Annotated in this window: 44 protein-coding genes (2 of these 44 only partly in view); 23 read left to right on the forward strand and 21 right to left on the reverse strand. The window is 73.7% G+C overall.

The annotated features are described in order from the left end of the window. A protein-coding gene (locus WMF46_RS03060; protein ID WP_437984219.1) for a hypothetical protein crosses the window boundary here: on the forward strand, positions 1–279 show its final stretch. Its footprint begins 447 nt before the window's first position; 279 of the gene's 726 nt are visible here — the last part of the coding sequence; the start codon falls outside the window, past its left edge; the stop codon is at positions 277–279. Between the two features lie 141 nt (positions 280–420). Here the strand turns inward: WMF46_RS03060 and WMF46_RS03065 are convergent, their stop codons facing one another. Both WMF46_RS03065 and WMF46_RS03070 read right to left on the reverse strand, forming a co-directional pair. After that, on the reverse strand, positions 421–801 hold the full coding sequence (locus tag WMF46_RS03065) for an Hsp20/alpha crystallin family protein (RefSeq protein ID WP_437715498.1): 381 nt from the start codon (positions 799–801) through the stop codon (positions 421–423). A 92-nt stretch (positions 802–893) separates the two neighbouring features. Further along, positions 894–1,358 (reverse strand): Hsp20/alpha crystallin family protein, encoded by a 465-nt coding sequence (locus tag WMF46_RS03070; RefSeq protein WP_437863332.1) that lies wholly within the window; start codon positions 1,356–1,358, stop codon positions 894–896. Positions 1,359–1,808: 450 nt separating this feature from the next. Between WMF46_RS03070 and WMF46_RS03075 the strand changes: the two genes are divergently transcribed. After that, positions 1,809–2,390: a YtfJ family protein gene (locus WMF46_RS03075; protein ID WP_437984220.1), complete on the forward strand. Its 582-nt coding sequence runs from the start codon at positions 1,809–1,811 to the stop codon at positions 2,388–2,390. Between the two features lie 34 nt (positions 2,391–2,424). Here WMF46_RS03075 and WMF46_RS03080 read toward each other — a convergent pair whose 3' ends face one another. Further along, a complete protein-coding gene (locus WMF46_RS03080; protein ID WP_437984221.1) occupies positions 2,425–3,339 on the reverse strand; it encodes a MerR family transcriptional regulator in 915 nt (304 codons plus the stop codon). A 173-nt stretch (positions 3,340–3,512) separates the two neighbouring features. Here WMF46_RS03080 and WMF46_RS03085 point away from each other — a divergent pair, with 173 nt between their 5' ends. From WMF46_RS03085 to WMF46_RS03095, 3 genes are read left to right on the forward strand one after another with little or no spacing between them, the layout of a single operon-like run. After that, a complete protein-coding gene (locus WMF46_RS03085) occupies positions 3,513–5,120 on the forward strand; it encodes a phytoene desaturase (protein ID WP_437984222.1) in 1,608 nt (535 codons plus the stop codon). After that, positions 5,101–6,057: a phytoene/squalene synthase family protein gene (locus WMF46_RS03090; RefSeq protein WP_437984223.1), complete on the forward strand. Its 957-nt coding sequence runs from the start codon at positions 5,101–5,103 to the stop codon at positions 6,055–6,057. The genes WMF46_RS03085 and WMF46_RS03090 overlap by 20 nt, the downstream gene beginning before the upstream one ends. A 57-nt stretch (positions 6,058–6,114) precedes the next feature. After that, a complete protein-coding gene (locus tag WMF46_RS03095; RefSeq protein ID WP_437984224.1) occupies positions 6,115–7,593 on the forward strand; it encodes a lycopene cyclase in 1,479 nt (492 codons plus the stop codon). Positions 7,594–7,597: 4 nt separating this feature from the next. Here WMF46_RS03095 and WMF46_RS03100 read toward each other — a convergent pair whose 3' ends face one another. From WMF46_RS03100 to crtD, 3 genes are read right to left on the reverse strand one after another with little or no spacing between them, the layout of a single operon-like run. Then, complete coding sequence (locus WMF46_RS03100) at positions 7,598–8,089, reverse strand: beta-carotene hydroxylase (protein WP_437984225.1); 492 nt, start codon at positions 8,087–8,089, stop codon at positions 7,598–7,600. Then, entirely contained in the window at positions 8,086–8,970 is an 885-nt protein-coding gene (locus tag WMF46_RS03105; protein WP_437984226.1) for a carotenoid 1,2-hydratase, read from the reverse strand. Before WMF46_RS03105 ends, WMF46_RS03100 begins: the two co-directional genes overlap by 4 nt. Beyond that, entirely contained in the window at positions 8,967–10,529 is a 1,563-nt protein-coding gene (crtD, locus tag WMF46_RS03110; RefSeq protein ID WP_437984227.1) for a 1-hydroxycarotenoid 3,4-desaturase CrtD, read from the reverse strand. The genes WMF46_RS03105 and crtD overlap by 4 nt, the downstream gene beginning before the upstream one ends. A 98-nt stretch (positions 10,530–10,627) precedes the next feature. Here crtD and WMF46_RS03115 point away from each other — a divergent pair, with 98 nt between their 5' ends. The 5 genes from WMF46_RS03115 (at position 10,628) to WMF46_RS03135 (ending at position 17,991) form a co-directional block, all read left to right on the forward strand. Further along, on the forward strand, positions 10,628–11,539 hold the full coding sequence (locus WMF46_RS03115; protein ID WP_437906928.1) for a polyprenyl synthetase family protein: 912 nt from the start codon (positions 10,628–10,630) through the stop codon (positions 11,537–11,539). A 391-nt stretch (positions 11,540–11,930) separates the two neighbouring features. Continuing rightward, positions 11,931–13,700: an acyl-CoA dehydrogenase family protein gene (locus WMF46_RS03120; protein ID WP_437984228.1), complete on the forward strand. Its 1,770-nt coding sequence runs from the start codon at positions 11,931–11,933 to the stop codon at positions 13,698–13,700. Between the two features lie 194 nt (positions 13,701–13,894). Next, positions 13,895–14,983: a MaoC family dehydratase gene (locus WMF46_RS03125; RefSeq protein ID WP_437984229.1), complete on the forward strand. Its 1,089-nt coding sequence runs from the start codon at positions 13,895–13,897 to the stop codon at positions 14,981–14,983. Positions 14,984–15,140: 157 nt separating this feature from the next. Further along, positions 15,141–17,276: an ATP-binding protein gene (locus WMF46_RS03130; protein WP_437984230.1), complete on the forward strand. Its 2,136-nt coding sequence runs from the start codon at positions 15,141–15,143 to the stop codon at positions 17,274–17,276. A 214-nt stretch (positions 17,277–17,490) separates the two neighbouring features. Then, on the forward strand, positions 17,491–17,991 hold the full coding sequence (locus WMF46_RS03135) for a hypothetical protein (RefSeq protein WP_437984231.1): 501 nt from the start codon (positions 17,491–17,493) through the stop codon (positions 17,989–17,991). On the opposite strand, the gene WMF46_RS03140 is transcribed toward WMF46_RS03135, so the two are convergent. From WMF46_RS03140 to WMF46_RS03160, 5 genes are all read right to left on the reverse strand, one after another. Further along, on the reverse strand, positions 17,992–19,449 hold the full coding sequence (locus WMF46_RS03140) for a cyclic nucleotide-binding domain-containing protein (RefSeq protein ID WP_437549372.1): 1,458 nt from the start codon (positions 19,447–19,449) through the stop codon (positions 17,992–17,994). A gap of 161 nt (positions 19,450–19,610) precedes the next feature. Continuing rightward, complete coding sequence (locus tag WMF46_RS03145) at positions 19,611–20,657, reverse strand: retropepsin-like aspartic protease (RefSeq protein WP_437984232.1); 1,047 nt, start codon at positions 20,655–20,657, stop codon at positions 19,611–19,613. Between the two features lie 3 nt (positions 20,658–20,660). Next, positions 20,661–21,821 (reverse strand): hypothetical protein, encoded by a 1,161-nt coding sequence (locus WMF46_RS03150; RefSeq protein WP_437984233.1) that lies wholly within the window; start codon positions 21,819–21,821, stop codon positions 20,661–20,663. Between the two features lie 75 nt (positions 21,822–21,896). Next, a complete protein-coding gene (locus WMF46_RS03155; RefSeq protein WP_437906935.1) occupies positions 21,897–22,742 on the reverse strand; it encodes a ribokinase in 846 nt (281 codons plus the stop codon). A gap of 35 nt (positions 22,743–22,777) precedes the next feature. Then, positions 22,778–24,649, reverse strand: coding sequence for a vWA domain-containing protein (locus WMF46_RS03160; RefSeq protein WP_437984234.1), 1,872 nt, complete (start codon positions 24,647–24,649; stop codon positions 22,778–22,780). 363 nt (positions 24,650–25,012) lie between these two features. Here WMF46_RS03160 and WMF46_RS03165 point away from each other — a divergent pair, with 363 nt between their 5' ends. Both WMF46_RS03165 and WMF46_RS03170 read left to right on the forward strand, forming a co-directional pair. Next, positions 25,013–25,822 carry an SIR2 family NAD-dependent protein deacylase gene (locus WMF46_RS03165; protein WP_437744098.1) on the forward strand — a complete coding sequence of 270 codons (810 nt, stop codon included), beginning with the start codon at positions 25,013–25,015 and terminating at the stop codon, positions 25,820–25,822. A 175-nt stretch (positions 25,823–25,997) separates the two neighbouring features. After that, entirely contained in the window at positions 25,998–26,204 is a 207-nt protein-coding gene (locus WMF46_RS03170; protein WP_437984235.1) for a DUF378 domain-containing protein, read from the forward strand. 28 nt (positions 26,205–26,232) lie between these two features. Here the strand turns inward: WMF46_RS03170 and WMF46_RS03175 are convergent, their stop codons facing one another. Further along, entirely contained in the window at positions 26,233–27,081 is an 849-nt protein-coding gene (locus WMF46_RS03175; RefSeq protein ID WP_437984236.1) for an alpha/beta fold hydrolase, read from the reverse strand. Positions 27,082–27,291: 210 nt separating this feature from the next. Here WMF46_RS03175 and WMF46_RS03180 point away from each other — a divergent pair, with 210 nt between their 5' ends. Beyond that, a complete protein-coding gene (locus WMF46_RS03180) occupies positions 27,292–28,161 on the forward strand; it encodes an isocitrate lyase/PEP mutase family protein (protein ID WP_437984237.1) in 870 nt (289 codons plus the stop codon). 10 nt (positions 28,162–28,171) lie between these two features. Continuing rightward, entirely contained in the window at positions 28,172–29,347 is a 1,176-nt protein-coding gene (locus WMF46_RS03185) for an acyl-CoA dehydrogenase family protein (protein ID WP_437984238.1), read from the forward strand. Between the two features lie 122 nt (positions 29,348–29,469). On the opposite strand, the gene WMF46_RS03190 is transcribed toward WMF46_RS03185, so the two are convergent. Together WMF46_RS03190 and WMF46_RS03195 are read right to left on the reverse strand one after the other, a co-directional pair. Continuing rightward, positions 29,470–30,090, reverse strand: coding sequence for a glutathione S-transferase family protein (locus tag WMF46_RS03190; protein WP_437984239.1), 621 nt, complete (start codon positions 30,088–30,090; stop codon positions 29,470–29,472). A 25-nt stretch (positions 30,091–30,115) separates the two neighbouring features. Further along, complete coding sequence (locus WMF46_RS03195; protein ID WP_437984240.1) at positions 30,116–30,790, reverse strand: glutathione S-transferase family protein; 675 nt, start codon at positions 30,788–30,790, stop codon at positions 30,116–30,118. Between the two features lie 779 nt (positions 30,791–31,569). Here WMF46_RS03195 and WMF46_RS03200 point away from each other — a divergent pair. Beyond that, positions 31,570–32,160 (forward strand): GNAT family N-acetyltransferase, encoded by a 591-nt coding sequence (locus WMF46_RS03200; RefSeq protein ID WP_437984241.1) that lies wholly within the window; start codon positions 31,570–31,572, stop codon positions 32,158–32,160. A gap of 97 nt (positions 32,161–32,257) precedes the next feature. Here the strand turns inward: WMF46_RS03200 and WMF46_RS03205 are convergent, their stop codons facing one another. Beyond that, positions 32,258–32,749 (reverse strand): N-acetyltransferase family protein, encoded by a 492-nt coding sequence (locus WMF46_RS03205; protein WP_437984242.1) that lies wholly within the window; start codon positions 32,747–32,749, stop codon positions 32,258–32,260. A gap of 37 nt (positions 32,750–32,786) precedes the next feature. Next, the gene (locus WMF46_RS03210) at positions 32,787–37,040 is read right to left on the reverse strand and encodes a tetratricopeptide repeat protein (protein WP_437984243.1); all 4,254 of its coding nucleotides are present in this window, start codon (positions 37,038–37,040) and stop codon (positions 32,787–32,789) included. A gap of 362 nt (positions 37,041–37,402) precedes the next feature. On the opposite strand from WMF46_RS03210, the gene WMF46_RS03215 reads away from it, so the two are divergent. The 5 genes from WMF46_RS03215 to WMF46_RS03235 all read left to right on the forward strand — a co-directional run bounded on the left by WMF46_RS03215 (position 37,403) and on the right by WMF46_RS03235 (position 50,013). Further along, positions 37,403–38,002: a peptidyl-prolyl cis-trans isomerase gene (locus WMF46_RS03215; RefSeq protein ID WP_437984244.1), complete on the forward strand. Its 600-nt coding sequence runs from the start codon at positions 37,403–37,405 to the stop codon at positions 38,000–38,002. 56 nt (positions 38,003–38,058) lie between these two features. Beyond that, positions 38,059–38,355: a polyhydroxyalkanoic acid system family protein gene (locus WMF46_RS03220; RefSeq protein WP_437984245.1), complete on the forward strand. Its 297-nt coding sequence runs from the start codon at positions 38,059–38,061 to the stop codon at positions 38,353–38,355. Between the two features lie 428 nt (positions 38,356–38,783). Continuing rightward, positions 38,784–43,556 carry a tetratricopeptide repeat protein gene (locus WMF46_RS03225; RefSeq protein WP_437984246.1) on the forward strand — a complete coding sequence of 1,591 codons (4,773 nt, stop codon included), beginning with the start codon at positions 38,784–38,786 and terminating at the stop codon, positions 43,554–43,556. Next, positions 43,553–49,576, forward strand: a complete 6,024-nt coding sequence (locus tag WMF46_RS03230; protein ID WP_437984247.1) for a hypothetical protein — start codon at positions 43,553–43,555, stop codon at positions 49,574–49,576. The genes WMF46_RS03225 and WMF46_RS03230 overlap by 4 nt, the downstream gene beginning before the upstream one ends. Before the next feature lie 20 nt (positions 49,577–49,596). Then, a complete protein-coding gene (locus WMF46_RS03235; protein WP_437715531.1) occupies positions 49,597–50,013 on the forward strand; it encodes a YkgJ family cysteine cluster protein in 417 nt (138 codons plus the stop codon). Between the two features lie 35 nt (positions 50,014–50,048). On the opposite strand, the gene WMF46_RS03240 is transcribed toward WMF46_RS03235, so the two are convergent. The 5 genes from WMF46_RS03240 to WMF46_RS03260 form a co-directional block, all read right to left on the reverse strand. After that, positions 50,049–51,686 (reverse strand): phytoene desaturase family protein, encoded by a 1,638-nt coding sequence (locus WMF46_RS03240; RefSeq protein ID WP_437984248.1) that lies wholly within the window; start codon positions 51,684–51,686, stop codon positions 50,049–50,051. A 107-nt stretch (positions 51,687–51,793) separates the two neighbouring features. Next, positions 51,794–52,261, reverse strand: a complete 468-nt coding sequence (locus WMF46_RS03245; protein ID WP_437984249.1) for a hypothetical protein — start codon at positions 52,259–52,261, stop codon at positions 51,794–51,796. 26 nt (positions 52,262–52,287) lie between these two features. Beyond that, complete coding sequence (locus WMF46_RS03250; protein ID WP_437984250.1) at positions 52,288–53,241, reverse strand: MlaE family lipid ABC transporter permease subunit; 954 nt, start codon at positions 53,239–53,241, stop codon at positions 52,288–52,290. Beyond that, a complete protein-coding gene (locus WMF46_RS03255) occupies positions 53,238–53,798 on the reverse strand; it encodes a hypothetical protein (RefSeq protein ID WP_437984251.1) in 561 nt (186 codons plus the stop codon). The genes WMF46_RS03250 and WMF46_RS03255 overlap by 4 nt, the downstream gene beginning before the upstream one ends. 158 nt (positions 53,799–53,956) lie before the next feature. Continuing rightward, positions 53,957–54,733, reverse strand: coding sequence for a rhomboid family intramembrane serine protease (locus WMF46_RS03260; RefSeq protein WP_437984252.1), 777 nt, complete (start codon positions 54,731–54,733; stop codon positions 53,957–53,959). 63 nt (positions 54,734–54,796) lie between these two features. Here WMF46_RS03260 and cysS point away from each other — a divergent pair, with 63 nt between their 5' ends. The 3 genes from cysS to WMF46_RS03275 form a co-directional block, all read left to right on the forward strand. Then, entirely contained in the window at positions 54,797–56,368 is a 1,572-nt protein-coding gene (gene cysS / locus WMF46_RS03265) for a cysteine--tRNA ligase (RefSeq protein WP_437984253.1), read from the forward strand. 158 nt (positions 56,369–56,526) lie between these two features. After that, complete coding sequence (locus WMF46_RS03270) at positions 56,527–57,492, forward strand: DnaJ C-terminal domain-containing protein (RefSeq protein WP_437984254.1); 966 nt, start codon at positions 56,527–56,529, stop codon at positions 57,490–57,492. A 50-nt stretch (positions 57,493–57,542) separates the two neighbouring features. Then, a protein-coding gene (locus WMF46_RS03275) for an AgmX/PglI C-terminal domain-containing protein (protein ID WP_437984255.1) crosses the window boundary here: on the forward strand, positions 57,543–57,671 show its beginning. Its footprint extends 939 nt past the window's final position; 129 of the gene's 1,068 nt are visible here — the first part of the coding sequence; its start codon is at positions 57,543–57,545; the stop codon falls past the right edge of the window.

The following is a 57,671-nucleotide window of genomic DNA, read 5'->3' on the forward strand; positions in this document are numbered from 1 at the left end:
CACTTCCGTGCCACGCTCGAGTCTCCGCCGGGGATGAACTTCGATTTGATCGCTTACCAAGGAGAAATTGAAGTTGATGCACCGAATTGCTTTGCGTCCGGCGTCAGAGGGCAGGGCACGCCCGAATCATTTTACGTGACGTGGAACGACCGCTTCGCCGATCCCGATGAGCGCTGGTTTATCCTCGAGGTGCGGCATGTGGAGGGTACCGCGTGCGGCGAGGACGCGAAGTGGACGCTGACGCTCCTCGGCAACAATGCGGCGTTGATAGAGCCTTGAGCCTGCACGCGCAGCCCGCAGGCCGGTCACCGGTACATAAGAGATCCTTGAGCCTGTGCCCACCACACATCAGCGCCGCCTCACCTCGATCTTGCTTCGTCCGGGACAGCGCTCCTCATCCTCGACACCTGGCACACCGCCTCAGCTCGCGCTGATCGGGATCTGACGCGGCTTCAGCGACGCGCTCTTCGGCAGGTGGATCCGCAGGACGCCTGCCCGGAGATCCGCGGAGATCTTCTCCGAATCGATGCCCTGCGGGACCACGAAGCTGCGGCGGAAGTCCGGCAGGCCCTCCACGCCCCGCTCCCGCTCGGCCGCCTCGGTCCGCCGGCCCTCGAACGTGAGCTCCCCCTTCTCCACACGGACGGCCAGGCGATCCTGCGTCACGCCCGGGAGATCCGCCACGACCAGGAGCTCCTCGGCGCTCTCGTAGATGTCGACCGCCGGCGCAACGGCGGGGCGCTGCTGGATCTTCTCGGGGTTGCTCTCGGCACGGTGGGTCAAGCTGCGATCAGTGCTCATGTTCATCGCTCCTTCCTCGGTACACTCCAGATCCGCTCGTCGCTGGATCGTCGCTCTCCTCTTCTTCGTTCGCTCTTCAGTTCCCGGCTCCCTCAGCGCGCCGTCACCGCGATCTGACGCGGCTGCGCCTCGGCGGCCTTGTTCAGCGTGAGCGTCAGCACGCCGTTCTTCAGGACCGCGGTCGTCTTCTCCGGATCGACCTTGCTCGGCAGCGTGAAGCTCCGGCTGAAGCGCACCGCGCCCCGCTCCCTGCGGTGGACGAGGTAGCCCTCCGGCGCATCCGACTTGCGCTCGCCGCTCACCGTCAGGACGTCCTGATTCAGCGAGATCTGGACATCCTTCTCCGTCAGACCCGGAACATCGGCCTTGACGACAAGGGCGCTCCCCGTGTCGAACAGGTAGACGCGCGGACCCCCCACGTACCGGGACGTCTGGTCGAAGTCGCCGCGGAGCGACGCGCGGGGCGCGTCCGCCTCCTCGAACACCCAATCCAGGCGCCGGCGAAGCTCATCCATCATGGCAAACGCGCGATCGAAATCCGTGGTTCGGTGCAGCATGGTCAATCCTCCATGACCGCCGCGCGCGGCGCGCGCCGGGGCTCCGCCCGCGGCGCCGTCAACCTGCTCGCGACGGCCGATTTGTTGTAGCGTTACGGGACCTTGGCTCCGAGAGCCGGTCTCTTCGCACCGCCCAATCTTTGCACGGCACGTGGGGTGTCAAGAGCACGGCGCGCCGTCGTCCCCCCGAGGCAGATCGGCGGGAGCAGCGGTGGCGACCGGACTCGTCAGACCGAAGGGAGAGGCAGGGAAAGGCGGGCGAGCGCGACCTCTCCGGCTCCCCGGAGCGGCTCCCTGCGCCTCCCCGCCGGCCACCGCCCCCGGAGGCCGAGCCACGCCAGCCGGCCGTCGGCGGAGCCAGCCACGGAGCCAGCCACGCCGGCGCCCGGTAGAGCCTGCCGCCCGAACAGCCCTGGGAGCACGCCCCGGAAAGCGCTAGAAACCCAGGACATGCAGCCCTGCCCGCCCGCCTCCCGCCGCCGCGGCGTCCTTGCCGCCCGCCTCCGCTCGGTCTCCTCTGCGGCGGCGCTGTCCCTGGCGCTGATCTCGGGCGCCGCCCTGGCGCTGCCCTCGGAGGGGGACCGGGCGCCGAACGCGCGCGTCGAGGACGCGGACGGCCGCGAGCTCCGGCTCAAGGCGCTTCAAGGCAAGCCGATCCTCATCGTCTACGAGGACAAGGACTCGAAGGCCCAGAACCAGGCGCTCAAGGACGCGCTGGCGAAGCTCACGAAGGGCGACCGCTACCGGCGAGGCATCGCCGTCGCCGCGATCGCCGACGTCAGCTCCTACGACTTCTGGCCGGCGAAAGGCTTCGTGAAGGACGCCATCCGGGAGGAGTCGAGGAAGGTCGGCGGGACCGTCTATTGCGACTGGGACGGCTCCTTCCGCACGGCCTACAAGCTCCGCCGCGGCGTCAGCAACGTCGTCGTGGTCGGCAAGAACGGCCATGTGCTCTTCGCGGCCGAAGGCGCCCTCAAGCCGGAGTCGCAGAGCAGGGTCCTCGAGCTGCTCCGCAAGGAAGTCGAGGGCTGACCGCAGCGAACGCGCCGGCCGGAGGGGCGCGCGCTCAGCGCCCGTCCCTGCGGCGCCGCCGCGCGTGCAGCGCGGACTCGACCTGCGCGCGGATCTCCGCCGCCTCCGCGGCCGCCACGAGGCCGCCGCGCGCCTCGATGAAGGACCGGAGCGCCCCGGCGCCCGCGCCGCCCACGATCCACGGCACGCCACGGCACGCGTCCGCGTAGGCGTCGATGAGCTCGCGCGCCGACGGCGGGAGCGGCGGGATCGCGACCGTCAGCGCGACGAGGTCCGGCGCGAGCGCCTCGACCGCCCGCGCGATCGCGGCGGGCGGCGTCCTCGCGCCGAGCACGACGGAGCGGAAGCCCCACGAGCAGAAGCGCAGGCCGATGCCGAACAGCCCGAGCACGTGATCCTCGTCGGCGAAGGCCGCGAGCAGCACGCGCCGCCCGCTCTCGCCAGGCTGCGCGAGCCGCAAGAGGTGCAGCAGCGTCGCGCCGAGGACCTGCGAGGCGAGGTGCTCCTGCGCGACCGTGATCTTCCCCGCGTGCCAGAGATCGCCGATGCGCTCGAGCGCCGGGCCGAGCGCGCGCTCGAAGATCGTCACCGCCGGGCCGAGCGAGAGGGCCCGGTTCACCTCGGCCTCGAGGCCGTCGGGATCGAACCGGACCGCGGCGTCGACGATGCGCTCGCTCGCCCCGGCGAACGCGTCGCCGCTGCTCGTGCCCACCGGCGCGCGCGGCCCCGCGGCCTCGAGCACCATGCGCGCCGCCTCGGCCGCGGCGATCCCGCCGTTCACGTGGTCGCGCATCTTCTTGATCACCGCCACATCGTCGTCGCTGTACAGGCGATACGCCGACGCCGTGCGCGCAGGCGACGGCACGCCATAACGGCGCTCCCACGCCCGCAGCGTCGCCGAGGACACGCCACACATCTCCGAGACGACATGGATTCTGTAGCGGCTCAACTGGATAAACCTTGCTAGGACCCGCCGAGCCGCGGCCGTCCGCGCCGGCCCGGCGCACCGGGATGCATCGGAACGGCGGGCAGCGAGGCCCAGAAAGACCCCCTCCTGCCGACGTCTTTCGCCTTCGTCATTCGCCTTTGTCAAAGGCTAGGACAAACATTATACTGAGCGTCATGCAAAACACCAGCGCTTCGGCGCAGGATCCGGCGCATCCGGCCAGGCCTGACGCCTCGCCGGGCGACGAGGTGGCTGCTCCCCCGCGAGCAGCGGGCGCGCGCGGCGTCCTCCGCGGAGCGCGCCCGCCGCGCGCCGTCGTGATCGGCAGCGGCTTCGGGGGCCTCGCGGCGGCCGTGCGGCTCGGGGTGCGGGGCTACGACGTCACGGTGGTCGAGAAGCTCGACCAGCCGGGCGGGCGCGCGTACGTCCACCGCCAGGACGGGTTCACCTTCGACGCGGGGCCGACCGTCATCACGGCGCCGTTCCTCCTGGAAGAGCTCTGGCAGCTCTGCGGCCGGAACATGGCCGACGACATCGACATGCGGCCCGTGGCGCCGTTCTACCGGATCCGGTTCCACGACGGCGCGACGTTCGACTACACCGGCGACGCTGCGGCGATGCGCGCCGAGGTCGCGCGCCTGTCACCCGGGGACGTCGAGGGGTACGAGCGCTTCGTCCGGCGGAGCGAGGAGATCTTCCGCGTCGGGTTCGAGGAGCTCGCGCACGTGCCGTTCGGGTCGTGGAAGGACATGGCGCGCATCGTGCCGGACATGGTTCGGCTCGAGAGCTACCGCACGGTGTACGGCCTCGTCGCGAAGTACGTGAAGGACGACCGCCTGCGCCAGGTGCTGAGCTTCCACCCGCTGCTCGTCGGCGGGAACCCGTTCTCGACGACCTCGATCTACAGCCTGATCGCGTTCCTCGAGCGCAACTGGGGCGTGCACTTCCCGATCGGCGGCACGGGCGCGCTGGTGAAGGGGCTCGTGTCGCTCATCGAGGGCCTCGGCGGCTCCGTGCGGTGCGGCGCCGAGGTGCGGCGCATCTCCGTGGAAGGCGGCCGCGCCCGGGGCGTGGAGCTCGCGTCGGGCGAGCGGCTCGCCGCCGACGTCGTCGTCTCGAACGCGGACTCGGCGTGGACCTACCGGCACCTCGTGCCCCCCGAGGCGCGGAAGCGCTGGACCGACCGGCGCATCGAGCGGCAGCGCTACTCGATGAGCCTCTTCGTGTGGTACTTCGGCACGCGCCGGCAGTACCCGGACGTCGCTCACCACACGATCCTCCTCGGCCCGCGGTACAGGCCGCTGCTCGAGGACATCTTCGAGAAGCACGTGCTCGCCGACGACTTCAGCCTGTACCTGCACCGCCCGACCGCGACCGATCCGGCCCTCGCCCCGCCCGGCTGCGACGCGTTCTACGTGCTGTCCCCGGTGCCGAACCTGCTCAGCGGCACCGACTGGCCAAGGGTCCAGGAGCGGTACCGGCGCTCCATCTCGGCGCTGCTCGAGGCGACGCTCCTGCCGGGGCTCGAGGGCGCGCTCGCGAGCTCGCGGCTCCTCACGCCGCAGGACTTCCAGGACCGGCTGCTGTCGTTCCGGGGCGCGGCGTTCGGGCCGGAGCCGGTGCTCACGCAGAGCGCCTTCTTCCGGCCCCACAACGCGAGCGAGGACGTCGAGCGCCTCTACCTCGTCGGGGCAGGCACGCACCCGGGCGCCGGTCTGCCCGGGGTGCTCTCGTCGGCCCGCGTGCTGGATCAGGTGGTCCCGGATGCATCGAAGCTCGTCTGAGGCGTCGGCGGCGGACTTCGCCGCGTGCAGGGACCTCCTGCGCAAGGGGTCGAAGAGCTTCGCCGCGGCGGCGCTCCTCCTGCCCGCGCGCGTGAGGGAGCCGGCGGCGGCGTTCTACGCGTTCTGCAGGGTCGCCGACGACGCGGTCGACGAGCTCGGGGAGCACGCGCCGCCGTCCGCGGCCGCGGCCGCCGTCGCGGCGCTGCGGGAGCGGCTCGCGCGCGCCGCGGCGGGCAGGCCGGACGACAGCCCGGTCGATCGCGCGCTCGCCCACGTGATGGCGGAGCACGGGCTGCCGCGCGCGTTCATCGAGGCGCTGCTCGAGGGGTTCGCGTGGGACGCGGAGGGGCGCCGCTACGAGACGCTCTCGGACCTGAACGCCTACGCGGCGCGCGTCGCGGGCACCGTGGGCGCGACGATGTCGACGCTCATGGGGGCGCGGGGGCCCGACGCGCTCGCGCGGGCGTGCGACCTGGGCGTCGCCATGCAGCTCACGAACATCGCGCGCGACGTCGGCGAGGACGCGCGGCGCGGTCGGATCTACCTGCCGCTCGCCTGGATGCGGGAGGCCGGGATCGCGCCGGACGGGTGGCTCGCGCGGCCGGTGTTCGACGACCGGCTGGGGCGGATCGTGGCGCGGCTGCTCGCCGAGGCGGAGGTGCTCTACCTCCGCGCGGGCGCCGGCATCCCGATGCTGCCGCGCGACTGCCGCCCCGCGATCCAGGCGGCGCGGCTCATCTACGCCGACATCGGGCGGGTCATCGCGCGCCAAGGCTTCGACTCGGTGTCGACGCGCGCGGTGGTGTCGCCGGGCCGCAAGGCGTGGCTCGTGCTGCGGGCGCTGGTCCGCAGGTCCGTCGCGCCCGCGGAGGCCCGGGAGCACGGCGCGGCGCCGCCGCTCGACGAGGTCCGCTTCCTCCTGGAGGCGGCGCGATGAGCGGCGGCGCGACACGCGCTCAGGAGGCCGCGCGATGAGCGCCCTGGTGGGAGCGCGATGAGCGCCGGCGGCGCGCCGGGCTCAGCCGCGCGGGAGATCGACGCGGCGCGGGGGCGCGTGCGCGAGGCGGGCGGCGAGGCGCTGCTCGCGCGCCTCGAGCACCTCGACGCGGTGCGGGCCGCGCCGGCGCCTCGACCGGGACCCTCGCCGCGGCCGCCGGATCGGGGCGCGAGCGCCGATTACGACGTGGTCGTCGCGGGCGGCGGGCTGTCGCTCCTGCTCGCGCCGCTGCTCGCGTCGGCAGGGCTGCGCGTCGCGGTGCTCGACCGGGCGCGGATCGGCGCCGCGCACCGGGAGTGGAACGCCGGGACGGCCGAGGTGGCCGCGCTGTCGGCGTCGGGGATCTTCGCGAGGGACGAGATCGAGCGGCTCGTCATCGCCCGCTACGTCGAGGGGCTCTGCCGCTGGCACGGCGGCGGGACGTACCCGGTGCGCGGCGTGCTCGACCACGCCATCGACGCGGCGGGGCTGCTCGCCGCGGCGCGGGCCCGGGCCGAGGCGCTGGGGGTGACGCTGCTCGACGGGCACGCGCTCCTCGGGCACGCGGAGGGGCTGGACGCGGTCGCGCTCGCCGTGGCCGAGGCGCAGCCGGGCGCCGCGCCGCGCGCGCTGTCCGCGCGGCTCCTCGTCGACGCGCGCGGCGCGGCGAGCCCCTACGCGACCGCGGACCTCCTCTGCCCGACCGTCGGCGGCGTGCTCACGGGGCTCTGGGAGGGCGACGGGGAGCGGCGGATCCGGCCGGACGTCGGCGAGATCCTCGCCACCACGGAGGACGTCGAGGAGGGCCGGCAGCACCTCTGGGAGGCGTTCCCGGGGCGGCCGGGCGAGACGACGGTCTACCTCTTCTATTACGCGCGCTCCGGGGACGTCGGCCCCGGCGCGCTCCTGTCGCTCTACGCGCGGTTCTTCCGGCTCCTCTCGCGCTACAAGGAGGGCGACGCGCGCCTCGTCCGCCCGACGTTCGGCTTCATCCCCGGATGGTCGCGGCTGTCGGCCGCGCCGCGCGCGCCGGGGCGCCGGGTGCGGCTCGTGGGGGACGCGGCGGCGCGGCACTCGCCGCTGACGTTCTGCGGCTTCGGCGCGAACGTGCGCGAGCTCGCGGCGACGGCCGCCGATCTGGCGCGGGCGGTCCGGGAGCCGGGCGCGCGTCGCACGTCGGCCCCGGCGCGCGACGCGCCTGTGCACTCGGGCACCGGCGCGCTCGCGGCCCTCATGGCGAAGCCCGCCGGCGGGGCGAGGGCAGGGGAGATGAACGCGCTCCTCGACACGGCCTTCGCCGTGCTCCACGCGATGGGCAACGACGCGTACGCGGCGCTGCTGCGCGACGAGATGCAGCCGGCCGATTTCGTGAGGTTCTTGCGGGAGACGGCGGCGCGGCGGCCCGAGGTGTACCGCGAGGTCGTGAGCACGCTGCCGCTCCGGGCCATCGGCCGCTGGGGGGCCGGGCTCGCGAGGGAGCTCTACCGCGCCCGCTAAAGGGCTACCGCGCCCGCTGCGGGGAGCGCTGGGCGCGGCCTCCCGCGACGGCGCGCCGCGCGAGGACGAGGGGCCCGAGGAACAGGCCGTACGGGGGGCCGCCGGTGCCGTGGTGGACGCGGTGCGCGTCGCGCACGCGCGCGAGGTACGGGATGCGCGCGAGGCCCGAGACAGGGAGCCGCCCGTGGACGAGCCCGTCGTGGACCAGGACGTAGGCGAGGCCGAAGGCGGTCATGCCGAGGCCGAAGCCGAACGCGGCCTCGCGCAGCGGCCCCGGCGCGCCCCAGCTGCCGTACATGATGAGCCCGGCGGCGATCGGGGCGTGGAGGAACGCGAGCGCGTCGTTCTGCTCGAAGGCGCCGCGCCGCTTCGCGTGGTGGGTGCGGTGGATGCGCCAGAGCGCGTGGTGCCAGACCTTGCCGTGGAGGAGCGCGGCCCACACCTCCATGGTCGCGAAGGCGGCGAGCGCCGTGCCGATCCAGATCGCGAGCGTCATCGCGCCCTCCTCATGCGGAACGGCAGGAGGAGCTGCACCCAGGGGCTGGCGAAGCGGTCGAGCGAGAGGGCCTCGTGGACGACCGTCGCCGGCTTGCCGCCGAACGTCGCGGCCGCGAGGGAGCGCGCGTAGAACGGCGTGTCCTCGAGGGTGCGGAGGAGCCGCGGCGCGGACCCCGGGTCGGCGGCGATCTCCCGCGCCAGGCCCCAGCGCGTGTCGCCGAGCGGCCGCGGGGCGAGCGGCGGGAGCTCGCGCGCGCCGCCCGCCGCGTCGAACGCGGGCGAGAGGAGCATGCGCGTGCCGTCGCGGCGCCGGACGTCGTAGGTGAGGGCGATCCCGTCCGAGCCGAGCGCGCGCGACCAGGTCCAGCGCTCGAAGGCGTGGTCGAGCGGCTCGTCGCCGGCGTTCGTGTCGAGGTAGGCACTGCCCGAGAAGCGCAGCGAGGGGTGCGCGAGCTCGACCTCGGCCCGCGCGATCGGCGCGATGGGCGTCCAGCGGTGGAGCCCCCGCCCGTCCAGGGCGACGCCATCGTGCGCGCCGTCCGCCGCGGGCCCGGGCACGGACGGGCGGAGGCGCACCGTCCCCGAGAGCCGGGACGGCAGGGGCGCCGTGATCTCGTCGAAGGAGACGCGGAGCTCACCCCCGGACCACTCCATCAGGCTCGGTCCGATGGCGAGCGACCGCGGCGACCTGGAGACCGCGCCCCGCGGCCGCTCGGTCAGCGCCCAGCGATCGGCGCGCGCGCCGTACAGCGCGACGTTCATCGCGCAGTGCATGAGCGGGTCCGCGGCGCCGCGCGATCGCGCCTTGGCGTAGTAGGGCGAGAAGACGCTCCCGAGCATCGCGATGATCGTGATCGCGCTCTGCCCGTCGTCGCTCACCGCGTCCAGGTACCACCAGGCGTAGCCCCCGCTCGGGATCTCGAGGTCGAAGCGAGGTCCTCCATCACGCTCCGCGCCGCGAGCTGGCCGCTCAGCGCCGCCATCGGCACGCCCGCCCCCGGGTGCGCGCTCCCGCCGGCGAAGTACAGGCCCGGGAGCTTCGAGCGCGAGGACGGGCGCGCGAAGGTCGAGTTCCACCCGTGGGACACCGGCCCGTACAGCGCGCCTCCCGTCGCCGGGAACATCCGCTCGAAGTCCGCCGGCGTCGTCGCCACCGGGGAGACGCCCGTGCTCTTCAGCGAGAGGCCGAACCGCTGCAGTTGCTGGAACACGCGCTGCTCCCATTCGTGGATCTCCGTCGATGAGGGGGTGTGTTTATCACCGGTCGCAGGGGCATTGAGGATGAAGAACAGCCGCTCTCCGCCTCCCGGGCTCGCCCCGACCCCGCCGGCCTCGTGCGCCGGCGCGTCGCCGCGGTCCTCGGCGCAGACGTAGACCGTGGCGTCGCGCGGGAGCTCGCCGCGGTCGAACAGCGCTCGGAACTCGGCCTCGTAGTCGCCGGAGAAGAAGACGTTGTGCCGGAGGAGGGGGAAGCCACTCGCCTCGGCCACGAGCGCCCAGGTGACCGCCGAGAGCGAGCGAGGCTCGCTCCCCGGCGCCTTGCGGGCGGCGCGCTGGCCGAACAGGCCGGCCCGCAGCGCCGCGGGGTCGGCGTTCAGCACGATGGCGTCGGCCTCGATGCGCTCGCCGCCCTCGAGCACGACGCCCGTCGCGCGGCCGCGGCCCTCCTCGATGGCGGCGACGTGCGCGCCGCAGCGCAGCGTCGCCCCGGCGCGGGCCGCCGCCGCGGCGAGCGCCTCGGCGACGCGGCCCATGCCGCCCTCGGGGAGCCAGAGGCCCTCGCGCTCCACGTGCGCGATGACGCTCAGCGTCGCAGGCGCGAGGTACGGCGACGAGCCGCAGTAGGTCGCATAGCGCCCGAACAGCTGCAGGAGGCGCGCGTCCGTGAAGAAGTCGCCGAGCGCGCGGTGGAGGGTGCGGTGCCCGTCGATCTTCATCATCCCGCCGACGCCCAGGTTGCCCGCCGTGCTCAGGATCGTCCTGAGCGTGGGCCGCTCCGCGCGCATGAACGGCGCCTCCACCACGTCGAAGATCTCGCGCGCGTACCGGCTGAACCGGCGGTACCCGTCCGCCTCCCGCGCCCCCGCGAGCGCGCCGATCGCGTCCGCGGAGCGCTCGACGTCCGCGAAGAGGTCGAGCGTCGAGCCGTCCGGCCAGGCGTGGCGCGCGAGCGTCTCGGCCCGGCGGAGCGACACGTGGTCCTCGAAGCGGAGCCCGAGCGACGCGAAGATCTCGTCGAAGACCCACCGCATCGTGAGCACCGTCGGGCCGACGTCGACGCGGCGGTCCCCGAGGACCGCCTGGCGTATCTTTCCGCCGACGCGCGGCGCCCGCTCGAGTAGCACCACGTCGAGCCCGCTCGAAGCAAGGAGCGCGGCCGAGGTCAGACCGCCGATACCCCCGCCGATCACCACGACGCGATCTCTCCTGTCCGCCATGGTCGGAGTGTACGCGTCGGAGGTAGTTTGTCTATACTTTGTTTAACTAATGTTCAAACTATTGACAAGCCCCTGAGGCTCGCCAAGACTCGCCCCCCATGGATTTCGATCGCCGGATCGAGCGCGTCCTCCTCGCCGCCATCGAGCCGCTCTCCTCGCCCGCGTCGCCGCCCGGGCTCCTGGCGGCGACGCAGCACGCCGTGTTCCCTGGAGGCGCGCGCATCCGTCCGCGGCTCTGCCTGGCCGTCGCTTCGGCGTACGGCGATCCCGCGCCGGAGGCCGCCGACGCCGCGGCGGCGGCGGTGGAGCTCATCCACTGCGCGTCGCTGGTCCACGACGACCTCCCCTGCTTCGACGACGCGCCGATCCGGCGCGGCCGGCCGTCTGTCCACCGGGCCTTCGGCGAGCCGATCGCGGTGCTCGCCGGCGATCAGCTCATCGTGCTCGCCTTCGAGGCGCTCGCGCGCGGCGCCTTCCACGCGATGGCGAGCGGCGTGACCGACGCGCGCAGGGCGGTCCGGTTCTTCGAGGTGCTCGGGGGCGGCGTCGGGATGCCGCAGGGGATCATCGCCGGGCAGGCGTGGGAGTCGGAGGCGAAGGTCCCGCTCTCGGCCTACCGGCGCGCGAAGACAGGCGCGCTCTTCGAGGCGGCGGCGACCCTCGGCGCGCTCTCCGCAGGCCAGGACGGGGCCGCCTGGGGCGATCTCGGGCAGCGCATCGGCGAGGCGTACCAGGTCGCGGACGACGTGCTCGACCTGGTCGGGAGGCCGGAGGACATGGGCAAGCCGGCGGGGCGCGACGGGGCGCTCGGGCGCCCGAACACGGCGCTGGAGCTCGGGCTCTCCGGCACGACCCGGCTGCTGCAGCGGCTCATCCAGGACGCGGTCGAGGCGGTGCCGCAGTGCCCGCGGGCGGACGCCGTGCGGTCGTGGGCCGTCGAGCTGGGGGACAGGCTCCTCCGGGTCTGCAGGGGGCCTTCGGCGGCGCTTCCGACCGTGAGCTCCATGTGACGGCTCGGGCGGCCTGACGTACGTCCGAGAGGGGCGGCCGTCGGGGGGACTCGGGACGTCTGAGACTGATGATCGGGAGTGGAGCTGGGTTGTTTGCGCGTCGCGGGACGGAACGCGTGAAGCCGACGCGGACCGACGTGAAGCCGACGTGGACCGAATGAAGCCGACGTGAACCGACGTTGAGCAGATTCAGGGAGGGCCTTAATGCGCTGTCGCCTCGCGATAGTGAGGCTGCGCCCAGGCTCGACGAACGCGGTTTGGGGTGGCATCCTCGGCGGGCCTTTCCGCGTCTGCCGCGGGGAGCGTGGCTGTGGCGCGGTGTAAAGGCGCTGTGTTCTGCGTCCCGTGAAGCGAGGCGTGGGTCATAGTCCGCAAGCGGGGGGATCGGGGGATGAGGGCGATTCGGGAGCAACACGCCACGATCGTTTCTCGAAAGCTCGAGGCCGACAGCCCCGGGGGGATGCGCGAGGCGATCACCTCCGCCGAGCAGCTCGCGCGCGTCGCGCGCGGGCGCCTCCGCGACCGGGTGGTGGACGTCGGGAGCGCGGTGGGAACCGCCCTCCGGGGCGCGCCGAGGAGCGCGAGCTTCGTCCGGGCGGGCGCCGCCGCGGTGCCGCTGCATGTGTCGCGGATGCTGCTCGATCGACACCAGGTCGCCGCCCACGCGCTCGCCCACCTCTACGCGGAGATCGAGGCCTGCCGCTCGCTCGCGAGCTGGGCCTGCGAGGCGGGCGGGGAGGCCAGGGCCGTCGCCGAGGCGCACGCGGGGGCGCTGCTCCTGTCGCTGCGCGGCGGCGTCGATCTGGGTGGCGGAGAGATCGCGCCGCTCGGCGAGCTCGAGCTCCGCGACGACGAGGTCGCCAAGGCGATCGGCCACCCGGCGGTCGCGGCGTGGGCGCGTGACGCGGGCTCCGGCGTCGCCGTCGCCTCGATCGCGCGCGCGGCCGCCGAGCAGGGCATCCCCGCCAGCGCCGGCGCGGAGGACGAGCGCGTCGGCTGGATCCGGCACAACATGCGCGACTTCGTCGAGCGCCTCGTCGAGCCGCTCGCCCCCGAGATCCACCGCCGCAACGGGCTCATCCCCGAGTCGATCGTCCGCCGCATGGGGCAGTTCGGCGTGTTCCGGCTCGCCACCGCGCCCGAGCACGGGGGCGACGGGCTCGGCGTGGCCGCCATGGCGACCGCCATCGAGGAGCTCGCGCGCGGCTCGCTCGGCTTCGGCGTGCTCACCATGACGGCCTCCATCGCGTCGGACCTGCTCGCCCGATCCGGCACGGACCTGCAGCGCAGGACCTGGCTAGCGCGCATCGCGAACGGCGAGGCGCGCTGCGCCCTCGCGTTCGCGGAGCCGGCGTACGGGTCGGACCTCGCGCGCGTCGTCACGCGCGCCGAGCGCCAGGCCGACGGCAGCTACCTCCTCATCGGAAAGAAGGCGTGGGTCACCGGCGCGTCCCGCGCCGACCTGGTGCTCACCCTCGCGAGGACCACGACGCCGGGAGGACAGGGGCAGCTGCCGCTCGGCCCGAGCCTCTTCGTCATCGCGAAGCGGCGCGGCGCGCCGGGCGCCGACTTCCCGGACGCCGGGATGGCCGGGACCGAGCTGCGGGCGCTCGGGCAGCGCGGCATGGGGCACTACGAGCTCCGGATCGAGGGGCTCCAGATCGGCCGCGAGGCCCTGCTCGGCGAGCGCGAGGGCGAGGGGATCGCCCAGATCCAGCGGGCGCTCGTGACGGGCCGCACCTACGCGGCCGCGTGCGGCGTGGGCGTGGCGCAGGCCGCGCTGGAGCTCGCGCTCGAGCGGGCGAAGACGCGCGTGCAGTTCGGGTCGCAGCTCATTTCCTTCCCGCGCGTGGCGCACCGGCTCGGAGGGCTCATCGCGCGCGTCGCCGCCGCGCGGCAGCTCACGCGCGCCGCGGCGCACGTGGCGGACACCGGGCAGCCGTGCGAGCTCACGTCGGCGATGGCGAAGCTCTTCTCCAGCCGCGTGGCCTGGGACGCGGCCGACGCCTGCATGCAGCTCCACGGGGCGAGCGGCTACGCGGAGAGCTCGACCGCGGCGAGGCTCCTGCTCGACGCCCGCAGCCTCTTCTTCCAGCTGGGCCCGCACGAGGTGCTCGCGCAGGGCATCGCGCGCGCCCTGCTCGAAGGGCCGCTGCCCTGAGGCGCGCTCCGCCGCGGCGCGGAGGCACGAGCGAGCGGGGGGCGCGAACGGTCGGCCGGGCGCGTGAGCCAGCGAGCGAGCGCGTGCGCAGAGGCGCGGCGTGGTGTGCGCGGCGCGGAGAGGTGACGCGCAGGCGCGGCGCGCGTGCGGGCCGTCGTCAGCCGAGCGCGCCTGTGCCATGATCGCGCGGACCGATGGTCCGCGTCCGCTCTCCTCGCTACGGCCGCAAGCTCGACGATTTCACGGTCGGCGCGGTGTATGCCCACCCCTGGGACGTCACCGTGGACGAGGGGATGCTCGCGCTCTTCGCGGCCTCGTTCCAGGACGCGATCCCGACCTACGCCAGCCGCGTCGCGGCCCGGGCGGTGGGGCTCAGGGACAGGCCGGTGAGCCCGCTCTTGCTCCTCAACCTCGGGATCTCCTTCAGCGTGCACGACGTGAGCGAGCAGGCGATCGCGCACCTCGCGTACACCGACGTCCGGTTCCCGGCGGCCTGCTATCCGGGGGACACGCTGCGCGCGAGCTCGCTGGTCATCGGCAAGAAGCCGGTCTCGACGGGGGACAAGGGCGTCGTGCACGTCAGGACCCAGGTGGTGAACCAGGACGGGCTGCTCGTCTGCTCGTTCGAGCGCAAGGCGCTCGTGCCCCCCGGCCGCGTCGCGGAGCGCCCCGCGGACGCGCCGCACGCGGTCGCGCAGCCGGACGCGCCGCCGGCGCGCCTCCCGGAGGAGCTCGACGGCCCGCTGCCTCCGCCGGCGCGCCAGGGCGGCTTCGCCTGCGCGTGGGACGACTTCGAGGTCGGCGACGTGATCACCCACGAGGTCGGCAGGACCATCGGGGACAGCGAGCACATGCAGCTCGCGACCCTCCTGCGCAACTCCCACCCGCTGCACGTGGACGAGCAGTACTCCAGGTCGAGCTCCTTCGCGAAGACGCGGGTCGTCCACGGGGGGCTCGTGCTGTCCTGGGTGCTCGCGCTCTCGAGCCGCGACACGGCCGGGTGCGGCGTCTGGGACCTCGGCCTCGACGAGGGGGCGCACCCGAGCGGCGTGCTCGCGGGCGACACGCTGTTCGCCGCGTCGAAGGTGATCGCCAGGGAAGAGGCCAAGAGCGGCGCCGGGAGCGTCACCTTCCGGATCGTCGGCGTGAAGAACACGCCGCCGCGCGCCCTGATCGAGCAGGGCGCCGACCTGTTCACGCCCGAGCTCGGCAAGGCCGACGGCAGGGTGAAGGAAAAGGTCGTGGAGATCACGCGAACGCTGCTCCTGCGCCGGCGGAGCTAGTTCTGTGCGTCAGCGATCACTGGGTGGGATCGCTGACGCACAGAACCAGGCGCGCCCGAGGCGGGGGCCGCAGAATGAGGAGTCCCCGGCGGGCCGCCTGCGGCATACAATGGCCGGCCATGAGCACCGCTCTGCCCCAGCGAGGAACGGGACGGCCATGAGCACCGCTGGGAGCCGTGAGCTGGACGCGCTCCGCGCGCGCGTCGCCGAGCTGGAGCGGGAGCTGGCCCACGCCCGCGCGCCAGGTCGGGTCGCCGCTGCGCGAGGCCCGGACGCGCCGGCCAGAGACCCGGGCAGCGCGAGGGGATCCGCCCTCGTCGAGGCGGCGCGGCGGCAGCTCGACGAGGGCGAGCAGGCGGCGCAGATGGGCAACTGGCTCTGGGAGCTCGGCCAGAGCAGCACCACCTGGTCGCGGCAGCTCTTCCGGATCCTGGGCCGCGATCCCGAGACGGATACGCCCTCGACGGAGACCTTTCTCGAGGCGGTCCACCCCGACGACCGGGAGCGGCTGCTAGCCGGCCTGCAGCTGGCGAACGAGACAGGAGAGGGGTCGGGCGCGATCGCGTTCCGCGTGCGCCACCGGGATGGAACGGTGCGGGAGTGCCTGCTGAGCAGTCTGCCCCTCGTAGAGGGGGCGGGGCCGCCGTCGCGCTTCTTCGGCGCGGTCGTCGACCTCACCGAGCGCCGCCGCGCCGAGCAGGAGCTCCGCCGCAGCGAGCGCATGCTGAAGGAGGCGCAGCGCATCGCCCACGTGGGCAGCTGGTCCTACGACATCGCGTCGCGGACGATCCGCTGGTCCGAGGAGCTCTACAACATCCTCGGCGTCGATCCCTCGGTGCGCCCGACGTTCGAGCTCTTCGCGGGCCTCATCCACCCCGAGGATCGCCACCGGGTCTTCGGCGGCGCGGAGACCGCGTCGCCGCTCGGCATCGCGAGCCCCGTCGAGTGCCGCGTCGTGCGCCCGTCCAGCGGGGAGCTGCGCCACGTGCAGATGGCGGCGCAGCTGGTCACGGACGACGCCGGGACGATCACCGGGCTGGTCGGCACGAGCCTCGACATCACCGAGCGCCGGCGCCTCGAGGAGCAGCTCCTGCACAGCCAGAAGCTCGAGGCGATCGGGCGCCTCGCCGGCGGGGTCGCGCACGACTTCAACAACATGCTCACCGCGATCTTCGGGCACAGGGAGCTCGCGGTGCGCAAGGTGCCGGCGGCGTCGCCCGTCGCCGAGCACCTCACGCAGATCGGCACCGCCGCGGAGCGGGCCGCGGCGCTCACGCGGCAGCTGCTCGCCTTCGCGCGCAAGCAGCTGATCCAGCCGAGCGTCGTCGACCCGAACGCGCTGATCTTCGGGGTCGAGCCGCTCCTCCGCCCGCTCGTGGGTGAGGACGTGGAGCTCGTCGTGCTGCCGGGGAGCCAGATCTGGCCCATCCACATCGATCGGGGGCAGTTCGAGCAGCTGCTCATGAACCTGGCCGTGAACGCGCGGGACGCGATGCCCGGCGGGGGCCGCCTGGTGATCGAGACGGCGAACAGGGCGCTCGGCGCGGGCGACGGGGGGTGGGGGCCAGAGATCGAGCCCGGAGACTACGTGGAGCTCACGGTCACGGACACAGGGCAGGGCATCGACGACGCCGTGCAGAAGTACGTGTTCGAGCCGTTCTTCACGACCAAGGAGCCGGGCAAGGGGTCGGGCCTCGGGCTCGCGACGTGCCACGGCATCGTGAAGCAGCACGGCGGCCACATCGGGTTCGCCAGCGCCCCCGGCCAGGGCACGCGCTTCACGATCTGCTTCCCGCGCGTGCGCGGCGTGCCCTGCGAGCAGCCTGTGAGGGCGACCGCGGCCGCCGTCGGGGGCGTGGAGACCGTGCTCGTCGTGGAGGACGAGGCGCAGGTGCGCGAGCTCTGCGTCGCCGCGCTGCGCTCCTTCGGCTACTCGGTCCTCGCGGCGCGGAGCGGCAAGGAGGCGATCGCGCTCGCGGCCGCCTATCCAGGCCCCATCCACCTGCTCGTGAGCGACGTGGTCCTGCCGGACGCGCGCGGCCCCGCGCTCTCGGCGATGCTCGCCCGCGCGCGCGCCCCGCTGCCCGTGCTCTACGCCTCGGGCTACACGGAGGACGCCCTCCTCCAGACCGATCTGCTCGACGGGGTCGCCCACTTCCTCGCCAAGCCGTACACGCCGACGCAGCTCGCGAAGGCGGTGCGCGCCGTGCTCGACGCGTCCGCGCAGGCGCGACGGGCGAAGGGCTCCGGCGACGCCCCGCCGCCGGCTCCGACCGCCGAGCGCCTGCAGTGAGCGCGCTCGTGCGCCGCCGGGGGCGGGCTCACGGCGCTTTCGCGCGCGATCGCCGGCGTGTGGGCGCGCGTGCGAGGCGGCCCGCAGCGCGCCACGCTGGCCCCCACCGCCCGGGTGCATCTATCCTGGACGGGCGGCTTTGGCGATGAAGATCCGGGGGTCGGCGCTCATGCACACGAGGACCTACCTGCAGACGCGGTGGGGGAGCCAGGCCATGTCCGCCCTCGACGCCAAGCTGCCCGCCGCCGCGCGGGCGGTGTTCACGGCGCCCGATCTCGCGGCGCACAGCTGGTATCCCATCTCGGTCTGGAACGCGATCGCGGACGAGATCTCGCGGTGGCCCAACCGGTCCGGTGTCATCCGCGATCTCGCGGCCTACGTGGCCGAGCAGGACCTGACGCTCGCGCACAAGGTGCTGCTCAAGCTGGGCACGCCCGCGCTCGTCATGCGGCAGGCCGGCGTGATGTGGGGCATGTACTTCAACGGCGGCCGGCTCGCGCCCCTCGCCGAGGGAGAGCGGTTCTTCCGGCTGATACTTTACCTGGGGGTCGACCCGCAGTCCGACCCGGGGCGCCAGATCTGCAGAGACGCGGTGCCGGCGTGGCAGGAGAACGCGCTCCGGCTCTCGGGCGCGCGAGGAGGGCAGAGCCTCCACACGAAGTGCCGTTTCGAGGGACACCCCACGTGCGAATACGAGGTGCGCTGGCTCCGCTAGTCACCACTTGGTGCAGAAGGCGAACAGGTTCACCTGCGCCTCTTCGGCGAGCACCTCGACGGGGGTGCTCCCGAACTTCGACCGGGCGAACAGGGTCCTGAGATCATCGGTGCTGCGGTGGATCAGCTCCCACTCGAGGACGTGATCCATGAACGCCTTGCTCGGGTTGTTCACCCCGAAATTGCCCACGACCGCGACGCCCCCGGGCAGGAGCTTGTCGTGCATGCAATTGAGGAGGCTCACGACCAGATCGTCGCGGAGATAGTCCGTGAGCCCGATGCTGTAGATCATGTGCTGGGGCTTGAGCACCGTCCTGCCGCGGCCGTGGGCCAGCCGCACCACGTTGTCCTGCGCGAAGCTGAAGCGGTCCATGACGCCGAGCTGGTCGGCGATGCCGGCCGCGTAGGCGAGGGCCTGGTTGTCGATATCGATGCACGTCGCCTTGATGTCGGGCAGCTCGCCCCCCTCCGCGAAGAGGTCGAACAGCTCCCGGGCGGGGCCGCTCGCGAGGCTGGTGATGTGGACCGGGCCGGACGCGTGCGCGCTGCAGGCGTCCCGGAGCGCGCGGCTCAGCACGCCTCTCCTGTTCTTGACGGCGCGGCAGGCGTCGATGGCGAGCCCCCACTGGTCGATGAAGCGGCCGAGGCGGCCGTCGCCCGCGGGCTCGTCGTTGTACATCATCTCGATGGTGTAGAAGTCGCCCGCGTAGCCGCGCGGCTTCGTGTAACACCGGTCGACGGTGCGGCTCAGCATGAAGAGCGAGAACGTCTCGCGGAAGACATAGGCGCCGATGCCCTTCTCGAGGTGGCGCTCGCGCTCGATGTGCTCGCGCAGCGCGGACACGATCGTCTGGCACGCGGCGCTCACCTTCTCCTGGATCTCCGCCTCGGGCTGCTTGGCCTCCTTCACCATCCTGTCGGCGATCATCATCTCGAACTTGAACTGTTCGACCGTGTCGATGAGCTTCGGAGGGATGTTGTTGGTGCCGGCCTGGCCCGTCCTCGCCGCGTGAAAGCGGTTGACCTGCGGCACGTCCTCGACGAGGAGCGGCGGGAGCATCGCGGTGTTCTCGCGGAGGCGCTGGGCGAGCATGATCGCGAGCGACTGGTAGAAGCGCGCCGCGAGCCCGGGGACGGAGGCGAGGAGCGAGTGCACATACGGGCCCTCGATGACGTCGAGCGTGCACTCCTCGCGGGCGACGACGGAGGCGCTCGCGGCGGCGCTCTCGAGGAACGACATCTCGCCGAAGATGGCGCCGGGGCCGAGCTGGCGGAGGGCCACGCCGCGCCCGAGGTGGGCGACCTCGACCCCGACAAGGCCGCTGCGCACGATGAAGATGCCCTGCCTTCGCGAGCCCTCCTCGAGGATCTGTTCGCCCGGTCGGTAGGTGACGCAGCTCGACTTCTCCAGCAGCAGCCGCTCGTCGTCCTGGGTCAAGAACTCGAAACCTGTCGTCATGATGCCTCCCGAGCGCCGCGGGCGCCCCGGACTCGCAGAGGAACGGATCTCTCCCCTCCGCCGCGGCGACAGAGGCGTCCACGCGTGCGCCCCTTCTACCACGACGCATCGCGCCTCCGCTGAGGCATGGCGGTCCGCGCGTCGCGCGGTCCTTCACCGGGTCACCGCGGGGCGCAGGCCGCGAGGCCGCCGTCCTCGGCGAGCACCAGCACACAGGCGCGGAGCACATCCATGCCGGCAAATCCGTCCGACGGACAGGTCGCCCGCCGCTCGCCGGGCAGAAGATCGAACTCCGCGGCGGCGTCGAACCCCGCCATCCGGAGGCGAGCGCCCGAAAGGACGGGAACGGTGTGCCTGCCTGAGGCGGCGTAGGCGCTCCTGTTGCCGGTCGCCCGGCGCGACAGCCGCTTCCCCGCGGGGGAGACGGCGAAGAGCGAGCTCTGTGACGCCCCCGAGTCGATCTTCAGCGTGACGTCGATCCCCTCGACGCTTGCCCTGGCGGTCAGCTCGCTGCCCTGGTTCGGGCCGCCGCAACGGGCGAGCTCCACGATGGCGGCCTCGCCGAACCGCGCCCGGAGCGCGCGTGCGGCCTCGTCGCGCGGAGCTTCGGTCATCCGGCCCTCGCGCAGGTCGAGCACGACGGCGCGGCCCGGCCCCGCCAGCTCCTGAGGCGCGACGACGCCGCCGATGCCGATGCGCTGCAGGACGTCGGGCATGCGGACGACGAGCAGCGCGGAGACCTCGACCCGGCCCCACCCGGAGAGCGCGAGGCTCGCGTCCTCGAGGCGGGACACCGCGAGGGGCCTGCCCGCGTGGTCGACGGCGACGTCGCCCGCGGTCGAGAGGGGCAGCGCGAGCTCGTCGGCGAGCCAGCGGGCGAGGACGTGGTGGGAGGCGCCGGTGTCGACGATCATCACGGCCGGCTGGCCCGCCACGACGGCGTCGATGAGCGGCGAGGGGAACGCGCGATCGTCGAGGTGGTACTGGAGGCTGGCCCGGCGCTCGGGGCCCGCCGCCGGCGCCGCCGGGGGGCCCGCGGGCGAGGACGCGTCGCCGGCGCCGGCGCCGGTCGACGCCGCGCTGCGCTGCGTGGCCGGCGCGGCGCGGACCGCGGCGGGCTCGGCGCAGCCGGCCACCGCGAGCGCGCCGGCCGCGGCGGCGGCCGAGAGCGCGGCGAGGAGCTGCCTGCGAGCGCGCGGCACGAGCATCCGCTACTCGACGCAGCAGAGCGTCGACTGCCCCGTGGGATCCAGCGAGCCGCTGAGGTTCGTGCGCGCGGTGCAGGTGGAGCTGGTCGGCGTGCCGACGAGGTGAGCCGGGGGCGAGTAGGCGTACCCGCAGTACCGCCCGCCCTGCGAGATCTGGGCGTGATCGAAGCAGCTGTAGTCGTTGCCGAGCTCGACGCGCACGTAGTTGCAGTCGCCGCCGCTCGCGGTGCACGAGCACGACGAGCACGTCCGGGTGTCGTTGTACCCCCGGAACCAGTCGCTCTCGCGCCGCGCATAGCCGCTGCAGGTGGCGCTGCCGGACACGAGCGCGCATTGCGTCGCCGGCGAGGCCTGCCTCGGGACGCAGGCCTCGCCGGCGCGGCAGCCCGCGCCGGCGGTCGCGTGGCAGAGCTTCCTGGACTCCTTCCACGTCGCCGGCGCGGGGATCGCCGTGCCGGTCGCGGTGCAGCTCTGGATCACGTCGAAGAGGCCCGCGCGCACGCCGCCCCAGTCGACGAACCCGTTGTTGATCGGCTTCGAGTCGCACGTGAACCCGACCCGCTTCGCGAGCGTGCCGCGCGTCCCGGCCTCGTCGGCCTCGCACTGCGACTCGTCGGCGTAGAGGTAGAGATCCGCCGCGCAGTCGGTGGGGTTCGGCGTGCAGCCGCAGCCCTCGCAGCCGCTGCCGGAGAGGCCGCGGAAGAGGAGCGTCTCCTTCGCGGTGAACCCGTCAGGGCACGGCTCGGTCGCGTCCACGACGACGCCGAGCTCGAAGTTCGTGGGTGCCGTCAGGCAGACCGCGCCCTCCGCGCAGTCCGAGTCCGCGCAGTCGACGGCGTCGTCGCAGTCGTCGTCGCCGCCATTGAAGCAATCCTCGACCTGCGTGCAGCCGGTCGTCGTGCTCGTGCCGGTCATCGCGCTCGTGCCGGCGCTCGCGCTCGTGCCGGCGCTCGCGCTCGTGCCGGTGCTCGCGCTCGTGCCGGCGCTCGCGCTGGAAGGTTCGGTCGTCCCGGCGCCATCACCGCCGCCCGACCCGCCCGCGCCCGCGAAGTTGCGCTCCTGGACACTGCAGGCCGAGAGGCTGACGAGCGCTGCTATCGCAGGCCCGCGAAAGTTCGTCATGCCGCCAGGATAGCCGCCCTTGCAGGCGAGGTGCAGGGTCATGTCTTGGAGGCGCGGCGCTCACCGCGAGGGGGGCGTGATGGGCGAGGTGCCCTGTGACGCCGGGAGGAGAGGCCGTCACGGAGCCGTGGCGCGCTGGAGGCGGCGCTCGACCTCGGCGCGCGTCGGATACGATGTCTGACACCCCTCGCGCTCGACCGAGATGCCCGCCGCCGCGATCGCGAACCGGAGTGTGGCCTCGATCGCCATCCCGGAGGCGAGCCCGCCGGCGAGCACGCCCGTGAGGGCGTCCCCGGCGCCCGTCGTGTCGACGGCGCGGGCCGGCAGGGCGGGGAGCTCCTCGCCCGACGGCAGCAGCACCGCGCCGCGCGCGCCGCGCGTGAGCACCACGCGCTCCGGCAGGTGACCGCGCAGCGCCTCGTGCTCGATCTCGTTGACCACGGCGAGATCGAACCGGCCGACGAGCTCGGGATCGATGGCGTTGACGGGCGACGGATTGCAGATCGACAGCGCGCCGTCGGCCCGCGCTGCCGCGAGCACGCCGTCGATCGCCGCCGCCGGGATCTCGCCCTGGCAGAGCCAGACCGAGGCCCCGCACGGCGAGGGCGGCGTCACGAGCGCGTTGGCGCCGGGGATCGCGAGGATCTGGTTCTCTCCGGCCTCGTCGACGCAGATCAGGGCCACGCCCGTCGTCGCGCCGCGGTGGACCGCCACGGCGGAGAGCTCCACCCCGTCGGCGGCGAGCGCGGCCGCGCAGAGCTCGCCGTGGGCGTCGTCGCCGCGCGCGCCCGCGAGCCGCACGCGCGCCCCGGAGCGCGCCGCCGCGACCGCCTGGTTCGCGCCCTTGCCGCCCGGCGCGACGAGGAAGCGGCGGCCCAGCACCGACTCGCCGGGGCGCGGCAGCCGCGGGCCGTAGCCGATGAGATCGGCGGTGATCGAGCCGCAGATCGCGAGCAATCCCATCACCGCCGCATACCACGAACGAGGCCGCGCGCGCGTCAGTCGGCGTTCACGGCCACGGCGTCCGTCTTGCCATTGGCGAGCGCGCCGGCGCGGCGGATGACGCCGATGAACTCCTGCTGATCGCCCTTGCTGGACGCGGCGGCCCTCGCGATCTTCTCGATGTCGGCGAGCCTCCAGGAGCGCGCGTGCGGGCTGTGGCGCAGGACCTCCGCGAACCCCGCCACCGCGGACGCGAAGCGGAAGTCGGCCGGGGCCGCGTCGAAGGTGGGGGCGATGGCGCCCGGGGCCATCTTGACCAGCGTCTCCTCGGCCGTGTTCGAGCCGAGCGGCGCCTTGTGGCGGAGGCGCACGACGACCGGCGCCGCGCCCTCGCCCTTCGGCGCGGTGGCCTTGAGCTCGACGTCGTAGATGGCCGTCACGCTGTGCCCTGCGCCGATCTCGCCGGCGTCCACCTTGTCGTTCCGGAAGTCCCGGTCGGCCACGTCGCGGTTCTCGTAGCCGATGAGCCGGTAGCTCTTGACGAAGCTCGGGTCGAACTCGACCTGGATCTTCACGTCGCGGGCGATGACCTGGAGCATCCCGCCGACCTGCTCGGAGAAGACCCGCCGCGCCTGCGCCTCGCTGTCGATATAGGCGTAGTTGCCGTCGCCCTGGTTGGCGAGCTGCTCCATCATGAGATCCTTGTAGTTGCCCTGGCCGAAGCCGACGGTGGACAGCGTGATCCCCTTGTCCCTCGCGCGCTTGATGGTCTTCAGGATCTCGTCGTGGGAGGTCGGGCCGACGTTCGCGTCTCCGTCGGAGAGCACGATGACGCGGTTGACGTGCCCCTTCACGAGCGTCCGCTCGGCCAGGCTGTACGCGAGATCGATGCCGCTCGACATGGCGGTGGAGCCGCCCGCGGTGAGGTCGGCGAGGGCCGCGAGGATCTTCCCCTTGCTCTCGATGCCGGTCGGCGCGAGCACCTCTCGCACGCTGCCCGCATAGGTGCAGAGCGCGACGGTGTCCCCCGGCTTGAGGGTGTCGGTGAGCATCTTCAGGCTCTTCTTCGCGAGCTCGATCTTGTCCGGCGACTGCATCGAACCGCTGGTGTCGACGAGGTACACGAGGTGCACCGGGGTCCGCTCCTTGACCGGCACGCGCTTGCCCTGGACCGCCACGCGCACGAGGTGGTGGCCCGACGTGAACGGCGAGGGCGCGGCCGCGAGGTGCACGGCGAACGGGCCTGTCGCGGGCGACGCGTAGCCGTAATCGAAGTAGTTGAGGAACTCCTCGGCGCGCACGGCCTGGTACGGGGGCAGCGCGCCATCCATGATCTTGCGGCGCGCGATGGCGTAAGAGGCCGTGTCCACGTCGATCGCGAACGTCGAGAGCCGGTCCTTCGCGGGGTCCTCGACCGGGTTGACGCCGTAGTCCCGGTACGTCTCGCTGCCCTGGGGCTCGGGCGCGGTGACGGCGACGGCCGGGGGCGGGGCCGCGGGGCGCGCCACGGCGGTCGCCGCCGGGGCGGGCGCCTTCTTGGGCGCGGGCGCGCCGCCCGCCGTCACGCGGACGCGCGCGTCCGCTCCGGGCGCGGCGCCCGCCTTGGTCGCCCGCGACTGCGCGGGCCCCGGCGAGGCCGGCGAGGGCGCCACAGGGGCGGCCGCCACGGGCGGGGCCGGCGGCGGCGCGGCCTCCGCGGCGGGCGCGGCGCCAGGGTCGCTCGCCGCGGCTTCCTCGCGCTTGGCGTCGGACGCGCTGCCCTCGTCTTGCGCCGCGTCGAACTCCGGCTGCGTGGCTCGCCCGGCGGGGGCCTCGGTCGGCGCGGCCGATGCGGTCGCAGCCGTGGGGGCAGGCGTGGAGCCACCGCAGCCGATGAGCAGCGCGGTGACGAGGGCGGGGGCGACGAGATCGAGGGGCCGGGTGCGCATTGAGGTGTCCTCCTTGAAGGGGATCGCGAGGGCGGATCCCTGCTGTACGTTCTCGTGGGTCGGCCATCGCCGATCGCCACACACAGGTCCTTGCGGGGGCCGCACGCGCGGCTGCCCCATGGTGCGTTTTCCACGGGCGAGACGGGCCCTTCGCCGCTTTCGCTGCGTGAACGCCGCGTGTCGCCGGTCGTCCGGCGAGCCGACGAAGGGGCTCTCGCGGCCGGGGCCCGCTGTGGCGGGGCTCGGCGCGTCCGAGTGCCAGGGAAACGCGGTCGTCTCGGCCGGCTTACACCCGAAATCGACGGGAGCTCGGGTCGGGTCCTCCGCCCGCCTCCCTCTCGATCTATCCTCAGGGGGTCCGTGATGAGCGAAACGAGCCGCGAGCGCTTCCAGTCCACCCTGTGCCGCGCCAGGAAGATCGCCGTCCTGACCGGCGCAGGCGTCTCGGCGGAGTCGGGTATCCCCACGTTCCGCGGCGCTGGGGGGCTGTGGCGGCGTTACGAGGCGACGAGCCTCGCGTCGCCCGAGGCGTGGCGGCGCGATCCGGGCCTCGTCTGGGAGTTCTACAATCACCGCCGGGAGCGCGCCCTCGGCTGCGCGCCGAACCCGGGTCATCACGCGCTGGCGCAGCTGGAGGCGCGGTGGCGGGAGGCCGGCAGGGTCTTCACCCTGATCACCCAGAACATCGACGGCCTGCACGAGCAGGCCGGCTCCAGGAGCCCCGTGCGCCTCCACGGCTCGCTGTGGCAGGTGCGCTGTCTCTCGTGCGGGAGCGTGACCGAGAACCGCGACGTGCCCATCACGCCCGCCTTCGCGGGCAGCGGCTCCCCCGATCCGGAGGCCCCTGCCCGCCGCTTCACGGCGGCGGAGCTGCCGCGCTGCGGCTGCGGCGGCGTCCTTCGCCCGCACGTTGTCTGGTTCGGCGAGGCCCTCCAGGAGAGCGATCTCGCCGCGGCGGCCGCCGGCGTCGAGGGCTGCGATCTCCTGCTCGTCGTCGGTACGTCGGCCGTTGTGTATCCCGCCGCCGGCTTCGTCCCCATGGCCAAGCGCCACGGCGCCCTCATCGCCGAGGTCAACGTCGAGCCGAGCGCGATCTCCGGCCTCTGCGACGTCGTGTTCACCGGCGGCTCCGGCGCGATCCTGCCCTCCCTGCTCGACGTCACGCCGGCGTGAGCGCCGCGGCCTGACGGGCGCGGCGAGCCGGCGGCGTCAGCACGGCGAGGCGAGCCGGCGGCGTCGGCGCGACGCGCTGTCGCGCCGCAGCGGGCGCGCGGTGCACGCATCGCGCGGCGCGGCGCGTGCTTCTGCCGGGGTTATGGAGCAGGTCAACCGTGGGATCTCAGGGCTGATGTGGGCGGCGATCGCGCTCGTCGTGATCGGCGCCCTTAACTGGGCGTTCGTTGGGCTGTTCGAGTTCGACGTGGTCGCCGGGCTCTTCGGCAGGCTCAGCGCGCTCAGCCGCATCATCTACGTGCTCGTCGGGCTCGCCGGGCTCTATCTCCTCTACGGCGCGGTCCAGCTCGGAAAGCGGGCTCGGGTCACCACGATGCCCTGAGGGCGATGCGCCCGCGCACCCCAGGCGCTCATATGCCCGGGCTGGCCTGGCCGCCGAAGCCGCGCGGACGGGCGGCGATCGCGCGCGCCTCGATGAACCGCGACACCGCGTCGACGAACGCCTCGGGGTTCTCCACCTGCGGCATGTGCCCTGTTGCCGGGATGAAGGTGAGCTGCGACCCCGGCAGCGAAGCGTGAAGCTTCTTCGCGTCGTCCGCGCTGTTGCCGAGGAGCTGGTCCGCCTCGCCCCAGACGAGGAGGGGATTCAGGCTGAGCGGGGCCCGGATACCTCCTTGGATGGCGGCGTCGAGCACCGCCTCCAGCTGAGGTGGATTGGCGCTCTCCAGGACCTCCCGCAGGGCAGCCGGGGCGCGGCCGGGATCGGCGTAGGCGCGGCTCAGGACCCCGGGGCTATAGGTCTGCTTCCGCATCAACGCGCGCAGCACCCGGCGGGGCAGCGGCCGCGCTCCGAGCCAGCCGACGAGGCGCGGCAGCGGGGGGATGGGAACGCCGTTGACGAACACGAGCCCTCGGCAGCGCGCCGCGAACAGGGTAGCGAAGCTCGATACGACCGAGACTCCGAAGGAGTTGCCGACGCACCACGCGCTGGAGACACCCAGCTCGTCCAGGAGCCGCTCCAGCCAGCGCGCATAGGCGTCCAGGGAGCCGAGCCCTGGGGCGTCCGTGCGCCCGATGCCGGGCAGATCGGGCGCGATCACCTGGAAGCGCTCCGCCAATCGCTCCCAGACAGGCGCCCAGTGCATCGACGCCCCGCCCCAGGCGCCGTGCACCAGCAGCAGCGGCTCGCCCTGCCCGCCCACGTGGACGCTGGCAGGGCGGCCGTCGATCGCGATCTCCTTCACCGAAACCGTGCTCATGCCCCTCTCCTGTGCGGAATCATCGCGGGGCCCATCCTGCCCCCGGCCGCCGGGGGCCCGCAACAGGAACGCACGCCGCCGCGCGCCCACGTCCCTCCCTCTTGCGTGTGCGGGCGTTGGTTGGGCGCGCCGCGGCGCGCGGCGGCGCGCGGCGCCTCTCGGCCCTTCGCGCTTGCCTCACGGGCAGCCGATCGCGGTATCGTCCCCGCCGTGTCCTCCGCTCAGAAGCTCCGCGATCTGCTCGCCTCGCCCGGCCTCCTCGTCATGCCTTGCTGCTTCGACGCGCTGTCGGCGCGGCTGATCGAGCAAGCCGGCTTCTCGCTCTCGTTCATGAGCGGCTTCGCGGTCTCCGCCGCGCGCCTCGGCGCGCCCGACACGGGGCTCATCTCGTATGGTGAGATGGTCGATCAGGCGCGGGCGATCTGCGGCGCCGTGTCGATTCCGGTGCTCGGCGACGGCGACACGGGCTACGGCAATGCGATGAACGTGAAGCGCACGGTGCGCGGTTATGCGCAGGCCGGGCTGGCCTGCGTCATGATCGAGGACCAGGTCGCTCCCAAGCGCTGCGGCCACACGCGCGGCAAGCAGGTCGTGCCCCGCGACGAGGCGTTCACCCGCGTCCAGGCCGCCGTGGACGCGCGCGACGAGGGCGCGGGCGTGCTCATCATGGCCCGCACCGACGCCCGCCAGACGCACGGCTTCGACGAGGCGCTGGCCCGCGCGCGGGCGTTCGCCGACCTCGGGGCAGACATCGTGTTCCTCGAGGCGCCCGAGAGCGTCGAGGAGATGCGAACGTTCTGCCGCGAGGTGCGCGTGCCGACCATGGCCAACATGGTGGATCACGGCAGGACACCGGTGCTCCCGCCGGCCGAGCTAGAGGCCATCGGCTACAAGATCGCGGCCTATCCGCTCACCCTGCTCTCGGTCGCCGCCGCCGCCATGCGCGAGGCGCTCGCGGCCCTGCGCGCCGGCCGGCACCCCGACCCGCGGATGAGCTTCGCGGCGCTCCAGGAGATCGTCGGGTTCCCCGAGTACTACGCTGAAGAAGTGCGCTATGCGCAGCCGCCAAGGAAGGGGTGAGTCGAGCACCATGACCACGATGTCCTCTGCCGCCCCCGCGTCGCTCCTCGACGCGGCGCGAAGCCTCGTCCCGCTCGTCCAGGAGCACGCCCAGCGGGGAGAGCGCGAGCGCCGTTTGCCCGATCCGGTCGCGAGGGCGCTCCGGGAGTCGGGCATCTTCCGCATGTGTCGTCCGCGCGCGCTGGGCGGGCTCGAGGCCGACCCCCTCACGGCGCTGCAGGTCATCGAGGAGCTCTCGCGCGCCGACGGCGCGGCAGGGTGGTGCGCCATGATCTGCGGCACGACCGGCGCGTTCGAAGCGTACATCCCGGCGGAGGGGGGCAAAGAGATGCATGCGAGCCCGGATGTCGTGACCGCCGGCGTCTTCGCGCCGAGCGGGCGCGCCGTCGAGGTCGAGGGAGGATATCGGGTCGCCGGGAGGTGGGCGATGGCGAGCGCCTGTCATCATTGCGACTGGCTGGGCGGCACCGCGGTGGTCTTCGACGGGATGGCCCCGCGCCTGCTGCCCGGGGGCGTCCCCGAGGCCGTCGTGCCGATGTTCCGCGCCTCGGAGTGCGAGATCCTGGATACGTGGAGCGTCTCCGGCCTCGCCGGCACCGGGAGCCACGATTTCGCGGTCGTGGACGTCTTCGTGCCGAGCAGCCGGTGCATCCGACTCCCGATGACGGCTCCGACGCATCCAGGGCCTCTCTTCGTGTTCCCGCTCTTCGGCTTCCTCGCGAGCGCGGTCGCGACGACCGCGCTCGGGATGGCGCGCGCGGCCATCGATGAGCTGGTCCGGCTCGCGGCGACCAAGCGGCCGAGCGGCATGACGACGTCGCTCGCGACGCGGCCCTCGACGGCGCTCGCCGTGGCCGAGGCCGAGGCCACGCTGGGCGCGGCCAGGGCCTACCTCTTCGAGGCCGTCGGCGCCGTCTGGGACGCCGCGGTCTCTGGAAGGCCGATCTCGCTGCGGGAGCGGGCGCGCGTCCGGCTCGCCGCGACGAACGCCGCCCTCGGCGCGGCGCGCGCCGTCGATCTGGCGTACACGGCGGGCGGCGCCACGGCGCTCTACGCGGAGAGCCCTCTTCAGCGCAGCTTCCGCGACGTTCACGCCGTCACGCAGCACGCCCTCGTCGCCCCGCACACGCGCGAGGTCCAGGGCCGTGTGCTCCTCGGGCTGGACACCGAGCTGCCGATGTTCTGAGGGGCCGTCCGGGAGCGGCGAGGTGGATCACGAGAGGGCGGAGCGGGCGACCGAGCGAAATTACGCCGCAGCGAGCTTCACTCTGCGGATGAGCCCGTAGCGCACGAAGATGCGCCCCGCTCTCATCCCAGGGGCAGATCCACCCACCGCTCGAATCCAGGCCGGCGCTTGATGCGGCCGTACCACGCGTCGACGTGCTGCAGCGCGGGCCGCTCGGCCGGCAGGTTGTACCACCGCTGCGCCGCGACACCGAGGGGGATATCGGCGAACGTGAAGTACTCTCCCGCGACCCACGGGTGCCGTGACAGCTGCTTGTCGAGGATCCCGAGCGCGGCGAGCGCCGACTTGCGCGCGGCCTCGATCGCGCCCTGATCGCGGCGCTCTTCGGGCGTGCGAACGAGCTGCACGAGGAGCGTCCGGATCGGGGGCCACAGGGTCCCGAACTGCCAGTCGGTCCAGGCGTCGGCGCGCGCCCTGTCGGCGAGATCGCTCGGCTGGAGCGGCGGCGACCCGTAGCGCGAGAACAGATAACGCACGATCGCGTGCGACTCCCAGAGCACCAGCGGGCCGTCCTCGAGCGTCGGGACCAGCCCGTTCGGGTTGAGGGTGAGATAGTCGGCGTCCTTGACGCGACCGAACGGTCCGCCGGCGTCGATGCGCTCGAAATCGAGCTTGAGCTCGTCGAGCGCCCAGAGGACCTTTTGCACGTTCGAAGAATTCTTGTGACCCCAGAGTCTCAACATGATGTCCCTTGTCCCTCGGCGCTGCTCAGGCCGCCGTCGTCGCCGCCGGCTTCACGAATTTCGCGAAGCGCTCCACATAGAACTCGACCGGATTCTGGATGGCGCGGACCGCGGGGCGCGCCTGCACGGCCTCGATCCACGCCCGGAGCCGCGTGAGCTCCGCGGGGATGGAGAAGTCGCGGAGGCGGCCGACCGCCGGCAGCCGCTCGAACCATGGGTAGAAGGAGAGATCGACGAGGCTGATCTCGGCGCCGAGCCAGTAGGGCCCCTGGCCCGACGACCTCGCCAGCGCCTCCCGCTCGATGAACGCGAGCACCTCGCCGAGCGCCTTGCGCCCCTCCGCCTCCTGGTCTCGCGTCTCGGCCCTGAGCAGCTGGGTGAACGCCGGTACGAGGCGCGTGTTCGCGTGATCGATCCAGATCCTCGCCAGGGCGCGCCTGCCCGGCTCCCTGGGCAGGAGCCGTGGCTCGGGGAACACCTCGTCGAGGTACTCATTGATGATCGCCGACTCCCAGATGCGGTGGCCCTCGTGCTCGATCGCCGGGACCTTGCCGTAAAGCGAGGCGTCGACGAACGCCCGCGGCTTGTTCTGCAGATCGACCTCGGTCAGCTCGAAGTCGATCGCCTTCTCCTGCAAAACGAGCCTGGTGCGGTGGGCGAAGGGGCACGCCTTCGCGCTGTAGAGTCGCAGCTTCGTCATCCTGTTCTCCTTGATGGCGTGCGCCACGCGAAGAGCTCTCCTGCTCTCAGGCAGAAGGGGCGCTCCGCTCACGGGCCGTCGTCGTGGCAAAGAGCAGGGAGCGTGCCAGGGCTTTATTGCAGGAACTGCAGGAACGGATCACAATCGTCCGCGCTGACCGCGCGCTTGCTGCGACGGGAGCAGGGATTGCTGGTGATGTGTTGCTGAAGCAGCAGTGAATCCGGCGTGGGGCGTGGGAAGGCCTCTGCTGATGGATGGTCGGCCCCTGTCGAGTACCCGGTAGACGTCGCGTCCGTCGGGATGAGGCGTGCTCAGATCTTCATCCTTCCTCCTCGTGTCATGGTTCGCAGCCCGCGCCACCTCAGCCAATGGCACCTCTGCTCGAGCGGTCATCCGTCGTCCACGCGCGGGCGTGGACGTGGACCTCCTCCCGGTGTGCCGGGAGGGCGCGCTGATGTTTTCCGCCTTACTCTTCTATGGCGGACAATAGTCTGCTATGACGGACATGTCAAGGCGCTCCGCGGTAGCGTCGATGTCCTCGGCAAGAGGTGTGTGGACCGGCGTGCAGCGGCGATGATCGCTGCGGAGGCCGGGGATTGACCGGATGTGCGAGGGCTGTCTTCGTTGTAAGGTGCGTGCCGTGACGCCTGCTCTCCTCGACGCCCGAGCACTTCATGGCTCGCATGGCTCGGGACGTGACCGTCGCGTGGGCCGATGGCCTGGGCAAGACAGCATTACCGTCGTCAAGCGCATGACGGCGACAGGCATGGAGCGACGCGATGACAGGTGAGCGCCCGCCGGACCGCATCCTGACCGCTCGGCTGACGCTGCGAGCGTGGCGGCCCGAGGATGCACCTCTGATCAGGGAGGCGATCGACACAAGCCTTGCGCACCTGCGGCCCTGGATGCCGTGGGCCGTGCACGAGCCTTCTTCCGTGGAGGCGACCGCGGCGCTCCTGGAGAAGTTCCGGGACGACTTCACGGCAGGACGCGACTTTCATTATGGCATCTTCACGCGCGACGAGCGCGCCGTGCTCGGGGGTACGGGGCTCCATCCCCGGATCGGCCCGGGCGCGATCGAGATCGGCTACTGGCTCCGGGAAACCGCGACGCGCTGCGGTTACGCGACCGAGGTGGTGGCAGGCTTGACCCGGGTCGCGCTCGAGGAGCTCGGCGTGAGCCGCGTCGAGATCCGCTGCGATCCGCGGAACACCGCGAGCGCCGCCGTGCCCCGGCGGCTCGGGTACCGGCATGTGACGACGCTCGAGGCGAACGCCCTGACGCCCGCGGGCGAGCCGCGCGACACGATGGTGTGGGTCCAGACGGCCGCGGAGCCCTCGGGATCGCGCCGGGGAGGCCGAAGCTCATGAGTTCATCGCCCTCGGCCAGCGCGCCGGGAGCGACATCGGATTCGGATGTTCGGATCGAGGAGCGGCCGGCGCGCCGATAGCGGAGCGGACGCCGCGGTCACTCGAGCCCGAGCGTCATCTCGATCATCGTGCGACGGAAGCCGAACCGCTCGAACAGGCGCTGCGCGGCGGCGTTCTGCGTCGCGGTGTGGAGCACGATGCGCGGCGCGCCCAGGGCCTGGAGGCGCGCGATGACGGCCCCGAGGAGGATCGCGCCCGCGCCCAGCCGGCGCGCGGGCTCGGCGACATAGATGTCGTGGAGGGCGCCGCAGGTGTCGAGGAGGCTGTTCCAGTCGCGCGGCTCCCGGCGGCCGTAGGCGTAGCCGACCAGCGCCGGCTCGGCGCCGGTTCGCTCGGCGACGACGATCGCGGCGTCGGGGTTGGCGAGCTCGCTCGTGAGCCATCGCTCGTAGCCCGGCTCGATCGGCTCCAGGCACATGAAGCGGTGCGGATCGAGGGCGTGGTGCAGGCGGACGAGCTGCGCGGCGAAGCGCGCCACCTCGGGCATGTCGGCGCGCACCGCGAGGCGGGCGTTGACGGAGGGGGACATCCGCCAGGATAGCCGAGCGCCGGGCGCTCGCTCGGCCTCAGCGCCCCTTGCCCGCTCCCAGGCCCTCCAGCGCCTGCTCCGCGTCGCGCCGGTAGGCGTTGTCGGTCGGCGCCGTCTCCAGGAAGCGCTGGTAATGGTGGACGGCCTTCTCGCGGTTGTTCGCCGCGCGGAGCGCCTCGGCGAGGAGGAAGTGCGCGTCGAACAGCCACGGCGGGGTCGAGCGGTCCGGCGCCTCGCCCAGGGTGACCGCCTGCTCCATCTCGCTCGCGGTCCCGGCCCGGTTGCCACGCGACGCGTAGATCTTGCCGAGGCGGTAGTGCCACTCGGGGACCTTGTCGTTGGCCGCGATCGCCTTGCGCCACGCCTCCTCCGCGGCCGCCCAGTTGCCCTGATCCTGGTAGCAGAGCGCCATCGTGGCGTAGGCCTCGTAGCGGGACGGCCGCTTCTCCAGCGCGATCTTCAGATCCGCCAGCGCGTCCCGGCTCGCCCCCTGCTTCTGCAGCAGCACGCCGCGCTGCCAGTACGCGTCGCCGAGCTCCGCGTCGAGCTCCAGCGCGCGCCTCAGCGCCATCTCCGCGCGCGCGGTCTGGGCCGTCTCGTTGGCGCCCCAGCCGACGTAGAGGTGGTACTCGGCGCGGTTCGGATCGAGCTCCGCGGCGCGCTCCAGGAAGCGCAGCGCCTCGGCCATGTTCGTGCCGCGCACGAGGAGCGCGCGGCCGAGGAAGTGGTTCGCCTCGGCGGAGTTCGCGCGGTCCTTGAGCACGTCGCGCAGGATGGGCTCCGCCTGGCTCGCGTGCCCCGCCATGACCTGGGTCGAGCCGACGCGCAGCTTCAGGTCGATGTCGTTCGGCGCCTTGCGGAGCGCGTCGGCGTACATCTCCAGCGCGCGCTCGCTCTGGCCGGTCTCCTCGAACAGGAGCCCGCGCTCGAGCGCGAGGCCCGGGTAGTCCTTGTCGGCCGCCGTGACCTTGTCGAAGATCTTCGCGGCGTCCTCGAACCGGCGCAGGCGACGGTACGCCACGCCCAGCTTGAACTGGCTGCCGAGGTCGTCCTCCTTCGCGAGCGCGAGCTCGAGCTCCTGCCGGGCCTCGTCATACCGCCCGGTCTGGAGCGCGACCTCCGCCTTGGCCTTGTGCAGCGCGGGCAGGTCCGGGAACTTCGCCGTCGCCTCCGACAGCCTCTCCGCCGCCGCCTCGTTGCGGCCCATGCTGGACAGGAGCGACGCCAGCGCCACGTACGCGTCGACGACCTCCGGGAGGTTCTCCGTCGACTTCACGGCGTCGAGGTACGCCTGCTCCGCGTCCTTCTTGTTGCCGAGCGCGAGCTCGGTGCGCCCGAGCCAGTAAGCGACCTGCGGGGCCGCCGCGTGGGTCTTCTGCAGCTCCTTCAGGAGGTCCTTCGCCTCCTTCATGCGCTCCTGCGCCAGCCACGTCTTCGCCTTGCCGAGCTGCGCGGCGAGGTTCTGGGCGTTGGCCCGGGCCGCCGCCTCGAAGCGCGCCTGCGCCTCGGAGTAGCGGCCCGACCGGTAGAGGACCTCGCCGTTGCCGATCAGGGCGCGCACCGCCTGCGGGTCGAGCTTCACCGCGGCGGCGAAGGCCTGCTCCGCCGCGCTCATCCGCGACCTCGTGAGGTGGATGGCGCCGAGCAGCGTGTACGCGTCGACGATCTCGGGGTCGCTCGCGGCGGCCCGGGTCGGGCCGTCGCCGGTGACCTTGCCGAGCAGATCGAGCGCCTCCTGCTCGCGGCCCGGGGTCTGCCAGAGCAGCGACGCGATCAGCGTGCGAGCCCCGACGTGGTCGGGCGAGGCCTCGAGCGCGCCGCGGGCGCTCGCCTCGGCGCCCGCGGCGTCCCCGGCGAGGATCTGCGCGCGGGCCAGGCCGTAGAGCGTGCGCGCGCTCTTCTGGAGGCCGCTCGCGTGCTGCCACGCCGCGATCGCCTTGGGAGCGTCCTTGGCGGCGAGCTCGATCTCGGCCGCGAGGACGGCGAGATCGATGTCGTCCTTGAGCTGCGCGGCGAGCGCCTGCGCGGCCTGCCGCGCGCGCGGGAGCTCGCCGCTGGCCGCGGCCTGCGCCGCGACGGCCATGGAGAGCAGGTCGCCCGGATGGGAGCTCGCGAGCGTGAGCATCTCCTTGCCGAAGGCGTCGTCGACGGTCCGGTGCCCGAAGCGGATGCTCCGCGCGAAGGCGATGTACGCGGCGTAGGCCATGGTCGCCCGGTGGCGCGGCGCATTGGCCCGCGTGGCGTTCGCGTCGTTCAGCGCTCCGTTGGCGGCCGACGCGGTGTCCTTGGCGAAGGCCGTCTGGGTCCGCTGGCGGAGCTCGGCGAGCGCCCCCTCGTGCGCGAAGGCGTTGAGCCGGTCGCTGATGAGGTTCACGCCGAAGGCGCCGACGTCCGGGACGAGCGCGAGCGCGCCGCCGCTGACGGCGGCGACCGCGAGCGCCGCCACGACGTAGCGCTTGATCTTCGACTTTTGCGGCGGCGCTTCCGTGGTCGCCGCGGGCTTCTCGGCCTGCGCGCCGGGACCGGCGCTCAGGTCGCCGATCTCGGTGCCCGCGCCGGTCAGGTCGACCTCGTCCCCGACGCTGGGGTGCGGCTCGCTGAGCTCGATGCCCCGATCGTCGGCGTCCGCTGGCGATTGCGTGAAGTTCGCGGAGCGGTCGGACGGATCGTAAGGGGTGGGCGCGCCGCCGGGGGCGAGCTGCGTGACGCTCTCGCCGAGCGCGATCTCGTCGCCGAAATCGGCGGCGCCGAAGCCGGTGGTGGACGCGGCGCGGGCGTCGGCGGGCGGCGCGGCGAGGAAGTCGGCGGGGGGTATGGCGCCGAAGTCGACGGGCGGCATGGCGCCGCTGCTGGGCGGCTCCGGCGCTGCCTGCGGCGGGAGGGGGCGCGGCCCGGGCGCCTGGAATGCGGCGCCCACGCGCGAGTCGTCGTAGTCCGGCGGGGCCTCGTCGAAGAGCTCGGCGCCGACGATGGTCCCCGGTCCTGCAGCTGAGCCGGCACCGGTGGCCTTCGAGGGGAGGGCGGAGCCGGCGGCCTTCGAGGGGAGGGCGGGGCCGGTGGACTTCGAGGGGAAGCCCGCGGGGGCCGAGGCAGGGAAGCCCGCGGCGGTCGGAGAAGGGAAGCCCGCCTGGGCCGCGGCCGGGAGCCCGGCGCGCGCCGGCGAGGGGAGCGGCGCGGAAGCCGGCGTGGGCAGGCCCGTGTTCGAGAACGGGGCGGGCATGCCGATGACGGCCGGGGCCGAGCTCGGCAGATCGCCGGCGACGATGGGCAGGTCGCCCGCGGACATTGCGGGCAGCTCGGCGTCGCCGTCGCCCTCGAGCGGCAGCTCGAGCTCGCCGAAGCCGAACGACATGGATCCGCTGCTGGAGCGCGCCGGAGGAGCCGGGGGCGCGTCGTCGTCGAGGTCTCCGAAATCGTACTCCGGGGCCACGCGCGGGGGCGCGTCCCCCGCGCCGCGGGTGCGCCCGCGACCGAGCGGCTGCGTGGTGGCCCCGGCGTTTCGCCCGCCGAGCCCCGCGTTCCGCGCACCAGGCCCCGAGGGTGCGCCCGGCGCCGACTCTCGATCGCCGAACCCGAGGGTGCGCCGGCTGCTCGGAGGCAGCGGCTCGACCCGCGCCGGCAGGTCGGTGCCGGCGAACGCGGTCGGCGTCGCCGGGGCGGTGCGGGACTCCGCGCGCGATCGCGGCGGGAGCGCCACCGGCGCCCCGGGCGCATTGCCGTAGACGACCGGCAGATCGTCCGGGTTGAGCCCTTGCACCTCGGCGTCCGTCGGGTTCGGGAGCTCGACCATGAGATCGATCTCTCCGAAGCCGCGCCGCTGCGGCACCGTCTTGGCGTTTCGCCGATCGGACGGGGCGGGGCGATCGGGGACGTCCGGCAAGCCGATCTCGCCGAAGACCTCCGGACCCGGCGGCTCAGGAGGCGGCGCGGGCGGCGCAGGCACCGCGGGCGCCGCGCGGCGCGGCGGCGTCGGTACCGGCGCCGCCGCCGGCCCGGGGCGTCGGGGAGGCGCGACCGCGGGGAATGCGATGTCCTCCGGAGCCGCCATGGGCAGATCGGCGTCCTCGGGCGCCGCCGGGGCGCTCCGCTCCGAGAGCTGAAGGCCTCCCGCCCCGGCCCGCGGCGGGGGGGTGGGCACAGGCGTCGGCGCGGGCGCTGCGCTTGCGCCCCCCTTGGTCACCAGCAAGCTCGTACCGCACTTCGGACAGCGCATCCTGAGCCCCGCAGGGGGGACACGCTTCTCGTCGACCTGGTACGGCGATTTGCACCCGTCGCACTCGACCTTGATCATGCTTCCCGACCCGATGCCGGCGCTGCGAGCGCCTTCGCAGGCGCCCCCACGCTCGTTCGGCCTCCGAAAGGCCGGGATGCCCCGACATCCGCTCTCCTTACTAGCAGGGGTTGTGGTCCTTAGGATCGCCTCTTCTGCCGGGCGCCCTCAAATCGGCGACTTCCTCGGGCATGTCGCGTGCTTCGTCCGGAAGTAGGAAGCGGACAGCGCGCAGACGCGGCGCGGCCGGGGACGGAGGGGGGCGGGGACGGGCGGGGACGGGCGGGGACGGTAACGGAGCGGCGACGCCGTCTGGCAGGCGGCGCGTGTCGCCATCGCGGCCTCGCCAAGCGTCCTCCACCTGTGCTAACGCGCTGCCGCTCATGCAGCGCTCGACGGCGGTCATCTACACGCTCTTCTTCGCGGGCGCGCTGGCGTTCGTCATCACGCACGGCGGCTCGAAGGGGCGCGACGCGGCCAGCGCGCCCGCCGACGCAGGCCCCGACGCCGCCGACGCCGCCGCCTCGCCTGCGACGGCCGCGGCGGGCGACGCCGACGCGGGGAGCGACGCCGGCGCCGAGGGCATCGTCCAGGAGCGCGGCCCCGAGCCTGCGGGGCGATCCGACGCGGGCGTCACGCTCCTCTCGGGAGAGGCGCCGCCCTCGCTGCCGGCCGAGGCGCCGAAGAAGGTGCGCTTCGGCGTCGTGCTCCTCCAGTACCGCGGCGCGCAGGGCGCGGCGCCGACCGCGCGCTCCAAGGACGCCGCGCTGGCGCTCGCCAGGGAGCTCGCCGAGGTGGCCAAGACGGACTTCAAGGCCGCCATCGAGAAGGGCGACAAGGGGTCGACCGACGACCTCGGCTACATCCCGCGCGGCGTGCTCGAGCCCGCGCCGGAGTACGAGCTGTTCAGCCTCCCCAAGGGGGGCGTGAGCGGCCCGGTCGACACGCCGCGCGGCTTTTGGATCGCGCGTCGGATCGAGTAAGTAAAGCGTACCGCGCGCGGCGCGTCGCCGTGGACGCGAACGAGTGGAGATACCGTATGGCGACGATCGACATCCGTCGGCAGCACGCGCTCACCAAGGACGAGGCCAGGAAGCGCGCGGAAGAGCTTGCGTGGGGCATGGAAGACAAGCTCGGCATCCAGTGGCGATGGGATGGCGACGTCATCCGGTTCGAGGCGCCGGGCGGCGCCGCGAAGGGGACGAAGGGCCTCGTTCGCGTCGAGGCGTCCGCGGTCCATGTGGAGATCGATCTCCCGTTCCTGCTGAAGGCGATGAAGGGCATGGTCGAGTCGAAGGTCAACGACAAGCTCGACGCCGTGCTGGGCAGGGCCTAGCCCGGCAGCCGGGCCAGGCGTGCCCCGGCGGCTCGGTCGACCGGGGCGCCCCGGCCGACTCGCGCTCCCTCCTCCTCAGCCCCGCAACCCCGCCTCCTCCTCGCGAGCGAGCGACCTCCGCCCGCTCGCGCGCGTCGCGCCGCGCGCGAGCGCGCCCACCGTTCTTCGTTTTCCGGCGGTTCCGGCGGCGTACGTGGTCGACCGGCGTGCTCCGCGGATCTCCTCGCCGGGCGCGGGCGCGCGCACATTCGTGTCCGCCGCTCGACCCGCCGCGCGCGCGGCCAGGCTGCCCACTCGACGCCGCTCGACGCTGTTCGAGCCCGCTCCCTGCCCAGCGCGCTTTACTCCGTCAGGTTCGGTTCGCTACTCTCCGCCATCGTCATGCGGTGCGCACAGATGAGACCCCGTTCGGAGGCGTCGCGAGCGAGATGACGGTTCAGGCACCCGAGGGGCAGGCGGAGAGCATGACGGCCTTGATCGCGCGGCTCCGCGCGGAGCAAGGCGAGCAACCGGAGCGGCAGCTCCAGGCGCTCTTGCTGCACGAGCTCGGCGCGCTCGAGGAGGCGCTCGGCGAGGAGCCCACGGCGGCGCGCGACTACCTCGCCGCGTTCAACGCGGATCCCCAGTTCCGCGAGCCGCTCGAGGCGCTGGTCCGCATCCTCACGCGGCGCAAGTCGATCAAGAACCTCGGCAAGCTGCTCGACGCGCTCACGCGCGCCGCGGCCACGCCCGAGGAGCGGGCGCGCTCGTTCTGGGAGCGCGCGGCGTACCTCCAGGACCACGAGCAGAACCTCGCGGCGGCCAAGGAGGCGCTCGAAGAGGCGGCGCTCAGCAACCCGGAGGACGCGACCCCGTGGCTCGAGCTCGAGCTCATCGCGGCCAAGGAAGGGGACCTCGCCGGCCGGATGCGCGCGCTGGAGGCCCGCGCGGAGCTCGCGACGGACGCGACGTGGAAGGGGCTGCTCTTCATCGAGCTCGCCGACCTCGCGGCGGCGACAGAGAACGTGGAGCGCGCCTACGAGCTGCTCGACGCGGCCGCCGCGCTGGAGGGTCGGGCGCGCTTCAGGTCGCAGCTCGCGCTCGAGGTCATCGCCCGGCGCGAGGAGGACCTCGGCGCGCTCGCGCGCGCCCTCGAGGGGCAGGCGGAGCTCATCGCCGACGCGCTCGACGACGAGGCGAGCGGCGACGCCAACGGCGTCCCGCGGACCCTGCGCAAGCCGGAGCACGCGGCCGACGCGTGGCTCCGCGCCGCCGAGCTGACGCAGCGGGCCGGGACGGGCGGCTTCGCGTCGCTCCTCGAGCGGGCCGCGGAGCGGCTGCCCCAGTCGACGCTGCTCGGCCGGGCGCGCATCGCCGCGCTCGAGTCCGCCGGCGAGGCCGAGGCCGCCGCCAGCCTGGCCAAGCAGGAGATCGCGCGCGGCGCGAGCGGGCCCGGCGCCGCGGCCCTGTGGCTCCGCGTCGCCGAGGCGGCGGCGCTCGCGAGCGATCGCGAGGCCGCGCTCGCGGCGCTCCGGAGCGCGCTCGCGGCCGATCCGCAGTGCATCCCGGCCCGCGCGCTGGAGATCGATCTCCTCGGAGACGGTCAGGACCCGTCCGCGTTCGCGGCCTCGCTCGAGGCGACGGCGGCCTCGTACGCCAGCGACGACGCGAGGGGGCGCGCGCTGCTCCTCGCAGCCTACGTCTGGGCGGTGCGGACGGACGACGTCGGCGCGGCGAAGGCGGCCCTGTCGCAGGCCGGCATGGCCGGCGTCCACCCGGGCGTGCTCGCGCGCTTTGGCCGGTCGTTCGCGGCGCTCCGCGGCGACGCGGCCTGGTACGAGGAGTCGACGAAGCGGCTGCTCTCGACGGGCGTCGACCCGGCCGAGAAGGCGAGCCTGTGGTTCGAGATCGGCCGGAGCCGCCTCCTCCGGGGGGACGCGGACGGCGCCGAGGGCGCCTTCGCCGAGCTCGCCGACGCCGGCGCCGACGACGGCGCCACGCCGAACGCGTGGCTCGGGCGGGCGCTCGGCGCCTTCGCGGTCGATCTCGTCCGCAGCCGGCGCGAGCGCGGCGACGAGCCCGGCGCCCCCGGCCCGCGGCGCTCGCCGACGGTCATCGAGGCGCTCGCCGAGGTCGAGGGCGAGGAGACCGCGCGCGGGCTGTGGCTCGTCGCTGCCCTGCGCAGCGCGCGCGGCGGCGATCTGGATCGCGCCCGGAGCCGGCTCCGCGCGCTCTTCGAGCGATCCGCGGACGACGAGGTCGTCGCGGTGTTCCTGGCCGAGCTCCACCGGCGCGCCGGGAGCCCCACCGCCGCGGCCGCGACGCTCTCGGCCTGCGCCGCGGCGATCGACGACGCCGATCTCTCGGCGGCGCTGCACATCGAGGCGGCGATCCTGCTCTGGCGCGCCGGCGAGCGCGGGCGCGCCGTCGAGGAGCTCGAGGCGGCGCGCGGCAAGGCGCCGCGCGCCGGCGCGACGGCGCTCACCTGGGCCCTTCGCGGCCACGAGGCGAGCGATCTGGAGAGCCGGCGCCGCGCCCTCGAGGTCGCAGGCGAAGCGGGCGAGGACCCGGCGGCGCTCGCGCTGTCGCGGTTCGGCCTCGAGGTCGGCGCGGCCGAGGGCGGCGACGCCGACGAGGCGCTCGCGACGCTCGAGGCGCTGGAGTCGCAGGCGAGCGACGACCTCGCCCTGGCCGCCGCGCTCGGGCGCCTCCTCTGGCAGCCGGCCCTCGAGCAGCGGAGCGCCGTCGAGCGCGCGCTCGACTACATCGAGGAGCGCGGCGACGGCGCCGCGACGATCGCGCACGCCGAGCGCTTCCGCCTCGCGCGGACCCTGGACCAGGATCGCGCGCGCACCGCGGCGCGCGCGGCGGCGTGGGCCGCGGCCGACCCGAGCCCGCACGCCGAGCTCGAGTGGCTCGGCGCCGCGCTCGGCGCCGAGGACCGCGAGGCGGAGGTCGCCGCGCGGAGCGCGCTCGCGCGGCACATGGAGGGCGAGGCCCGCGCCGCGATGGAGGCCTCGGCCGCGATCGTCGGCGCGCTCGATCAGCCGAACCTGCCGCGGCCGTTCCTCACGGGCGAGCACGCGCCCGCGCAGCTCGCCAACCTCGAGCTCGCGCTCCCCGGCTGCGATCCGCGGCGCCGCGCCGCGGCGCTGCACGGGCTCGGCGACGCGCTCGGCGAGGAGGCGCAGCTCACCGCGCTCGGCCTCGCGGGCTGGTCGGACTTCGCGGCCGGGGATCACGAGCGCGCGCTCGCCGCGTTCCGCGCGGTCGTCGAGCGGCGGCCCGACGACGTCGCCGCCTGGGAGGGCGTCCGCGCGACGTCCGAGGCGCTGCGCGACCCCGTGTCGACGGCGCTCGCCTCGGCGCAGCTCGGGGCGCTCTGCAAGGACGACGCGCGCGGCGCGGGGTTCTGGGAGAGCGCTGGGCTCCTGCTCCTCCAGCACACCGAGGCCCACGACGACGCGGAGATCGCCTTCGATCGCGCGTTCGCGCGCGACCCGCGGCGCGGCGTCGCCTTCGACCGGCTGTTCCGCCGGGTCCGCGCGCGCAACGAGGACGATCGGCTGCTCGACATCATCGAGAGGCGGCTCGGCGTGGCGGACAACGACCTCGAGCTCTGCAAGCTGTTCTGGGAGCGCGCGCGCGTGCTCCGCAAGAAGGGCAGGCTCGACGACGCGCTCGCTGCGCTCGAGAACGTGACGCTGCTCGAGCCGGATCACATCGGCGCCCTGGCGCTCTCGGCCGACATCTCGAAGGCGCAGGGCGACCTCGGCCAGGCGGCCGCCTTCTACGCCGAGCTCTCGCGCGTCGCGAAGGCGCCGGGGGAGCAGCGCCTCATGTCGGGGATCACGGCCGTCGACGCCTACGAGAAGCTCGGCGAGCACGACAGGGCGCTCGAGGTGCTGATCGGCCTGCACCGGGCCGGGCTGTCGACGCCCGTCGTCCGCGAGCGCCTCGTCCGGGTCGCCGCCCGGGTCGGCTCCTGGGACGAGGCGACGCGCCTGCTCGAGGAGCTCATGGCCGAGCGCGAGACCCCCGAGGGGCGGATCGAGGCGGCGCGCCTCGCGATGGCCATCTACCGGGATCAGCTCCGCGCGCCGCGCCGCGCCGAGCGGGCCGTCGCGAAGCTCCTCGAAGAGGCGCCGGACGACGGCGAGGCGATCGATCTCGTCCTCACGACGGACTACGAGCCCGCCTTCCGCACCCGCGTGCTCGGCCGCGCCAAGGCGACGCTGATCCAGGCGCTCGCGGTCGAGCCGATCGACGCGGACCGGGTCGCGCTCCTCGCGAAGATCGCCGGCGCGGGGCAGGACGCGGCGCTCCGGCAGGCCACGCTCGGCGCGCTCGTCTCGCTCGTCCGCATCGACGACGGCATCTCCGCGGAGCTCAGGAAGATCGACGCCCGCGTCCCGGCGCGGCCGCAGATCGCCCTCGACGCCAAGGCCATGGCCGACATCGCCGATCCGCTCGACACCGGGCCCGTCGGCGAGCTGTTCGCGAAGATGGCCGAGACCATCTGCATGGCGCTCGGCCCCTCGCTCGTGTCGCTCGGCGTCGGCAAGAAGGACCGCATCGACTCGCGCGGCGGCCACCCCCTGCGCGTGGCGGTCGCCGAGTGGATGGGCGCGCTCAGCTTCGAGACGGACTTCGAGCTCTACGTCGGCGGCCCCAGCCCTCGCGGCGCGACCGGCGTCTACGGCCAGCTGCCGGCGCTCGTGCTCGGCCCCGAGATCACGACGCCGCTCGACGCCGCCTCGCGCTCGGCGATCGCGCGCGAGGCGTTCGCGCTGCGCCGGGGCATCTCGTCGCTCAGGACGCGGGACGACAGCACCGTCGCCTCGCTCGTCGCGGCCGCGTGCATCGAGGCGGGCTTCGCGGTCCCGCAGCCGCCCTACGCCGTCTTCGGCGAGGTCTCGCGCGCCATCCACAAGGAGATGTCGCGCGCGACCCGCAAGGTCATCGCCGACGTCTGCCAGCGCATCGTCTCGAGCCAGCAGGACCCGCTCCGCTGGGCGCAGGCCGCGCGCAGGAGCATCGACCGCATGGCCGTCATCGCCGCCGGCGACGTCTCGCTGGTCCTCTCGGACATCCTCAATACCCCGCGCGAGCAGCTCGGCGGTGTCGTCGCCGAGAGCGAGCGGGCCCGTCAGCTGGTCGCGTTCGTCCTCTCGCAGAGCTACCTCGAGCTCCGGAAGAAGCTCGGCATGGGGGTCCGGTGAGCAAGAATCCGCAATCCAAGAGCTCCTCTGGCGGCGGCGGCGACGAGGGCGCGCCGTCGCAGGAGAAGATCACGGTCCCCCCGCCGGCGATGTACGGCGCGGCGGTCTCGGAGGGCGACGTCGAGGAGGCCACGCTCCTCGCGAAGATCCCCGAAGAGCTCATCCAGTCGATCCGCGGCGCCGAGGAGGGAGAGCGCGCCGGCGAAGGCGGCCTGAAGCAGCTGTTCTCCCGCGAGCCCGTGCCCGTGCCCGCGAGGCCCGCGCAGAGCGCCGGAGAGAGCGACGCGCTGCTCGACATGCTGTTCGAGGATCAGCGCGCCGATGACGCCGACGACGGGGTCGTGACCTCGGCGCCGGCGTTGCACGGGACGCGCCGGCCCCCGGCGCCCATCCCGCCGCCGCGCCCCCCGTCGCTGCCCCGCCCAGCCGCCCCGCCCCGCTCGGGCAGCAGGCCGGGCGACGTGAAGGCGTCGCTCGGCGCGGAGCTCACGCCCGGCGATCGGACGCCGAAGATCCCGCCGCCGGCCCCGTCCGCGAGGTTCACGGCGCCGCGCCCGCAGCCCGCCGCCCCGCCGCCCCCGCTGCCGCCGCCGTCGGCGCGCCGGGAGCCTGTGTTCGAGGAGGACACCGCCGAGCCGGGCGACCGCGCGACGCCCATCCCCGACGGCGGCGACTCCCCGTTCGAGTTCGCGCCGCCCAGCGGCGCCAGCAGCGGCCGATTCGCGGAGGCGCACGCCTTCGACGACGAGGAGACGCACGGCATCGACGACGAGGAGACGAACGCCCTCGACGAGCCTGGGCCCACGACCCGGCCGTACACCGGCCAGTCGTCCGCCTCCGCCAGCCGCTGGGATCAGCCCGCCGCCGACAGCGATCCCGGCGAGCTCGTCGACGAGTCCAGCCTGCTCAGCGGGTCGGCCGAGCCGACCGATGAAGAGCTCGAGGACGATCTCGCGCAGACGCGCGTCGCGACCCGGAGACCCGACAGCGGCGTCGCCTTCGCGCCGCCGCGCCCGCCTTCATCGCCGCGCGCGTCGTCGTCGCCGCCGCGCCCGTCGTCGTCGTTCGTGCCGTCGTCGTCGCCGCCGCGCCCGTTCGCGGCGTCCCACGTCCGGCCGTCGTCGTCGTTCGTGCCGTCGCCGTCATCGTTTGTGCCGTCGTCGTCGCGCGTGCCGTCGTCGTCGCCGCCGCGCCCGTCTTCGTCAGCACGCGTCCCGTCGGCGCCTCCTTCGGGCCCGTTGTCATCGGCTCCTTCCCGCGCGCCGGAGAGCCTCCCGCCGCTGCCGTCGATCCCGCCGCCCGCCTCGGTGTTCGACGGCGAGCAGGACGCGAGCGCGATCCTCGTCCAGTCGCAGCAGCGCGACGTGTGGGCGGCGCGCGCGGCGTGGCTCCGCTCCGAGGCAGAGCTCATCGAGGACCCTGCGGCCCGGGCGCGCGCGCTGCTTCCCGTCGCCGAGCTCTACGTGATGGCCGGGGAGGACGCGACCGCCCGCGCCATCGCCGCCGAGGCGCGGGATCTCGCCCCGAGCCTGATCTTCGCGCACCGCCAGCTCCGCGGCCTCCTGATGCGCGAGGCAGATCTGCCCGCCGCGCTCGAGGCGCTGGAGAGCGAGACCCGCGTCCTGGGCACGCCGGCCGCGCGCTGCCACAACCTCGTGCTCGGCGCGGAGCTCTGCCGCATCCCGCTCGCGGATCCCGAGGGCGCCCACAAACGCTTCGAGCTCGCGGCGCGGACGCACCCCCCCGATCCCCGCGCGCACGTCCAGCGCTTCTGCGAGGCGCTCGCCGCGCCGGACTCGGACGCGGCGGCCTCCGCCGTGCTCGCGAAGTTCCGCCTCCCCGAGGCGCCCGAGCTCGCGCCGCTCGCCGCCGCGAGCGCTCAGGTCGCAGCGCACCGCGGCGCCCCGCGGCCGGCGCGCGGCCGCGCCGCCCCCGCCACGCCGTACGAGGCGCTGCTCCGCGCCCGCGCCCTGCTCGGCGCCGGCGACCTCGCCGAGGGCCTCGCGACCCTCGATCCCCTGCGCGGCACCTCGCTCGCGCCCGCCGTCGCGTGGCTCACCGCCGCGCTGAGCGCCGCGCGCAAGGAGACCCGCCCGGCGTCGCTCGGCGCGCTCCGCAGCGTCGCCGCCGGCTCGCACGGCGGCCAGGCGCGCCGCGCCCTCGCGGCGCAGGCGATCGAGCTCGGCGACGCCGCCGCGGTGCGCGACGCGACGCTCGACGCCGGCGACGCCGGCGGCGCCTTCTCGCCGGCCGATCGCATCGTCCTCTCGGCGCTCGCCGGCGGCGCCGCGGGCGAGATCGACCCGTGGCTCGACGCCCTCGCCGACGATCCCGAGTTCGCGCCGCTCTGCGCCGCGGCGAGCGCCGCCCTGAGCGACGCCGGCGGCGACGCCGCGGTGGCCTCCGTGGACGGCGCGCCCGCGTCGAGGGGCGTGCGCCCCCTCGGCGGCCCGAGGGCCCGCGCCGCCGCGGCCCTCGGCCGCGCGCTCTCGCGCGAGGCCGTCCCCGCCGAGGGCGGCGTCGACGCGAGCGACGCCTTCTCCCGCGCGGTCGTCACGTACGGCGACACCGCGCCGGAGAGCCCGCTCTTCCGGGCGCTCGCGCTCGAGCTCGATCTCGACGGCGATCGCGGCGCCCGCGTCGCCAGGGCCGTGGCGTCGCTGCGCGAGGTCGCGTCCGAGCGCGACAGCGCGCTCGCCGCCGCCGTCCTCGCGGAGATCGCGGGCGATCAGCGCGCGGCGATGAGCGATCTCGATCGCGCCCGCGCCGCGGACCCGCAGCACGAGGGCGCCGCGCGCGCCCGCGCCGCGCAGGAGAGCGGCGTCGGCGCGGCCCGCATCCTCGCGGAGCACGCGCTCACGCTCGACGAGGGGCCGCGGGCCGCGGTGCTCGTCACCGAGGCCGCGATCCGCCTGCTCGACGGCGGCGACAACGAGGAGGGCGAGCGCCTGCTCTCGCGCGCCGCCCAGATCGATCCGAAGCTCCCCGTCGCGCTCCACCTCGGCGAGCGGAGCGCGCGCGCCCGGGTGGACCGCGACGGCCTCCTCGAGTGGCTCAGGACCCGCCGCGAGGGCGCGGCCGACCCCCTCGAGCGGGCCCACGATCTCGTCCGCGAGGCGCTCCTGGTCGCCGAGGCCGACCCCGCGGCCGCGGCGTCGCTCCTCGAGACGGCGCACCGCTCGCGCCCCCAGGACATCGGCCTGCGCGAGCTCTTCGAGCGGCTCGCGCCGGAGCCGCCCGCCGACCGCGCCTCCTGGCGCGCCGAGCGCGCCGCCGAGCTCCTGCGCGCCCTCGACGCAGGCGGTGATGGCGACGCCGGCCGCTCGGGTGACGACCGCGCCGCCGCGGGCATCGAGGCCGCTCGCCTCGCGCTCGAGGCCGCCCTCGACCACGAGCGCGCCGGCGACCTCGCGCAGGCCGCCGCGTGCGCCCGCCAGGCGATCGCCGCCGGGGACAACGCGCTCGCGCCGATCGCCCTCTACCGCGCGGCCGTCGCGGGCCACGGCACAGGAGAGCTCGTCGACGCCCTGATCCCGCGCGCCCGCGAGGCGGCGGACGCGGCGGAGCGCCTCGACATCTACGAGCGCCTCGCGGAGCTGGACGAGCACGGGCGCAAGGACGCCGGCAGCGCCCTGCTCTGGCGCCGATCCATCCTGGAGGAGACGCCGCACCACCTGCCGACGCTCCGCCGGGTCGCCTCGTACCTCATCAGCGAGGGCCGCGACGAGGAGCTCGAGCCGATCGCCCTGGAGATCGCGCGTGTCCTCGACGGCCCGGAGGCGATCGCCCACGCGCTCCTGTCGGCGCGGCTGCGCCTGCGCGTGCTCCCGTGGGAGGAGGCGCTCGAGCCGGTCCAGATCGCGTACAGGAACGAGCCCCGCGGCATCTGGGCGCTGCGCCAGATGGCCGCCCAGGCCCGCGCGAAGGCGGATCACGCCCTCGCGATCGAGGCGGATCGCCAGCTCATCGAGCGCACCGATCGCCCGTCCGAGGCCGCGGCCCTCTCGGTGCGCGCCGCCAGGGACGCCCTGCTCGCGGGCTCGATCGAGGACGCCGTCGCCTTCTTCCGGCACGCGATCACGCTCGTCCCGCACTACCTCGTCGCGCACCTCGATCTCGCCGACGCGCTCGATCGCGGCGGCGACCCGGCGGCCGCCGCCGCGGCGCTCGAGTCTGCCGCGGGCGCGAGCGTCGGCCCCGAGGGGCGCGCGCACTCGCTCTACGCCGCGGCCGTGCTCTGGCAGGACAAGGTCCAGAACGTCGCGCGGGCGCGCGACGTCCTCGAGGCGGTCGCCACGGTCGATCCGTCGTACGCCGACGTCTTCTCGCGGCTCAGGGCCATCTACATCGCCGAGGGGGCGCGCGCCGAGCTCGCCGCGCTCCTCGAGCGCCGCCTCGAGGCGGTGACGGATCCCGCGGAGCGGGTCGAGATGGAGGTCCTGCGCGGCCGGGCGCTCGCCGACGTCGGCGACGCGGCGGCCGCGAAGCGCGCGCTCGCCGCCGCGCTCGACGCGAACCCCGATCACGTCGAGGCCCTGACCGCGTTCGCCGACGTCTGCGCCGGCGAGGGCGACTGGGCCGGCGCCGAGCAGGCGTGGATCCGCCTCGCGCGCCTCGTGCCCGAGCCCGCGAAGCAGGTCGCGATCTACCTCCGCCTGGGCGAGCTCTACGACGAGCACCTCCCGAACGCGGAGCGCGCCGAGCTCGCGTACCAGGAGATCCTGAAGCGCTCGCCGGGCGACGTGAGCGCGCGCGAGCGCCTCGTCTCGCTCTACAAGCGCGCCGGCGACGGCGCCCGCGCGCTCGAGCAGCAGAACCTCCTCATCAACGCCGCGGAGGCGCCCGAGCAGAAGTGCCGCCGCACCGCGGAGCTCGCCGAGATCTACGAGGCGATGGGGGACGCGAAGAAGGCCGAGGCCACGCTGCTCACGGCCCGCAAGACGTGGCCGAAGGACGACTTCGCCCTCGGCGCGCTGGCCCGCTACTACCAGCGCACCGAGCAGGCCTCCGCGGCGACCACCCTGCTCGATCGCGCCCTCGCCGACGCGCGCCGCGCGCTCAACACCGGCCGCTTCGAGCCCTACCTCTTCTCGACGGTCGCGACGGTCGCGGAGCTCCGCGGCCGCGCCGGCGCCGCGAAGATCGCGCGCGCGACGGTCGACGCGCTCGACGGCCGCGACGCCGCGATGGGCGGCGCGGGCAACGCCGCCGGCGCGGCCCGCCTCGACGCCCACCTCGCGCCGGAGCTCATGACCCCGGCGTTCCGGGAGCTCCTGCTCAAGACGGGCCCGCTGCTCGACGCCGCGGTGCCGTTCGATCTCGACTCGATCCGCGCGACGCCGCTGCCGCCCCAGCACGCCGAGATCACCGATCTGGCGCGCGGCATCGGCGCGGCGTACGGCCTCCCCGGCCTGCAGGTCTACATGACGGGCGCGCTCGGCGCCGTCTGCGTGCCGGCGTCCACGAGCCCGCCCAAGATCGTCCTCGGCCAGGCGCTCGTCACCTCGCCGCGCGAGGACGTCCGGCTCGCCCTCATCCACCGCGCCGTCAAGATCCTCCAGACCAACGCCTCGGCCTTCTCGCGGACGGCGCCGATCGATCTCTGGCCGCTGCTCGCGGCTTACCTGAAGGCGTTCGTCCCGTCGTGGTCGCCGCAGGGCGCGGACGCCGGGCGCCTGCGCGAGTACCACGGCCGCATCGAGCGGGTGATGGCGGGCGGCGTGGATCCGAAGATCAGCGTGCTCGCCGCCGACGTCATCGGCTCGATCGGCAACCGCGCCTCGACGTTGAACACCGCGATCAACGGCTGGGGGAACCGGGCCGCGTTCCTCGCCGTGGGCGACATCAACGTCGTCCTCACGGGCATCGCCTGGTCCGGCGGCAACACGAACGCGCCGCCCGCCGCGGGCAAGGACCGCGTCACCTGGATCGGGCGCAACGCGGAGGCGCGCGACCTCATCGTCTTCGCCGTGAGCGACGGCCTGAGCGAGGCGCGGGAGCAGCTCGGCTTCAACGAGTGAAGGCACGTCCCCCACGATCCATGACGACGACCCTCAAGGCCAAGCCCCGCGTCTCTTACGATTGCTCGAAGTGCCCGGCCTACTGCTGCTCCATCTACGAGCGGGTCGAGGTCACGCCGCGCGACCTGCGGCGGCTCGCCCGCCATTTCGGCCTCACGCTCGAGGCCGCTGAGGAGCGCTTCACGAAGCGCTACAACGACGAGCGCATCCTCCGGCGGCAGTCGGATCCGGTGCTCGGCAGGGTCTGCCGCTTCCTCGATCTCACGACCCGCGGCTGCACCATCTACGAGGCCCGGCCCGAGGTCTGCCGCGATTACCCTGGCAGGCCGCGGTGCGGCTATTACGACGTGCTCCAGTTCGAGCGGGAGACACAGGACGATCCCGACGTGATGCCGCTCGTGCAGATCACGTTCCGGTCCAGGACGCCGGCCGGTTAGCGCTCGATAGGGCGGCAGCGCGGCTCAAGCGCGGCTCACGTCCCCTCGTGGATCTCGTCTCCCGTGTCCGCCTGCGCCGCCGCGCTCGCCCTCCTCCGCTCGTGCAGCCACTCCTCCGGCCGATCGGCGGGGTAGGTCCGCAGCGAGCCGTCGGCCGGCCCGAGCAGATCCTCCGCGCGCGCCGCGCCCGTGATCCGCTGCGCGGCCATGAGGCCTGACATCGCGGCGCCTGCCACCCCGTGGCTCAGCGTGCTGGCCCCGCACTGGTACAGCCCCGGGATCCTCGTCCCGATGGAGAACGACAGCGGGCCGAGCTGCCACCTCGTCTTGGCGGTGCCGTAGGCGGCGCCGCGGTACGTGGCGCAGTAGAAGTCGTTGGTCAGCGGCGTCGCCACCGAGCGGAACACGAGCGCGCGCGAGATGCCTGGGATGACGTTCTCCGCCGCCGCGATCATCTGATCTCCGATCGACTCCTTGAACGCCTCGTAGTCCGCCCCTCGCTCGCCCGTGCGGGTCTTTTCCCAGCGCGTGAAGGGGCCGTGGGGCACGAACGTGAACATCTCGATCGTGTGGTGGTCGCCCCGGGTCGGGTGGCCCGGGTCCTTCAGCGTCGTGATGGTCAGGAACAGCCCGTCCACCGCCCCGCGCGGCAGCTGGTGCTCCATGCGCTCGTAGAGGCGCCCCACGTCTCGCCCGCGGTACCACCAGTAGTTGCCTGAGTCGTAACCCATCGACCGGAGGTCCATGTCCACCGCGCAGAACACGCTGAGCAGGCTGACCGAGTACTCCATCCGCTGGACCTTGCGGCGCTCGCGGGCGGTCAGCTCGGGCGGCAGCAGCTCTCCATAGGTGATCGCCGGGTCCGCGTTCGAGACGACGCTCGCCGCGCGCAGGACCTCTCCCCCTTCCAGCTCGACGCCGGCCGCTCTCCCTTGCTCGACGAGGATGCGCTTCACCCGCGCGCGCGTCCGCACCTGCCCGCCGAGCCGGCGAAGGGCCCTGATCATCGCGAGCGGGATCCGCTTCGCGCCCCCGCGCGGGTAGTACCCGCCATCCATGTAATGGCAGACGATGCCCGCGTGGACCGGCAGCGCCACGCGCGACGGCGAGAGCCCGTGATCGCCCCCCTGCGCCGACAGGAACGCGCGCAGCAGGGGATCACGGATCGTCGCGTCCAGCAGATCTTCCTGGGTGCGGAGGCCCCAGCGCACGAGGCTCGGCACCTTGAACGGCGCGAGCAGCACCCTCGGGAACTCGAGCACCGCCTCGAGCCGCCCGAGATCGTCGTTGACCCCGCGCAGCACACGGAAATACCGCGCTATCCCCGCGGCCTCGTGCGGGAACCGCGCCGTGAGCCGGGCGATGAGCCGATCGAGGCCCTTGGGCACGTCGAGCCGCTCGTCGCCGATGATCAGGTGATCGAGCCCATCCGGGTTGAGCTCGCAGAACTCGAGATCTCCCGAGAGCCCGAGCCCCTCGTAGAGCCGCCGCACGGCGCCCCCCGGGCCGAGCCCGCCGATGTAATGGACTCCCGGGCTGAACAGGTACCCGTTCAGCGAGAAGCTGTGCGTCCACCCGCCGGGCAGGTAGTGCTGCTCGACGACGATCACCTTCTGTCCCGCGCGCGCCAGCGCGAGCGCCGCAGTGAGCCCGCCGGCGCCCGATCCGATCACGACGGTATCCGCGTGCCGCATGACGCTACCCCCCCGGACTACGATGCTCCAGGGACGTGGTCGGCTGCGCGCTTGTGCCCTCGATGGCCCCGCCGCTTGCCTGCCTCTTACCCACCGTCTCGCTTGCCGGCGTCGGGCGGCGCCCCGGCGTCGGGCGGCGCCCTGTCCGCCTTCTCCATCGTCATGAGCGGCAGCGGGCAGACGACGGGCACGGCGCGCGCGGGGGTCTGCGCCGACTCGCGGAGGCAAGTCTTGCCGGTCAGGCGGAGGCGCTCGCCCACCTCGAGGTCGGGCGGGCACACGACAGTCTGGGACGCGGAGACGAGATCCCCATCGATCCAGAAGAGCTCGCACCCGTCGTCCGTCCGGCGGAGGTGGTAGTGCCGCGTCGGCCGCCGCGGCGCCGGCGTGCCCTCCGGGAGCGCGGCGCCGCCGTCGCTCGCCTCCGCGACCCCGCCCTCCCTCCCGGCGTCCCCCTGGCAGGCAGTCACCCCGAACGGCACCCCGAACAGCACCCCGGCCAGCAGCGCCGGCAGGAGCCCGGCCAGCGTTCGCTGCGACGTCGGCGGCGGCATCTGGGCGCCTCCCGGACCGCCCCTGCTCACCGGGTCGGGAAGAGCAGGATGGACATCTTGGTCAGGAAGAAGTCGGCGATCAGGATGGTGATCGACGTCACGACCACCGTGCGCGTGGTCGCGTGGCCGACGCCCTCCGTTCCGCCCCGCGTGATCAGCCCGAAGTGGCACCCGACGAGCGCGATGATCGCCCCGAAGAAGGGCGTCTTGTACATCCCGCTGAAGTAATCGTTGAACGTGACCGAGCCGAGCGCCGTCCTCAGGAAGAAGCCGGCGGGGATGCCGAACTCGGTCGCGCAGACCAGCATCGCCCCGCCGAAGCCCAGCACGAGCGCGAACGCGCCGAGCACGGGCATCACAACGATGCTCGCGAGCAGCCGCGGCAAGACGAGCTTCTTCAGCGGGCTGGCGCCGAGTGCGCGGATCGCGTCGATCTGCTCGGTGACGGCCATCGACCCGACCTCGGCCGCGATGCCGGCGCCGATGCGGCCGCCGACGATCACCGCCGTCAGCGTCGGCGCCAGCTCGCGCGAGAACGACAGGCCGATGATGCGGCCCGTGTACTCCATGCCGCCGAACTTCTGCAGGCCGATGGCGAACTGCACCGCCATGACCATCCCGACGAAGAGCGCCGTCACCGACGCGATGGCGGCCGAGCGGACGCCGAGCGCCTCCATCTGATAGAGGGTCGAGCGGATCTCGAGCGGCCGCTCGAACATCGACCTGAGCGCCCCCCAGGTCATCCGCCCGAACTGCCCGAGGTGCTCGACGAACCCGACCGCGGTCTCGTTGATCCGGGCGAGGAGCGGGGGGAGCGGCGGAGGGGGCAGGCTGTTCGGCGCCTGGCTCTGCGGGGGCACGCTTGTCGGCTGCAGGCTCTGCGGGGGCACGCTGGTGGAGCCCCCGCCGGAGGAGGCGGCCGGCGGGCCGTTCGAGGCGGGCGGCGGCGCCGCCACGGGCCGTTTGCGATCAGTCGTCATCGGTCATCGGTGCGCAGGGTCGAGAAGCCGCGGACCATCCGCGTGAACGCCGGCTCGCTTCCGGCGTAGCGGGCGGGATCGGCGATGAGGAGCATGTCGTACACGCAGCCGTTCTTCTTGAGCACCCAGATGTCGAAGACCTTCGGCACCCCGTCGAGCTTCGCCGACATGACGGTGTGCATCGCCTCGCGGCCGTCGAACGGCACGACCTCCTGCTTCAGCACCTCGCGCTCGGTGAAGTGCAGGAAGAGGTGGTTGGTCAGCGAGACGAGCGGGATGTCCTCCTCGTTCCGGCAGCGCCCGTTGAGGGCGATGGTCGCCCCGTTCGCGTCGTCGCGGTACGCCACCGCCGCGTCCGACACCTCGAGCCGCTCCCAGCTCGCCGGCGCCGGGGGCACGCGGAACGCCACGTCCGTGCCGCGGTAGACCGTTCCGTCGAACGACGGCCCTCCGCAGGCGGCGAGCGCGATCGCGACGGCGAGCAGCCAGGCTCGGGGGTCCGCTGCCTCGCCCGCAGAACCCGAGGCGGTGAGGCGCCTTCGAAGGGGTCGTCGCATCGCTGCGGGCCGACGCTATCACGCTTTTGCATCCTGGGCGAACCGCGAGCAGCCCGGCCGTTCCGGCGAGATCCTTCGGATCTCACCCGCTTTTTCGGCGCGCGCCGCGTACGGGGCGCCGCACCTCGGGTCGCTCCTCTCCTGGTCGTACCTCGCCGTCACCAGGAGTCTCGCCGCCGCGGCGCGTCCCACGGCGGGGCCCGGCGGGCAGCGGGGCGCCGGGGGGACGGGCGAAAGTGCTGCCAGCGCTCGTGCTCGCGCCGGGCGCGCCCTGTCATGAAGATGCGGACGAGGAAGAGCCCGGCGACGAACCCCCCGAGGTGCGCGAAGAACGCCACGCCGCCGCCGCGCACGCCGATGGAGCCGAGCCCGTTCAGCAGGTTCACCACGAAGTACTCGAGGATGACCAGCCACGCCGGGAGCTCCAGGAACAGCCCGAAGATGAACCACAGGAGGAAGATCGGGTTCAGCACCGTGATCGGCGATCGCGGGTAGAGCGACGCGTACGCGGCCAGCACGCCCGAGATCGCGCCCGAGGCGCCCACCATCGGGATCGTCGAGCCGGGATCGATGATGATCTGCGCGCCTGCGGCGGCGATCCCGGACAGCACATAGAAGGCCGCGTAGCGGGCGCTGCCCAGCGCGTCCTCGACGTTGTCGCCGAAGATCCAGAGGAACAGCATGTTCCCGCCGAGGTGGGCCCACCCCGTCGGATCGTGCAGGAACATGCTGCTGAAGACCGTCCACCACGCGTCGCTCGGCGCTTCCAGGAGCTGCTCGGGGACGAGGCCCCACGCCGAGAGCAGCCGGTCGGGCGGCAACCCGGCCGCGATCGTCGATCGCATCCAGAAGAAACCGAGGACGTTGAGCGCGATCAGCAGGTAGTTGACGACCGGCAGCTTGCGGGTCGGCAGTTGGTCACGGACGGGCAGCATCGTGACCACCTTAAGCACGCGGGCCCGTGACAGCATCCGCCTGCCTTGATAGACCCCCGGCCGATGTCCGCCCTGCGCCTCCACGACACGCTGACCCAGAAGCTCGCCCCGCTCGCCCCACGGCGGCCTGGCGAGGTCCGCATGTACTGCTGCGGCCCGACGACCTACGACGTCGCGCACGTGGGGCACGGCCGCGCCGCGCTCGCCCCGGATATCCTCGTCCGCCACCTGAGGGCGCGCGGCCTCCGCGTCGTCTACGTTCGAAACGTCACGGACGTCGACGACAAGATCCTGCAGCGGTCGGCCGAGTCCGGCGAGCCTCCCATGGACCTGTCGGCGCGGATGGCTCGCCTGTACCAGGACGACGTCGCCGCCCTCGGCTGTCTGACGCCCGACGTCGAGCCGAAGGTCTCGGAGCACATCCCGGAGGTCATCGCCCTCGTCGAGCGGCTGATCGAGCGAGGCGCGGCCTATGTCGTCGAGCGGCCCGGCGACGTTCGCGACGTGCGCGACGTGTATTACTCGGTCCGCAGCTTCCCCTCCTACGGCAAGCTCTCGAAGCGCAACCTCGACGAGCTGCGGGTCGGCGCGCGCGTCGGTCCGTGCGAGGACAAGCGCGATCCGCTCGACTTCGCGCTCTGGAAGGGGGTCGCCCCCGGCGGGTGGGGCTGGGACAGCCCGTGGGGCAAGGGGCGTCCCGGGTGGCACATCGAGTGCTCCGCCATGGCGGGCCGCTACCTCGGGGCCGGCTTCGACGTCCACTGCGGCGGCATGGATCTCGTCTTTCCCCATCACGAGAACGAGATCGCGCAGAGCGAGGCCGCCCATCCGGACGGCGCGCCGCTCGCCTCGATCTGGATCCACAACGGCTTCGTCAACGTCGACAAGGAGAAGATGGCGAAGTCGCTCGGCAACTTCGTCAAGCTCCGCGACGTCTACGCGCGCAACGACCCGGAGGCGCTCCGCTACTTCCTGCTCACGGTCCACTACCGGGGCCCGCTCGAGTTCGACACCCACAAGCGCGACGACGGCCGCGTCGTGTTCCCCGGCGTGGTCGAGGCCGAGCGCCGCGTCGACTACCTGTATGCGACGCTCGATCGACTGTCCGCGCTCGCCGGCCCGCCCGACGCCGGCGATGGCGCCGCGCCGGAGCTGCCGGCGCGGCTCCCGAAGGGGTTCGCGGCGCTCGCCGCGCTCGCCGACGGCGCGCCGGGCCGCGCCGCCGCCTCGCTCGACGACGACCTCAACACCCCCGTCGTGCTCTCGATCATCGCCGAGGTCGCCAAGGCCGCCAACGAGCTCGCCGACGCGGCACAGCGGCGGGGGAAGGACCAGGACGTCGCCCGCGCCGCCCCGCCGCTCGCGCGCCGCCTCCACGCGGCCCTGCGGTCCTCGCTCGACGTCCTCGGCCTGCTGCAGACGCCGTCTCCGGTCTACCAGGCTCGCACGCAGGAGCAGCGCCTCGGGCTCCTCGGCACGACCCGGCAGGCGATCGAGGCGAAGCTCGCCGAGCGCGCCGCGGCGCGCGCCGCGAAGGACTTCGCGCGGGGCGACTCCCTCCGGAAGGAGCTCGAGCGCGACGGCATCGAGGTTGCCGACTCTCCCACCGGTACGACATTCCGGGTGAGCGCCTGAGGCGCGCCGCGCCGCGCGCGTTCCACCGCTGACGCTCGCGCAGGCGGCTGCCCCCAGTGGACGAAGACCGACGGCAGATCTAGGTTTCGGCCCGATGAAGGCCCGCAGCGGTCCGCGCGCCTCGCACCTCCCGCGGACCAGAACGATGACGGACGACCATGGCTCGTGATCTCTACTCCGTGCTCGGCGTCTCGCGCGACGCGGACGAGGACAGCATCAAGAAGGCGTTCCGCAAGCTCGCGATGAAGTACCACCCGGACAAGAGCCCGGGGAAGGCCAACGAGCAGAGGTTCAAGGAGATCAACCAGGCTCACGAGGTGCTGAGCGACAAGACGAAGCGCGCGCTCTACGACGAGTTCGGCGAGGAGAGCCTCTCGCAGAACTTCGATCCCGAGCGCGCCCGCGCCTACCGCCGCTACGCGAACGCGCGGGCCGGCGGCGGGGGCCGCGGCCCCGGCGGCTTTGACGTCCAGGAGATCTTCGGCAACGCCCCCGCCGGAGGCGACCTCAGCGACATCCTCGGCGACCTCTTTGGCCGTGGCCGCGCCGGCGCGGGGGGCGCGGGCCGCCGCCCGCAGCCGGCGCGCGGCCGTGGCGGCGACATCGAGCAGAACCTCACCATCGATTTCGTGTCGGCGGTGCGTGGCACGACGCTCCAGCTCCAGCGCGAGGGTGATCCCGAGCCGGTCACGGTGCGCGTCCCGCCCGGGGCCGCCGAGGGCAGCCGCCTGCGCATCCGCGGCCAGGGCGCGCCGGGCATGGGCGGCGGCGAGCCCGGCGATCTGCTGCTCAACATCCACGTCACGCCGCACCCGTTCTTCAAGCGCGAGGGCGACGACCTCCACCTCGACGTCCCCGTCACCCTGGGCGAGGCCTACCGGGGCGAGAAGATCCGCATCCCCACGCCCGACGGCGAGGTGACGCTCAAGATCCCGGCGCGCACCCAGACCGGCCAGGTGATGCGGCTGCGCGGCAAGGGCATCGCCCGCAAGGCGAAGGAGCCCGGGGATCTCTACGTGAAGTTCGTGGTGCACGTCCCCACCGTCGACGACCCCGAGGTCGCGAAGGCGATCGACGCGCTCGACGGCAAGGTGGAGGCGCCGCGCGGCGATCTCCGGTTCTGAGCGCGGCCTCGCGGTGCGGCGCGGGCTGCGCGTACGGTCCGCTCCTCGCCGTGGCCATCGCGCTCGCCGCGTGCGCCTCGCCGGCGCCGCCGCGCCCGGCCTCGCGCGCCGCCGGCCTCTCCGCCCCGGCCGCCGGTCCGCCCAGGCGAGTGGACGCCCTGGCGCCTGCCGCCTCCTCC

It is taken from the genome of Sorangium sp. So ce117 (assembly GCF_051524395.1).
GTDB classification, from domain to species: Bacteria; Myxococcota_A; Polyangia; order Polyangiales; family Polyangiaceae; genus Sorangium; species Sorangium cellulosum_B.

Coding starts and splice junctions, on each gene's coding strand:
- WMF46_RS03065 (WP_437715498.1), bottom strand. CDS start 801: ATGAGCACTGATCGCAGCTTGACCCACCGTGCCGAGAGCAACCCCGAG.
- WMF46_RS03070 (WP_437863332.1), bottom strand. CDS start 1,358: ATGCTGCACCGAACCACGGATTTCGATCGCGCGTTTGCCATGATGGAT.
- WMF46_RS03075 (WP_437984220.1), top strand. CDS start 1,809: ATGCAGCCCTGCCCGCCCGCCTCCCGCCGCCGCGGCGTCCTTGCCGCC.
- WMF46_RS03085 (WP_437984222.1), top strand. CDS start 3,513: ATGCAAAACACCAGCGCTTCGGCGCAGGATCCGGCGCATCCGGCCAGG.
- WMF46_RS03090 (WP_437984223.1), top strand. CDS start 5,101: ATGCATCGAAGCTCGTCTGAGGCGTCGGCGGCGGACTTCGCCGCGTGC.
- WMF46_RS03095 (WP_437984224.1), top strand. CDS start 6,115: ATGAGCGCCGGCGGCGCGCCGGGCTCAGCCGCGCGGGAGATCGACGCG.
- WMF46_RS03100 (WP_437984225.1), bottom strand. CDS start 8,089: ATGACGCTCGCGATCTGGATCGGCACGGCGCTCGCCGCCTTCGCGACC.
- crtD (WP_437984227.1), bottom strand. CDS start 10,529: ATGGCGGACAGGAGAGATCGCGTCGTGGTGATCGGCGGGGGTATCGGC.
- WMF46_RS03115 (WP_437906928.1), top strand. CDS start 10,628: ATGGATTTCGATCGCCGGATCGAGCGCGTCCTCCTCGCCGCCATCGAG.
- WMF46_RS03120 (WP_437984228.1), top strand. CDS start 11,931: ATGAGGGCGATTCGGGAGCAACACGCCACGATCGTTTCTCGAAAGCTC.
- WMF46_RS03125 (WP_437984229.1), top strand. CDS start 13,895: ATGGTCCGCGTCCGCTCTCCTCGCTACGGCCGCAAGCTCGACGATTTC.
- WMF46_RS03130 (WP_437984230.1), top strand. CDS start 15,141: ATGAGCACCGCTGGGAGCCGTGAGCTGGACGCGCTCCGCGCGCGCGTC.
- WMF46_RS03135 (WP_437984231.1), top strand. CDS start 17,491: ATGTCCGCCCTCGACGCCAAGCTGCCCGCCGCCGCGCGGGCGGTGTTC.
- WMF46_RS03140 (WP_437549372.1), bottom strand. CDS start 19,449: ATGACGACAGGTTTCGAGTTCTTGACCCAGGACGACGAGCGGCTGCTG.
- WMF46_RS03145 (WP_437984232.1), bottom strand. CDS start 20,657: ATGCTCGTGCCGCGCGCTCGCAGGCAGCTCCTCGCCGCGCTCTCGGCC.
- WMF46_RS03150 (WP_437984233.1), bottom strand. CDS start 21,821: ATGACCCTGCACCTCGCCTGCAAGGGCGGCTATCCTGGCGGCATGACG.
- WMF46_RS03155 (WP_437906935.1), bottom strand. CDS start 22,742: ATGGGATTGCTCGCGATCTGCGGCTCGATCACCGCCGATCTCATCGGC.
- WMF46_RS03160 (WP_437984234.1), bottom strand. CDS start 24,649: ATGCGCACCCGGCCCCTCGATCTCGTCGCCCCCGCCCTCGTCACCGCG.
- WMF46_RS03165 (WP_437744098.1), top strand. CDS start 25,013: ATGAGCGAAACGAGCCGCGAGCGCTTCCAGTCCACCCTGTGCCGCGCC.
- WMF46_RS03170 (WP_437984235.1), top strand. CDS start 25,998: ATGTGGGCGGCGATCGCGCTCGTCGTGATCGGCGCCCTTAACTGGGCG.
- WMF46_RS03175 (WP_437984236.1), bottom strand. CDS start 27,081: ATGAGCACGGTTTCGGTGAAGGAGATCGCGATCGACGGCCGCCCTGCC.
- WMF46_RS03185 (WP_437984238.1), top strand. CDS start 28,172: ATGACCACGATGTCCTCTGCCGCCCCCGCGTCGCTCCTCGACGCGGCG.
- WMF46_RS03190 (WP_437984239.1), bottom strand. CDS start 30,090: ATGTTGAGACTCTGGGGTCACAAGAATTCTTCGAACGTGCAAAAGGTC.
- WMF46_RS03195 (WP_437984240.1), bottom strand. CDS start 30,790: ATGACGAAGCTGCGACTCTACAGCGCGAAGGCGTGCCCCTTCGCCCAC.
- WMF46_RS03200 (WP_437984241.1), top strand. CDS start 31,570: ATGACAGGTGAGCGCCCGCCGGACCGCATCCTGACCGCTCGGCTGACG.
- WMF46_RS03205 (WP_437984242.1), bottom strand. CDS start 32,749: ATGTCCCCCTCCGTCAACGCCCGCCTCGCGGTGCGCGCCGACATGCCC.
- WMF46_RS03210 (WP_437984243.1), bottom strand. CDS start 37,040: ATGATCAAGGTCGAGTGCGACGGGTGCAAATCGCCGTACCAGGTCGAC.
- WMF46_RS03215 (WP_437984244.1), top strand. CDS start 37,403: ATGCAGCGCTCGACGGCGGTCATCTACACGCTCTTCTTCGCGGGCGCG.
- WMF46_RS03220 (WP_437984245.1), top strand. CDS start 38,059: ATGGCGACGATCGACATCCGTCGGCAGCACGCGCTCACCAAGGACGAG.
- WMF46_RS03225 (WP_437984246.1), top strand. CDS start 38,784: ATGACGGTTCAGGCACCCGAGGGGCAGGCGGAGAGCATGACGGCCTTG.
- WMF46_RS03235 (WP_437715531.1), top strand. CDS start 49,597: ATGACGACGACCCTCAAGGCCAAGCCCCGCGTCTCTTACGATTGCTCG.
- WMF46_RS03245 (WP_437984249.1), bottom strand. CDS start 52,261: ATGCCGCCGCCGACGTCGCAGCGAACGCTGGCCGGGCTCCTGCCGGCG.
- WMF46_RS03250 (WP_437984250.1), bottom strand. CDS start 53,241: ATGACGACTGATCGCAAACGGCCCGTGGCGGCGCCGCCGCCCGCCTCG.
- WMF46_RS03255 (WP_437984251.1), bottom strand. CDS start 53,798: ATGCGACGACCCCTTCGAAGGCGCCTCACCGCCTCGGGTTCTGCGGGC.
- WMF46_RS03260 (WP_437984252.1), bottom strand. CDS start 54,733: ATGCTGCCCGTCCGTGACCAACTGCCGACCCGCAAGCTGCCGGTCGTC.
- cysS (WP_437984253.1), top strand. CDS start 54,797: ATGTCCGCCCTGCGCCTCCACGACACGCTGACCCAGAAGCTCGCCCCG.
- WMF46_RS03270 (WP_437984254.1), top strand. CDS start 56,527: ATGGCTCGTGATCTCTACTCCGTGCTCGGCGTCTCGCGCGACGCGGAC.